The sequence below is a fragment of the Fibrobacter sp. UWB3 genome (assembly GCF_002210405.1).
Lineage (GTDB): Bacteria > Fibrobacterota > Fibrobacteria > Fibrobacterales > Fibrobacteraceae > Fibrobacter.
The window spans coordinates 1-56,988 of sequence record NZ_MWQJ01000005.1 but is presented as its reverse complement, the minus strand read 5'-3'; the positions used below and the strand labels follow the sequence as shown (position 1 = coordinate 56,988).

Annotated in this window: 53 protein-coding genes, 2 tRNA genes and 1 pseudogene (1 of these 56 only partly in view); 33 read left to right on the top strand and 23 right to left on the bottom strand. The window is 50.3% G+C overall.

The features are described from left to right. The 3 genes from B7991_RS07355 to B7991_RS07340 all read right to left on the bottom strand — a co-directional run. Positions 1-398 carry the start of a M23 family metallopeptidase gene (locus B7991_RS07355; RefSeq protein ID WP_088630243.1) on the bottom strand. Its footprint begins 1,615 nt before the window's first position, so only the first 398 of its 2,013 coding nucleotides appear in the window; its start codon is at positions 396-398; its stop codon lies off the left edge, out of view. A 176-nt stretch (positions 399-574) separates the two neighbouring features. Next, a tRNA-Ala gene (locus tag B7991_RS07350) sits at positions 575-647 on the bottom strand. A gap of 146 nt (positions 648-793) precedes the next feature. After that, a complete protein-coding gene (locus B7991_RS07340) occupies positions 794-1,342 on the bottom strand; it encodes a peptidylprolyl isomerase (RefSeq protein WP_088630241.1) in 549 nt (182 codons plus the stop codon). A gap of 164 nt (positions 1,343-1,506) precedes the next feature. Between B7991_RS07340 and pyrR the strand changes: the two genes are divergently transcribed. The 9 genes from pyrR to pilQ all read left to right on the top strand — a co-directional run bounded on the left by pyrR (position 1,507) and on the right by pilQ (position 10,962). Continuing rightward, positions 1,507-2,064, top strand: coding sequence for a bifunctional pyr operon transcriptional regulator/uracil phosphoribosyltransferase PyrR (gene pyrR, locus B7991_RS07335; protein WP_073424570.1), 558 nt, complete (start codon positions 1,507-1,509; stop codon positions 2,062-2,064). 1 nt (position 2,065) lies between these two features. Then, positions 2,066-3,007 (top strand): aspartate carbamoyltransferase catalytic subunit, encoded by a 942-nt coding sequence (locus B7991_RS07330; protein WP_085490074.1) that lies wholly within the window; start codon positions 2,066-2,068, stop codon positions 3,005-3,007. Then, the gene (locus B7991_RS07325; RefSeq protein ID WP_254917879.1) at positions 3,000-4,253 is read left to right on the top strand and encodes a dihydroorotase; all 1,254 of its coding nucleotides are present in this window, start codon (positions 3,000-3,002) and stop codon (positions 4,251-4,253) included. The genes B7991_RS07330 and B7991_RS07325 overlap by 8 nt, the downstream gene beginning before the upstream one ends. 9 nt (positions 4,254-4,262) lie before the next feature. Then, entirely contained in the window at positions 4,263-5,303 is a 1,041-nt protein-coding gene (locus tag B7991_RS07320) for a PilZ domain-containing protein (protein ID WP_088630239.1), read from the top strand. 90 nt (positions 5,304-5,393) lie between these two features. Further along, on the top strand, positions 5,394-6,542 hold the full coding sequence (gene pilM, locus B7991_RS07315) for a pilus assembly protein PilM (RefSeq protein ID WP_088630238.1): 1,149 nt from the start codon (positions 5,394-5,396) through the stop codon (positions 6,540-6,542). Then, on the top strand, positions 6,542-7,153 hold the full coding sequence (locus B7991_RS07310; RefSeq protein WP_088630237.1) for a PilN domain-containing protein: 612 nt from the start codon (positions 6,542-6,544) through the stop codon (positions 7,151-7,153). Before pilM ends, B7991_RS07310 begins: the two co-directional genes overlap by 1 nt. A 1-nt stretch (position 7,154) precedes the next feature. Further along, positions 7,155-7,760, top strand: coding sequence for a type 4a pilus biogenesis protein PilO (locus B7991_RS07305; protein ID WP_088630236.1), 606 nt, complete (start codon positions 7,155-7,157; stop codon positions 7,758-7,760). Continuing rightward, complete coding sequence (locus B7991_RS07300; RefSeq protein ID WP_088630235.1) at positions 7,760-9,499, top strand: hypothetical protein; 1,740 nt, start codon at positions 7,760-7,762, stop codon at positions 9,497-9,499. The genes B7991_RS07305 and B7991_RS07300 overlap by 1 nt, the downstream gene beginning before the upstream one ends. After that, positions 9,496-10,962: a type IV pilus secretin PilQ gene (gene pilQ, locus B7991_RS07295; RefSeq protein WP_088630234.1), complete on the top strand. Its 1,467-nt coding sequence runs from the start codon at positions 9,496-9,498 to the stop codon at positions 10,960-10,962. Before B7991_RS07300 ends, pilQ begins: the two co-directional genes overlap by 4 nt. 129 nt (positions 10,963-11,091) lie before the next feature. Here pilQ and holA read toward each other — a convergent pair whose 3' ends face one another. Beyond that, on the bottom strand, positions 11,092-12,060 hold the full coding sequence (holA, locus tag B7991_RS07290) for a DNA polymerase III subunit delta (RefSeq protein ID WP_088630233.1): 969 nt from the start codon (positions 12,058-12,060) through the stop codon (positions 11,092-11,094). 3 nt (positions 12,061-12,063) lie between these two features. Then, on the bottom strand, positions 12,064-12,531 hold the full coding sequence (greA, locus tag B7991_RS07285; protein ID WP_014545276.1) for a transcription elongation factor GreA: 468 nt from the start codon (positions 12,529-12,531) through the stop codon (positions 12,064-12,066). A gap of 74 nt (positions 12,532-12,605) precedes the next feature. On the opposite strand from greA, the gene argJ reads away from it, so the two are divergent. The 3 genes from argJ (at position 12,606) to B7991_RS07270 (ending at position 16,190) form a co-directional block, all read left to right on the top strand. Then, positions 12,606-13,823, top strand: a complete 1,218-nt coding sequence (gene argJ, locus B7991_RS07280; protein ID WP_012820087.1) for a bifunctional glutamate N-acetyltransferase/amino-acid acetyltransferase ArgJ — start codon at positions 12,606-12,608, stop codon at positions 13,821-13,823. A gap of 349 nt (positions 13,824-14,172) precedes the next feature. Next, the gene (locus tag B7991_RS07275; protein ID WP_088630232.1) at positions 14,173-14,922 is read left to right on the top strand and encodes a hypothetical protein; all 750 of its coding nucleotides are present in this window, start codon (positions 14,173-14,175) and stop codon (positions 14,920-14,922) included. A 92-nt stretch (positions 14,923-15,014) separates the two neighbouring features. Beyond that, complete coding sequence (locus B7991_RS07270; RefSeq protein WP_088630231.1) at positions 15,015-16,190, top strand: iron-containing alcohol dehydrogenase; 1,176 nt, start codon at positions 15,015-15,017, stop codon at positions 16,188-16,190. A gap of 427 nt (positions 16,191-16,617) precedes the next feature. Here the strand turns inward: B7991_RS07270 and B7991_RS07265 are convergent, their stop codons facing one another. Both B7991_RS07265 and B7991_RS07260 read right to left on the bottom strand, forming a co-directional pair. Continuing rightward, positions 16,618-17,532 carry an FISUMP domain-containing protein gene (locus B7991_RS07265; protein WP_088630230.1) on the bottom strand — a complete coding sequence of 305 codons (915 nt, stop codon included), beginning with the start codon at positions 17,530-17,532 and terminating at the stop codon, positions 16,618-16,620. A gap of 10 nt (positions 17,533-17,542) precedes the next feature. Further along, entirely contained in the window at positions 17,543-18,679 is a 1,137-nt protein-coding gene (locus B7991_RS07260; protein ID WP_233138377.1) for a glycosyl hydrolase family 8, read from the bottom strand. 54 nt (positions 18,680-18,733) lie between these two features. Between B7991_RS07260 and B7991_RS07255 the strand changes: the two genes are divergently transcribed. Together B7991_RS07255 and B7991_RS07250 are read left to right on the top strand one after the other, a co-directional pair. Next, the gene (locus B7991_RS07255) at positions 18,734-19,600 is read left to right on the top strand and encodes an NAD(P)/FAD-dependent oxidoreductase (RefSeq protein ID WP_088630229.1); all 867 of its coding nucleotides are present in this window, start codon (positions 18,734-18,736) and stop codon (positions 19,598-19,600) included. Positions 19,601-19,798: 198 nt separating this feature from the next. Then, positions 19,799-20,548 carry a hypothetical protein gene (locus B7991_RS07250; protein WP_088630228.1) on the top strand — a complete coding sequence of 250 codons (750 nt, stop codon included), beginning with the start codon at positions 19,799-19,801 and terminating at the stop codon, positions 20,546-20,548. Between the two features lie 224 nt (positions 20,549-20,772). On the opposite strand, the gene B7991_RS07245 is transcribed toward B7991_RS07250, so the two are convergent. The 5 genes from B7991_RS07245 to mraY all read right to left on the bottom strand — a co-directional run bounded on the left by B7991_RS07245 (position 20,773) and on the right by mraY (position 25,172). Beyond that, positions 20,773-20,846, bottom strand: a tRNA-Pro gene (locus B7991_RS07245). 101 nt (positions 20,847-20,947) lie between these two features. Continuing rightward, complete coding sequence (locus tag B7991_RS07240; protein ID WP_088630227.1) at positions 20,948-21,403, bottom strand: Smr/MutS family protein; 456 nt, start codon at positions 21,401-21,403, stop codon at positions 20,948-20,950. 115 nt (positions 21,404-21,518) lie between these two features. After that, entirely contained in the window at positions 21,519-22,484 is a 966-nt protein-coding gene (locus B7991_RS07235; RefSeq protein ID WP_254917878.1) for a lauroyl acyltransferase, read from the bottom strand. Between the two features lie 130 nt (positions 22,485-22,614). Beyond that, positions 22,615-23,952, bottom strand: a complete 1,338-nt coding sequence (locus tag B7991_RS07230) for a UTP--glucose-1-phosphate uridylyltransferase (RefSeq protein WP_088630225.1) — start codon at positions 23,950-23,952, stop codon at positions 22,615-22,617. A gap of 71 nt (positions 23,953-24,023) precedes the next feature. Then, on the bottom strand, positions 24,024-25,172 hold the full coding sequence (gene mraY / locus B7991_RS07225; protein ID WP_012820076.1) for a phospho-N-acetylmuramoyl-pentapeptide-transferase: 1,149 nt from the start codon (positions 25,170-25,172) through the stop codon (positions 24,024-24,026). 146 nt (positions 25,173-25,318) lie between these two features. Between mraY and B7991_RS07220 the strand changes: the two genes are divergently transcribed. Together B7991_RS07220 and B7991_RS07215 are read left to right on the top strand one after the other, a co-directional pair. Next, positions 25,319-25,699, top strand: coding sequence for a hypothetical protein (locus B7991_RS07220; RefSeq protein ID WP_088630224.1), 381 nt, complete (start codon positions 25,319-25,321; stop codon positions 25,697-25,699). After that, the gene (locus B7991_RS07215; protein ID WP_088630223.1) at positions 25,699-26,364 is read left to right on the top strand and encodes a LysE family translocator; all 666 of its coding nucleotides are present in this window, start codon (positions 25,699-25,701) and stop codon (positions 26,362-26,364) included. The genes B7991_RS07220 and B7991_RS07215 overlap by 1 nt, the downstream gene beginning before the upstream one ends. Here the strand turns inward: B7991_RS07215 and B7991_RS07210 are convergent. Further along, complete coding sequence (locus B7991_RS07210; RefSeq protein ID WP_088630222.1) at positions 26,361-27,311, bottom strand: bifunctional oligoribonuclease/PAP phosphatase NrnA; 951 nt, start codon at positions 27,309-27,311, stop codon at positions 26,361-26,363. The two genes, B7991_RS07215 and B7991_RS07210, sit on opposite strands and share 4 nt — an antisense overlap. A 71-nt stretch (positions 27,312-27,382) precedes the next feature. Here B7991_RS07210 and B7991_RS07205 point away from each other — a divergent pair, with 71 nt between their 5' ends. Further along, positions 27,383-28,240 carry a Cof-type HAD-IIB family hydrolase gene (locus B7991_RS07205; RefSeq protein ID WP_088630221.1) on the top strand — a complete coding sequence of 286 codons (858 nt, stop codon included), beginning with the start codon at positions 27,383-27,385 and terminating at the stop codon, positions 28,238-28,240. A 94-nt stretch (positions 28,241-28,334) separates the two neighbouring features. Here B7991_RS07205 and B7991_RS07200 read toward each other — a convergent pair whose 3' ends face one another. Next, positions 28,335-29,426, bottom strand: coding sequence for a DegT/DnrJ/EryC1/StrS aminotransferase family protein (locus B7991_RS07200; RefSeq protein WP_088630220.1), 1,092 nt, complete (start codon positions 29,424-29,426; stop codon positions 28,335-28,337). 99 nt (positions 29,427-29,525) lie between these two features. On the opposite strand from B7991_RS07200, the gene rpsT reads away from it, so the two are divergent. The 6 genes and pseudogenes from rpsT (at position 29,526) to B7991_RS07170 (ending at position 36,185) form a co-directional block, all read left to right on the top strand. Beyond that, positions 29,526-29,786, top strand: coding sequence for a 30S ribosomal protein S20 (rpsT, locus tag B7991_RS07195; RefSeq protein ID WP_012820070.1), 261 nt, complete (start codon positions 29,526-29,528; stop codon positions 29,784-29,786). A 230-nt stretch (positions 29,787-30,016) separates the two neighbouring features. Then, positions 30,017-30,589 (top strand): annotated as a pseudogene (locus tag B7991_RS15230) (ATP/GTP-binding protein); the annotation flags it as partial. Positions 30,590-30,973: 384 nt separating this feature from the next. Continuing rightward, the gene (locus B7991_RS07185) at positions 30,974-31,399 is read left to right on the top strand and encodes a roadblock/LC7 domain-containing protein (protein WP_088630218.1); all 426 of its coding nucleotides are present in this window, start codon (positions 30,974-30,976) and stop codon (positions 31,397-31,399) included. A 9-nt stretch (positions 31,400-31,408) separates the two neighbouring features. Further along, on the top strand, positions 31,409-31,876 hold the full coding sequence (locus tag B7991_RS07180) for a hypothetical protein (protein WP_088630217.1): 468 nt from the start codon (positions 31,409-31,411) through the stop codon (positions 31,874-31,876). 6 nt (positions 31,877-31,882) lie between these two features. Beyond that, complete coding sequence (locus B7991_RS07175; protein WP_088630216.1) at positions 31,883-34,801, top strand: hypothetical protein; 2,919 nt, start codon at positions 31,883-31,885, stop codon at positions 34,799-34,801. Between the two features lies 1 nt (position 34,802). Further along, complete coding sequence (locus B7991_RS07170) at positions 34,803-36,185, top strand: BamA/TamA family outer membrane protein (RefSeq protein WP_088630215.1); 1,383 nt, start codon at positions 34,803-34,805, stop codon at positions 36,183-36,185. A gap of 119 nt (positions 36,186-36,304) precedes the next feature. Here the strand turns inward: B7991_RS07170 and B7991_RS07165 are convergent, their stop codons facing one another. Further along, the gene (locus B7991_RS07165; protein ID WP_088630214.1) at positions 36,305-36,889 is read right to left on the bottom strand and encodes a hypothetical protein; all 585 of its coding nucleotides are present in this window, start codon (positions 36,887-36,889) and stop codon (positions 36,305-36,307) included. Between the two features lie 97 nt (positions 36,890-36,986). On the opposite strand from B7991_RS07165, the gene B7991_RS07160 reads away from it, so the two are divergent. The 3 genes from B7991_RS07160 (at position 36,987) to B7991_RS07150 (ending at position 39,415) form a co-directional block, all read left to right on the top strand. Further along, positions 36,987-37,295, top strand: a complete 309-nt coding sequence (locus tag B7991_RS07160; protein ID WP_012820063.1) for a type B 50S ribosomal protein L31 — start codon at positions 36,987-36,989, stop codon at positions 37,293-37,295. 67 nt (positions 37,296-37,362) lie between these two features. Next, positions 37,363-38,265, top strand: coding sequence for a hypothetical protein (locus tag B7991_RS07155; RefSeq protein WP_088630213.1), 903 nt, complete (start codon positions 37,363-37,365; stop codon positions 38,263-38,265). A 160-nt stretch (positions 38,266-38,425) separates the two neighbouring features. Then, positions 38,426-39,415, top strand: coding sequence for a PD-(D/E)XK nuclease family transposase (locus B7991_RS07150; protein ID WP_088630361.1), 990 nt, complete (start codon positions 38,426-38,428; stop codon positions 39,413-39,415). A 119-nt stretch (positions 39,416-39,534) separates the two neighbouring features. Here B7991_RS07150 and B7991_RS07145 read toward each other — a convergent pair whose 3' ends face one another. From B7991_RS07145 to B7991_RS07130, 4 genes are read right to left on the bottom strand one after another with little or no spacing between them, the layout of a single operon-like run. After that, positions 39,535-40,611: a TIGR04133 family radical SAM/SPASM protein gene (locus B7991_RS07145; protein ID WP_088630212.1), complete on the bottom strand. Its 1,077-nt coding sequence runs from the start codon at positions 40,609-40,611 to the stop codon at positions 39,535-39,537. 5 nt (positions 40,612-40,616) lie between these two features. Continuing rightward, on the bottom strand, positions 40,617-41,528 hold the full coding sequence (locus B7991_RS07140; RefSeq protein WP_088630211.1) for a hypothetical protein: 912 nt from the start codon (positions 41,526-41,528) through the stop codon (positions 40,617-40,619). Beyond that, positions 41,525-41,890: a hypothetical protein gene (locus tag B7991_RS07135; RefSeq protein ID WP_088630210.1), complete on the bottom strand. Its 366-nt coding sequence runs from the start codon at positions 41,888-41,890 to the stop codon at positions 41,525-41,527. Before B7991_RS07135 ends, B7991_RS07140 begins: the two co-directional genes overlap by 4 nt. Positions 41,891-41,892: 2 nt before the next feature. Beyond that, positions 41,893-42,393 (bottom strand): hypothetical protein, encoded by a 501-nt coding sequence (locus B7991_RS07130; protein WP_254917876.1) that lies wholly within the window; start codon positions 42,391-42,393, stop codon positions 41,893-41,895. A 207-nt stretch (positions 42,394-42,600) separates the two neighbouring features. Here B7991_RS07130 and B7991_RS07125 point away from each other — a divergent pair, with 207 nt between their 5' ends. From B7991_RS07125 to B7991_RS07110, 4 genes are read left to right on the top strand one after another with little or no spacing between them, the layout of a single operon-like run. Then, a complete protein-coding gene (locus B7991_RS07125; RefSeq protein ID WP_088630209.1) occupies positions 42,601-45,141 on the top strand; it encodes an NPCBM/NEW2 domain-containing protein in 2,541 nt (846 codons plus the stop codon). Further along, positions 45,138-46,415 carry a glycosyltransferase gene (locus B7991_RS07120; protein WP_088630208.1) on the top strand — a complete coding sequence of 426 codons (1,278 nt, stop codon included), beginning with the start codon at positions 45,138-45,140 and terminating at the stop codon, positions 46,413-46,415. Before B7991_RS07125 ends, B7991_RS07120 begins: the two co-directional genes overlap by 4 nt. Further along, positions 46,412-47,098: a hypothetical protein gene (locus B7991_RS07115; protein ID WP_088630207.1), complete on the top strand. Its 687-nt coding sequence runs from the start codon at positions 46,412-46,414 to the stop codon at positions 47,096-47,098. Before B7991_RS07120 ends, B7991_RS07115 begins: the two co-directional genes overlap by 4 nt. 38 nt (positions 47,099-47,136) lie before the next feature. Beyond that, positions 47,137-47,946: a tyrosine-protein phosphatase gene (locus B7991_RS07110; RefSeq protein WP_088630206.1), complete on the top strand. Its 810-nt coding sequence runs from the start codon at positions 47,137-47,139 to the stop codon at positions 47,944-47,946. A gap of 379 nt (positions 47,947-48,325) precedes the next feature. On the opposite strand, the gene B7991_RS07105 is transcribed toward B7991_RS07110, so the two are convergent. The 3 genes from B7991_RS07105 to B7991_RS07090 all read right to left on the bottom strand — a co-directional run bounded on the left by B7991_RS07105 (position 48,326) and on the right by B7991_RS07090 (position 54,509). Then, positions 48,326-49,210 (bottom strand): phosphoribosylaminoimidazolesuccinocarboxamide synthase, encoded by an 885-nt coding sequence (locus tag B7991_RS07105; protein ID WP_072828256.1) that lies wholly within the window; start codon positions 49,208-49,210, stop codon positions 48,326-48,328. 624 nt (positions 49,211-49,834) lie between these two features. Next, positions 49,835-51,226 carry a GGDEF domain-containing protein gene (locus B7991_RS07095; RefSeq protein ID WP_088630204.1) on the bottom strand — a complete coding sequence of 464 codons (1,392 nt, stop codon included), beginning with the start codon at positions 51,224-51,226 and terminating at the stop codon, positions 49,835-49,837. 139 nt (positions 51,227-51,365) lie between these two features. Beyond that, positions 51,366-54,509 carry a GH116 family glycosyl hydrolase gene (locus tag B7991_RS07090; protein ID WP_088630203.1) on the bottom strand — a complete coding sequence of 1,048 codons (3,144 nt, stop codon included), beginning with the start codon at positions 54,507-54,509 and terminating at the stop codon, positions 51,366-51,368. Between the two features lie 380 nt (positions 54,510-54,889). Here B7991_RS07090 and B7991_RS07085 point away from each other — a divergent pair, with 380 nt between their 5' ends. The 3 genes from B7991_RS07085 to B7991_RS07075 all read left to right on the top strand — a co-directional run bounded on the left by B7991_RS07085 (position 54,890) and on the right by B7991_RS07075 (position 56,717). Next, entirely contained in the window at positions 54,890-55,090 is a 201-nt protein-coding gene (locus B7991_RS07085) for a hypothetical protein (protein ID WP_014547299.1), read from the top strand. Positions 55,091-55,103: 13 nt separating this feature from the next. Beyond that, positions 55,104-55,697, top strand: a complete 594-nt coding sequence (gene purN / locus B7991_RS07080; RefSeq protein ID WP_088630202.1) for a phosphoribosylglycinamide formyltransferase — start codon at positions 55,104-55,106, stop codon at positions 55,695-55,697. A gap of 255 nt (positions 55,698-55,952) precedes the next feature. Further along, the gene (locus tag B7991_RS07075; RefSeq protein ID WP_088630360.1) at positions 55,953-56,717 is read left to right on the top strand and encodes a ribonuclease HII; all 765 of its coding nucleotides are present in this window, start codon (positions 55,953-55,955) and stop codon (positions 56,715-56,717) included. Between the two features lie 14 nt (positions 56,718-56,731). On the opposite strand, the gene B7991_RS14985 is transcribed toward B7991_RS07075, so the two are convergent. Beyond that, a partial coding sequence (locus tag B7991_RS14985; protein ID WP_217898048.1) for a hypothetical protein occupies positions 56,732-56,988 on the bottom strand: 257 nt, incomplete at its 5' end.

Genomic DNA, 56,988 nt, shown 5'->3' with positions numbered 1-56,988 from the left:
CCATAACCGAATGGCGAAGTCTTGATTTCTCTGACATAACCATTTTCTGGAGCGTAGATGGGCCAGCCTTCTTCCATTTGCGTGGAGTAGTCGATGCCGGCATGGTAACGCGTGCCGCGATTTTCACCAAACGAGGATGTCAAATAAGCATCGCGTTTGAAAGGATCATACGAAAAAGGTTCTACGTACGATTCGGAAATCAGTTCCGGTGGTGGGGCGGCTTTTTCTGAAAAATCCGTGTTGTCAAGCTTTGCTCCTCTTTGAACTGCAATGCAGTCCTCATAGGCGAATGCGTCCATCTTGGATGCGTCGCAGACGGTGTTTGAACCTGTGCCGGCAAAGCTAAAAGCACACCCGGCGGAGAGTAAGAGTGACGAAATTTTTGTAAGCCTGACCATAGTGTTGAATAAAATACAAAAATATTATTTTATAATAACGTATGCAGCGGGAAAAGAGGGGCCTTTTTCCCTATAATTATCGTGGGGGTTGTTTTTTCAATGTATTTAATTTGGCTATAACTGGAAAAAGATTTTGTACAAAAAGAAAAGACCCGCTTTCTAGCGAGTCTTTTTAGTGGAGCTAAGGAGAGTCGAACTCCTGACCTCCTGCATGCCATGCAGGCGCTCTACCAACTGAGCTATAACCCCGAGGACGCGCACAAATATAGAATGAGTTGTTGTGCGTGTCAAGGGTACATTTTGAAAAAACTGAATTTTTTTCAAAATTGTTTTAAAAAAAGAGATCCCCGCTCGGAGGCGGGGATGACATCGCGTAAAGACCGGCTTTTTGTCTATTAAGCCTTTTCGATCGTGACGGATTCGATGATTACGTCGTCGTACGGGCGGTCCATACGGTCGGTATTGACACCGGCGATCTTGTCGAGCACATCGAAGCCTTCGTAGAGCTGGCCGAATACGGAGTAACCGTCAGCCGGGCCCGGACCGCACTGTTCGTGGTCGAGGAAGTGGACGTTGTTGCCGTGAACGATGAAGAACTGGCTGCCGATAGAGTGCGGCATGGAAGTCTTTGCCCAGCTGAGAGCGCCGCGGACGTGGGTGAGACGGCTGTCGTACTTGTCGCCGATGGTAGAGCCCGGACCCTTGGCGGCGTGGCCACCGGTACCGTTTCTACGGGTGAAGTCGCCACCCTGGATCATGAAGTCCTTGATGATGCGGTGGAACGGAGCGCCGTCGTACTTGCCCTGTTTTGCAAGTTCAATGAAGTTTGTTGCACATTCGCCGACGATTTCTTCGAAAAGGCGGAGTTTCATGGTGCCATGGTTGGTTTTCATGATGGCGATGGTTTCGCCTGCCTGCGGTTTGTCTAACTGATTAAATGCCATTTGGGGCTCCTGTAACTAGTGTTTTTTTGCCTATATATATAAAATTAAGGGGGTGTTTTACAACTCGCAGAGGCAAATAGCCCCTAAAAAAACTACATTCACCTAAAAATATGGTCAGGAAATTAATAGACTGAAGACTAACGATTAATAACTAAGACTGTTTTATGAACGATAACTGCAAAAAAGTAAGCGAGCTTCTTACAGCGCAGACGATGGAATTTGCGCTAGACGAGATGGCGGCGAAGATTGCGAAGATGCATCCGTCCGCTGACAACATGATTGTGCTCGGCATGGCTAGCCGCGGTATTCCGCTGGCAAAAAAGCTCACCGAACGTCTTTCTCAGAAATTTGGCAAGCCCATCGAAATGGGTAGCCTCGATGCCACGTACTACCGTGACGACTTCCACTACCGCAAGAAGGTGGCGACAGAAATGCGCTTTACCGAAATGCCGGCCTCGGTAGAAGGCAAGACGGTCATCCTCGTGGATGACGTGCTTTACACGGGCCGTTCGGCTTTGGCTGCTATGCGTTCCATCTTGGACCTTGGCCGTCCTGCTGCAATCCGCCTTTGCGTGCTCGTGGACCGCGGACATCGTGAACTTCCGATTGCTCCGGATTGTGTGGGGCTTACGGTCGAAACCGCTAGGAATCAGGAAGTCCGCGTGGCGATTGAACCTATTGATAAAGAAAATTCCGTTTATCTTGTAGAAGTGGAGGCGTAAAGTGAGCGCTTTGGAAATTAAACACCTGTTTGGACTTCGTGGAGTGTCCAAGCATGATATCCGCTTGATTCTGGACCATGCAAAACAGTTCCGCGAAATTCTCGAACGCCCGGTCAAGAAGGTGCCGAGCCTCCGGGGCATGACGGTCGTGAACTTGTTCTTCGAGAACAGCACCCGTACGCGCACCAGCTTTGAACTTGCCGAAAAGCGCCTCTCCGCCGATACGGTGAACTTTGCAAGCTCGAATTCCAGCGTCAAGAAGGGTGAAACGCTCGTCGATACGCTTAGGAACATCGAAGCCATGAAGATTGATATCGTGGTCGTCCGTCACAAGGGGACGGGCGTGCCGAAGTTCCTTGCGGACAACAGCAAGGCCATCATCGTGAATGCTGGCGACGGTGCGCACGAACACCCGACGCAGGCTCTCCTCGACATGCTGACGATCGAAGAAAAGCTAGGAACGCTCGAAGGCAAGAACGTCACGATCATTGGCGATATCCGCCACAGCCGTGTCGCCCGCAGTAACCTCTGGGGCATGTCCACGATGGGCGCTCACGTGACGCTCTGCGGACCTTCGACGCTTGTACCGCGCAATACGGACCTCATGAACCACGTGACGTGGGAACCGGACGTGAAGAAGGCTGTTGCCAATGCCGACGCCATCATCGCTCTCCGCTTGCAGAAAGAACGCATGGATGACGCTCTCCTCCCGAGCATGCGTGAATACCGCAATACGTTCGGCATCACGGAAGAACTCCTCGAATGCGCTAAGGACAAGGTCATCATCATGCACCCGGGTCCAATCAACCGCGGCGTGGAACTCGATTCCGATATCGCCGATGGCGAACATTCTGTAATTCTTGATCAGGTGACCAACGGTGTCGCCGTCCGTATGGCCGTTCTCTTCCTTTTGGCTGGAGGTCGCAACAATGAAAATGCGTAAACCTTGTAAGGGTCGTCTTGTGAATGTCGTTCTGAAAAATGCAAAGTTCTGGAACGGCAAGTCTTTTGAACTTCAGAACGAAGTTCGCCTGAACGCTTGCGAAACGTCCGAAACGGTTGAATTTGACTGCAACGGTGCGCTTGTGATGCCGGCCCTCTTTGGCCTTGGCCTTGACTTTATGGAACCGCTCCGCGATGACGTCTATACGTTTGCCGATGGCTTTGATGCCATGCGCAAGGGCGGTTTTTACGGTGGCCTTTACGAAAGTGCCGCAAACCCGATTGACGATGCCGACAAGTTCACTGCAATGGTGAACCGCTTCAAGTCCGAAGAACGCGGCGAAGAAGCTTTCGATATCAAGTTCCTCGGTGCCTACAGCAAGGGCTTTGGCACGGATAGCTTGGCCGAAATGGTCGAACTTGCCGAAGCAGGTGTCGCTGGTTTTGGCGACGGTAATGGCGTAATCCCGCACTCCCGCTTCCTCCGCCTCGCTATGGAATACGGCAAGATGACGGGCAAGCGCTTCTTCTTCCAGCCGATGGACAAGACGCTCCGTCACAGCGGTTGCGTTCACGAAGGCGCCTACTCCGACATGCTCGGCATGAAGGGCATTCCGCGCATTGCCGAAACGATTGCTGCCTACACGGTTCTCGAAACGGCTCGATTCCTCCAGGTGCCGGTACACTTCAAGCAAGTCACCTGCGGTGAAACTCTTGAACTTGTCCGTAACGCTCGCAAGAACGGTATCGATGTCACTTGCGATGTGAACTTGTACCACTTGCTGCTCGACGATTCTTGCCTCGAAACGCTCGACTCCGCATACCACATTCTCCCGCCGATCCGCTCGGCTGCAGACCGCGAGGCCTTGTGGCAGGGAATTGTCGATGGAACGGTCAATGCCATCAGCGTGAACCACACGCCGGTGCTCCGTCAGGATACGGTCGTGAACTTCGAAGACTCCGTGCCGGGCGCACTTTCTCTGGAAGTGGCTCTCCCTGCCATTTGGAACAAGCTTGTTGCCAAGGTGGGCGAGGCTCGTGCCATCGAACTTTTGTCGACGGCTCCTGCTCGCTTGGCTGGTGCCGAATCTGCCGGCGAAAGCGTGGTGGTGTTTGCTCCGGAAAAGACGCACAAGGTTCTCGAAAGCGACTTTGCAGGCCACGTCTGCAATTCTCCGCTTACAGGTAAGGAACTCCCGTCGTCCATCCTCGCAAGCTATATCAACGGTGTATGGACTGAGCTGTAGTGAGGTCTGATGCCTAGCGAGCTTCAAGAAGTTTGGGATTTTTTCCAGAAATACATTCTTCCGGTTCTTCCGTTTGTAGCGCTTGTGCTGATTGAAATGCAGCTGATGTACTACCGTCGCGAAAATGAAGTGATGTTTGGTACAGATGCGTTCAACGAGAAGATCAAGGCGTTTGAGTTTACGCCCAAGGAAGTGCGTACTCTAGAAAAGCTGGTTCGTTCGTCCAAGTTCGAAAACAAGGACGCCGTGCTCAATTCTTCTGGACTCTTTGAAGCTGCCGTATCGGAATTTTATCGCATCCGTAATGTATTCTCTGTCCGCGATGAGACGCTTGAAGCGATTGCCGGCCTCCGGCGCAAGATGGACTTTACAGGTTCGAATCCCTTGTCCATGGTCTGCTCGACTAGGCAGTTCAATATTGGGGATAAGGTAGACTTGGAATTCGAGAATGGTCAGTCGTTTAAGCGTGCTTCGATATTCGAACGTACCGAAAAGGTTTGGAGCGTAAAGATTGACGGCTCTGTCGTTAATGCCAAGGCGCTGCAAGGCTCTCATGCGCTCATCCGCTGGACCCGTATGAATGACGCCGTATATTCAATACGGATGTCTGTTTTTGCTGCAACTCCAGACAAAGTTGTCTTTACCCACAGTGATAAACTCGATAAGGAACAGCTGCGTAAGTGGGTTCGTCAAGTTGTTGATTTCCCGGTGACGGCGACATTCCCGAACGGCGAGGTTCACTCGGGCATGCTTTATGACTTGTCTGCTGGTGGTATTCTGCTTGGCCTTACCGAAGACGTGAAACCGGACCAGCAGTTCTCCATTTCTTTTGAACTTCCGACGTTTGGCGTACAGAATGTGGATGTCAAGGTTTTGAACAATCTGGGGCACCGAAACCCCAATTTCCCCTTGTACAATTCCATCGCTGCCGTATTTACGGGCTCGTATGCCTGGACTCAGGAGCGTGTTCTTCAGTACATTTTTGAGGCAACCCGTAAGGCGAACCCGAAAAAAACGGAGTCAAATGGCGTAAATCGCGTAACAACTTAGATTTATGTGATTTAGAGTTGATTTTTCGCTTGACATTCGCTGTTTATGAAAGTAAAATTTACATAGTATTGTTTCCTATCGGAGTTTATTTTGGCTTTAGGATTGATTGCTAGAATTCGTGGAGAGCGCGAAACTGTTGGCATAGATGTTGGCCACTACAGCATCAAGTACGTTAAGGTCTATCATGATGCTAACGGTAAAAGAATTGTGCGCGAAGTGGATTTGGAACCCGTACCTGCGGGCTCCATCATCAATGGTCTTATCCAGAGACGTGATTCCGAAGATTTGACTGCAGAAAAAGGGGCGAAGAAAGAGAAGGATGGCTTCGACAAGTTGGGCGAGGCATTCTCCAAGTTGCTGCTCCGCCACCCGATTGATGAGAATGTGGACGTGGTTGCCTCGGTGAACTGCGGTGCCGGTGAAGGTGGTGTGCTCGTGGACCGCCTCACGATCAAGGTCCCGAAAAACGGAAATGAAGCCGCCATTATTGTTCAGACTGCTCAGTCCCGTCCGCCGTTCGATGATCAGGACAACGTTCTGGACTACGAGGTTGTGTCTCGCGAAGGCGATGAGGTCAAGGTCAACGTGGTCGCTGCCAAGAGCTCGATGCTTGATTCCTGGGCTCAGTTCTTTACGCGCAAGGGCATTAGACTGTCGGCGCTGGATGTCGATATTTTTGGTCTGTTGAATTCCTTTGTGATGACTGCATCCGAAGAGGAACGCAAGAAGACGACCGCCATCTTTAATATCGGTGATAACAAGATGAGCGTCGGTTTTATCCAGGATGGCGCCTTCCACTCTGTGCGATCCATGAATGGCGGTTCGCTAAACGTTATTATCAACAAGCTTTCTTCTAGCCTTGATATTTCTGCCGAAAAATGTCATGAAATGTTCGAAAAGAACGACCTGAAGGTTGTTGAAGGCGTTGCTATTTCTGTTCTCGAAGACGCCATGAAGGTCGCTTTCGAAGAACTCATGTCCCAGATAACCTTTGGTATCCGCTATCATTCTTCTGCGGAAGATTCCCGTCCGCTCGAAAGAATCCTGATCGGTGGCGGTGGAGCTTCTGTTCCGGGGCTTTTGGAATATATTGCCGAAAAGACCGGAATAGAAACGGCTACCGTGAACCCCTTCCGCTCTGTGGAATGCGATTCCAGCGTGGTTGACAAGGAGGGCATGTCTGTTGCCCTGTCTAACATTTACGCCCCGGCTTTGGGACTTGCAATGAGGAAGTTCTAATGGCTACGAAGAAGAATAAAGGCGCCAACAAGGCGCTTGCAATTACGATCAACCTTTTGCCTGGCGAACATCGCAAGCAGCAAAAGGACTTGACTTGGCTTACGGACCGCCGTGTGGTGTGGCCTACAGTCTTTTTCATTCTTGCAATTTTTGTGGCTTTGTTCACTTATGCATACACGCTGCAGGAGCTTTCTAGCAAGGAAGCCGAACTTCAGTCTGTGCGTGCCGCTGTGGAACGTGAACGTCCGTTGCTCAAGAAAATTAGCGAACTTGAAAAGAACCAGTCCATTATCAATACCAAGATCAATGCGCTCAAGTCTATCCAAATCAGCAAAAAGCGCTGGGTGGTGTTGTTCGAAAACATTTCCTCGGTCTTGCCTCCGAATATGTGGCTCCTGAGCGTTTCGCAGGTGAGCGAATTCAACCTCGAAATGAAGGGGACGACGTTTGACTTCTCCGAAGTGGCTGAGTACATGGTGAAGCTCGAAAAGCAGGTCAGCGTACAGAAAGTTTCGCTCGTCTCTATCTCCACGACAAAGGTTGATGGCGATGAAGCCTATAGCTTTACACTCAAGGTCGAACTCAAGAAAGACCTTGGAGAGGAGGGGTGATATGGGCAACCTTAATATTGACTTTAAAGACAAGAAGAACATATACTGCATAGTAACGATTGTTATTATCTGTTTGGCCTTGTATTCTGTTTACACGTATGTGTGGGATCCATTCCAGGTTGAATACGAAAGTTTGGAAAGCCAGAGAATCTCTGCACAGAAGGAATTGGACAAGATTAATTCCAAGAAGCATCGCGTGGCAGAACTTGAAATGCAGCTGGTGCAGGCCGAAAAGGATTTCCAGAAGCTGAAGGAAATGTTCCCGGAAGAAGAAAAGGTGCCGCTGCGCTTGCAGGACCTCTATTCTGTGCTCCGCAGTTCCGGCGTGCAAATCCAGAAGTTCAATCCGGAAGGCCGTTCTGAAAGGGAACACTACATTGAAAACCGTTATTCCATTGCTGTCAATTCCGGTTATCACATGCTCGGTTACCTGTTTGCTGAAATTGCAAACTTCAATTACCCGACGGCTATTACGAACTTGAAACTTTCCCGCTATTCCGGCATCGCTGCCGAAGTGCAGAAAGCTGAAACTCACGGTTGGACTCCGATTACCATGTCGGTGAATTTCAACTTGACCACTTATACATCCAAGAAGGTTGGCAAATAATGAAATGCAAGTTCCTTCTTATGCTGTTGTCTAGTGCCGTTGCTTTGCAGGCGGCGCTGATTAAGGATGTCCGTTTTAATTGCGCAAAGAATTGCCAGATGGAATTCCAGTTTGCTTCTGACAAGAATTTGCCGACATTCTTCCAAAAATACGATAATGCCTCCAAGACGTTGCTCGTCGGTTTTTCGGAATCCGACTTTGCTCTTGGTCTTGGCAATTATGACATCGATGGCGCTTCTCCGTACGTACGCTCCATGAGCGTTACCAAGGAGCTGTATCGCGGCATGAATTTCTTGATGATCCGCATGCCGGTGGGTGCATCGATCAATTCGGATAAAAATGCGATTGCCCTCGACAAGTCTCGCTTCCTTTTGAAGTTTGCTGGCAAGAAGGGCAATTCCTGGACTCTCTCTAAGCTTTTTGCTGCTAATAAGAAGGCTGCAGAAAAGGCGGCCCGCGAAGAGGAAAAGCGCCTTGCCGCAGAACGCAAGGCTGCCGAAAAGCAAGCTTTGTTGGACCGCAAGGCAGCTCAGGAAGAAGAAAAGCGCCTCGCTGCAGAACGCAAAGCCGCCGAAAAGAAGGCTATGCAGGAGAGAAAGGCTGCTGAAAAGGCTGCCGCCCAGATGGCGTCGGTTGTCGCACCAGAAGCAAATGCTTCTGCATTGCTTCCTGGCTTGAAGGAAATGACCGTGCTTATCGGTTCTGGCATGGAGCAGTTCCGACTGGTTGCAAATACGCGCTTGAGCATTAGCGATGTCTCGAACCCGAACCCCTCCCTTTTGATTACGGTTGCGATGAAGGGCCCTGAAAAGTCCCCGGTATTCAAGGTGAGTGCTGGTTCCCTTGTGAAGTCTGTGTTCTGGGATGCTCATGGTCTCAACATCCAGCTTTCTCCGGGAGCTCGCCCAGTTATCTTGGTGCAGGAAGGCGCCTTGATTTTGCAGACGGCTGAAAACGCAATCCGTCGCGATGGCTTTATTTTCTGGAGTGCTCGTCCGAATGGTATTTATGTGCGAGACTGGATGAAGTCTCCGGATGCCGCTCCCGAGTTCTCGGACTTCGTGAAAACCTACGAAAAGGAAAGCAAGAAGGTTGTGGCTAGTTCGCAGACATTCCACTTACGTCCTGTTGTGCGTGAATTGATTGTCGTTGCCGATGAAACTGAACTGTACGCTTCTCCCAGTGAAAAGGCTCAGGTCTTGCAGCGTGTAGTCTTTGGTGACCGCGTAGTGAACATGGACTTGAATGGCCTTTATCGCAAGGTGCAGGTGGGCAACAAGATTGGTTATGTGAATCGCCGTGCGGTAAGCTTTACCGATGAACTTTCTGCTGTGCAGATGGAACGCCTCAAGAAGGTGGACCAGGAACGCGGTGAAATGCTCACGCAGGGGATGAAGCCTGGTGGAAGCGCCCTTGATGAACTTTATGAAGACCGCGTGACTTACAGTTCGTTTGGTCGTCGTGACCCGTTTGTTGAAATCAAGGGCTTGGTCGAAGAAGGTATCAATATCGACCAGGTTGAATTGGTGGGTATTATTTGGGAAGCCGAAGAGCCGGTGGCTATCCTCGTCGAATCCAAGAATCCGAGCGTGTCTTATACGATTAAAGAAGGCGATAAGATCATGAACGGAAAAGTTCTTAAAATTACACAAACTGATGTGCTCTTCTTGATTCAGGAATTCGGGGTGAGCCGTCGCTACTCTATGGGTCTTCCCGATAAATTTGGGGGTCAAAAGTGAAAAAGCTGACTAAAATTCTGACGATTCTTATCATGGTGGCAAGCTTTGCGACCGCGTGGGCTGCTCCTGCCGAAGGCTCTGTAGCCCCGAATAAGAAACTATATGACTTTAACTTCGTCAATATGGACTACGAAGCCATTTTCCGCTCTGTGTCGGTGATTGCTGGCGTGGACATCTTGATTGCCCCGGATGTCAAGGGCAAAATAAGCTTGCGCGTGACCAAGAAGACCTGGCAGGAAACCTTGGACATTATTTGTAACATGAATGACCTCACGTGGGTGATTCAGGACAAGTACATTTCCATCCAGCGCTTGAGCACTTATCAGGCCAAGCAGAAGAAGCTTGCCGACGAAGAAAATCAGGCCGAACAGAATGCGCCTCTTGTCCGTAAGAACTTCCAGGTGCACCACGCCAAGGCTGATGAACTTGTCAAGGTGCTTGAAAGCATGAAGTCGAACCGCGGCAAGATTTCTGTTGTGGAACGTACGAACTCCATCATTGTTTACGATACCGAAAGCAAGATCGAACAGATGGGCAATGCTCTTGTCGAACTTGACGTCGAAACGCTCCAGATCATGATTACGGCTAAGCTTGTTGTCGTGAACAGTGAACTTGCCCGTGAACTTGGTGTGGACTGGACTGCAGCTGTGGGAACCACTACGCTTACTCCTGGTACAGCCGCTCTTGGAACTGCCGGTGCTGCCAACTCCAGCCGAATCAGTGGTGCTATCAAGTCCTTCCCGAACGGAACTTCTCCGGCTGTGGGTAAGGCAAATACTGCCATTACGGCAAGCCTCCTCGACAACAATCTCCAGATCGCCATTTCGAACTTGATGGGTGATGCTTCTACGGAAGTGCTCGCCAGCCCGCAGGTTTCTACGCTCGACAACACCGAAGCTCAGGTGTTCATGGGTGACAAGGTTTCCATCCGCGTGATTGACGATAGCGGTGAATCTTCGACCAAGATGGTGGAAACGGGTATCAAGCTCACGGTGACGCCGCATGTTTCTGGCGACAACCGCATCTTGCTCGACCTCCATCCGGAAAACAACTCCTATGGCTATGACGAAAAGGGCGAAGTCGTGATTTCGACCCAGGAAGCAAAGACCAAGGTGGTTGTGGCTGACGGTGAAACGGTTGTGATCGGTGGCCTTACCCGTAACGAAAACACCGAAAGCGAAAGCGGTATCCCGTTCCTCAAGGATATTCCGCTCTTGGGCAACCTTTTCAAGTATAGCCGCAAGTCTATCACGAAGAAGGACCTCGTGATCTTTGTGACGCCGCGCATTATCCGCAACTACATCGGCAATGTCGATATCTCTGAAAAGTCCGAAGAAACTTCCAGTGTTGCCGCTCCGGAACTAAAGCCGGTCGATGACAAGATTATGACATCTCCGGTAGTGACGGGTGAAACTCCGGATGCTCCTGTTCCGGAAAACTCTCACGACGACTGGAATCAGTAATTAACATTTGCCGGACTGTTGTCCGGCCTTTGTTTTATAAACGCGAATTTTTATAAAAGCAAAACCCTGGCTTGGCCAGGGCTTTTTAGTCTTTTTTCTGTAGTCGCATAGCGACGTTCTGTATTCTAATTATCGCACGACGAGTGCGGCGAGGGCGAGTTCCTGGCTCATGCGGGTCGGACACTTGCCACTCTTGATTTCGTAATTGAGGTCGGCGAGGCGGCGCAATACGCGCACGAGGAGTGGCTTACGCCAACGGCGGCAGCATTCGGCGGCTTGGCCTTTTTTCACGAACATGTAGTAGTTCTTGCCGATCTTTTTAGCGGCTTCTTCGGGCGAGACGCCTTTTGCAGTAAGCGAGCCGTAGTTCAAAAGCGAGAGTGCGTAGTTGTACAGCGTGTTCGAAATGCGGATGGCGTCGACGCCGCTGTTCAAGAGCTCGTTTAACTTTTGGACGTAAGCCTTGGCATTCTGCATGCCGAAGAATCCTTCAATCTCATAGGTCGGGATATCGCGCTGGGAGACGACCATCGTTTTCACGAGGTCGAGCGTAATCTTTTTGCAGTCCGGAGCGTAGAGGATAATTTTCTCGACTTCTTCGCTCACGAGCTTGGTATCGTTGCCGAGCGCTTCGGCGAGGTACTGCGATGCTGCAGGCTCAATCGCCTTGTTAAAGTGCGTCGGGACAACGGCTGAAATCCAGTCGGCCATTTCGTATTGCTTCGGAACGTCGAACTTTTCGACCTTGCCTACCTTTGCGAGAGCCTTGTAGAGCTCGCTGGAGGCGAGAAGTGTTTCAAAATCGAAGAGCAACTTGCCGCTTGCTGCGTGGGGGAGCCACTTGGCAAGAGCCTTCATGTCGTCGGTCTTGAGGGCTTCGGCCTTGCGTACGACGATGACCTGTTCAGGCGAGAACATCGACACGGAATCGCACGCTTCGATGATGACATCGGAGATGGAGGCGATGTTTGTATCGGTGGCGTACAGCACCTGCTTGGCCATCGGATCTGAAATCCGGTCGCCAAGAGTCTCGGACAGGAATTTTTCAATCCGCTTGTCCTTGCTGAACTGGTCTTTGCCGATGAGCGTTACGAACATGGATTACTTGAAATCGATGATTTCGAACTGGTTCTTGCCCTTGGGCGTTACGACTTCGACCGTATCGCCACGCTTCTTGCCCATGAGGGCAGCCCCGATCGGGCTCTTGAAGCTGATCTTGCCGTTGAGGGCGTCGGCTTCTTCGGGGGAAACGAGCTGGTACACGATTTCGCGCTTGGTCTTCAGGTTCTTGGCCGTGATGGTGGCGCCGAACTTGATGGTATCGGAGTTCGCATCAAATGCAATCACCTGGGCGCGGGCGAGCTGGTCCTGGAGCTTCGGCATTTCGATGTTGTCAATAGAGGCAAGGCGCTCCTTGGCGGCATGGTATTCTGCGTTTTCGCTCAAATCGCCTTGTGCACGGGCATCAACTAATTCTTGAAGTACGCGGGGACGTTCAACATTTTTTAAATTTTCAAGGTCCTTAACGAGCTTGTCGTAAGCCTCTTGTGTAAACATGATCTTTTCCATGCTCCATAAGGTAAAAATTTTAACGGGCCTTGCGAGCCCAGAATCGCAAAGAAAGCTTCTTTTTAGGAGATACTATGTACACTGTGTTGGAAAAAGGCGGCGTTTGCTCCCCCAAGGGCTTTACCGCATCTGGAATTTGCGCCGGAATCAAGGCCAGCGGCAATGCCGATATGGCTCTTCTCAAGAGCGAAAAGGCTGCCCGCTGCTTCGCCGTTTTTACCACCAATAAGGTGAAGGCCGCTCCGGTCCTTTATGACAAGGCCGCTTTGGAACATGCCCACTTTGCATCTGCTGTAATCGTGAACAGCGGTAACGCTAACGCTTGCACGGGCGAAAAGGGTTATGCCGATGCTGAACGCATGGCTGTGCTTACCGAAGAAGCTCTCAAGCTTACGCCGAAGAGCGTGCTTGTTTGCAGCACGGGCGTGATTGGCCACTTGATGCCGATGGACAAGATTGAAGCCGGTATCCCGAAGCTCGTGGAAAAGCTCCATGAAGATGCTTCCGAAGAATTTGGCCGCGCTATCCTCACCACGGACCTTGCTCTCAAGAGCCACGCTGTGGAAATCAAGACCGAAAAGGGGGTGGTGACTATCGGTGGCGCCTGCAAGGGTTCTGGCATGATCCACCCGAACATGGCAACGATGCTTGCGTTCATCACGACTGACCTTGCTTTGCCGATTGACTTCTTTGCTGAATTCCGCGCTAACATCGCAGACTCCTTCAACGCTATTACGGTTGATGGTGACACCAGCACGAACGACACTTGCATCATGCTCGCTAACGGCATGAGCGGCATCAAGTACGAAGACCTCTCCCTCAGCGAACAGGGCGAATTCCGCGCAGCTTTGACGCTCGTGATGCAGAGCCTCGCCAAGGACATTGTCCGCGACGGTGAAGGTGCAACGAAGCTCATCGAACTCCGCATTGAAAAGGCTGAAAGCCACGAAGAAGCACTTCGCATGGCTCGATTCATCGGAACCTCGAACCTCGCCAAGTGCGCTATGTTCGGTGAAGACCCGAACTGGGGACGTATCCTCAGCAGCGCTGGTTCTAGCGGCTGCAACATGGTTGCCGAACACACGGACCTCTACTTTGGTGAAGTCAAGGTTCTTGAAGGTGGCCGTCCGGTACAGCTGGATGAAAAGCAGACGGCTGCACTGCATGCCGTGGTTCGTCAGCGTGAATACAAAGTAACGCTCGTGTTGAACATTGGTCAGGCTTCTGCAAGCGCATTCACTTGCGACTTGAGCTATGGCTACGTGAAAATCAACGCAGAGTATACAACGTAGTATAGTAGGCAGTAGGAAGTAGACAGAAATGCTTTCGGTAACGTACCGGGGTTGATTCAAGTTTCTTCCTGAAGCCGATTATTTTGCACACACGCCTCGTTAATACGAGGCGTTTTGTGCTCACGGTACGACCCTCCTTTTCCCAATGCTAAAATGCAGAATGGAATTATAGAGTTGTCATCCTGAGCCCCAAAGGGGGGAAGGATCCAGTGATTGTTTAAAACTTCTCGGGTATGCTCCGGGAAGTTTTTTTTCGTCATTCAAAGAATTTTTTGATTTTGAAGAATCCAAAGATTTTTTTGATTAAAATATATTTATCTTTTCGTATAAATTTTTGATGGAGAATGGAATGTCCAATTTGATGAAAAATGTGCTTGTTGCCGTGATGTTCTTGGCATTAATGTCTTTTGCACAAAGTGATGAAAAACAGAAGGAGCGTATTGTTTTCCATACATTTAGTATTGCGCTTCCGATGGATTGGGGTGGAACGTGGACCCAGTATAGCAATTTAGAATACGATGATGGCAGCTTTTCTCGTGATCGTGATTTAAAAATGGATATGACCATGGGACTTCAATTGAAGTGGACGCGTGATCTGGTTTATCAAAGTGGTTTGTCTTTTGAGGTCGGCGCGGGAATTGGTTTTATTAATTTCCCTGTGAATGAATCCAAAAAATATTCTTATTTTGATCCGTATGACCATATGAATCAGATTGATTCTCGTTTTGATTTGAATGCAAAAGTTGGATTGGGCTATGCTCCGTTTGTAAATGATTTCATATTAGCGGTACATGCTATTTTGGGTGGTGACATGAAATACTTGGGGAAAACTTATCAGATGGAGGATATCACCGACGAATATTCAACGCTGCTGTTTAATTTTGTTGGTGGTGCCGATATTGTTTTGGGGTATCGAATTACGGAACGGTTTGGAATTAATGCGGGTGTAGATGTGACTGTGAATTTGTTCGGTTTTGGAAATAGAACGAAAGAATTTAATTATCGCAACGATAATTTTGAAACAATTGATTATAAACTCAATCATGTCTTTTCTGGGTTTCAGATTGTTCCGCACGTAGGCGTTTCGCTTAAATTTTAGTAGATGTTTCCTCTAGAGAACAGAAAATTTGGTAAAATCCTGCCGCTGGGTGGGATTTTCTTGTATTTTTAATTGAAACACAAGGATGGAATATGGATAACTTTAATTTCTACAGCCCCACGGAATTTGTATTTGGTAAGGACCGCGAAAACGAATGCGGTGAACTCGTCAAAAAGTATGGCGGCACGAAGGTGCTGATTCATTACGGTGGGGGCTCTGCGGTGCGTTCCGGTTTGATTGACCGCGTTAAGGCGTCGCTCAATGCTGCGGGCGTTTCATTTGTGGAGCTCGGTGGCGTGAAGCCGAACCCGCGCGATACCTTGATTTACAAGGGCATCGAAATGGTGCGTGCAAACGATGTTGATTTCATCCTTGCTGTGGGCGGAGGCTCCGTCATTGATAGTTCTAAGGGAATTGCTGTAGGTGCTCTTTACGATGGCGATTTTTGGGATTTCTATGCGAAAAAGTTGCCGGTCACGAAGGCGCTCCCGATTGGCGTAGTGCAGACGATTGCTGCCGCTGGTTCCGAAGGCAGTGGCGATTCCGTCGTGACAAAGGAAGAGGGAATGCTCAAGCGCGATATTGGTGCTGATGTGATTCGTCCGAGGTTTGCGGTGCAGAATCCGGCTTTGCTTTGCACGTTGCCTCCTTATCAGACGGCTTGCGGCATTACCGACATCATGGCTCATGTGTTTGAACGCTACTTCACGAATACTTTGGAAGTCGAAACGACCGACCGCCTTTGCGAAGCATTGCTCATCACGATGCTCAAGGAGGGCCCGCGCGCCATGGCCGAACCCGCCAATTACGAGGCTCGTGCGAACATCATGTGGGCGGGTACGGTAGCCCACAATGGTCTTGTGGGCTGCGGGCGCAGTCAGGACTGGAATAGCCATGCAATTGAACATGAACTCTCGGGACTCTATGACTGCGCCCATGGCGCGGGGCTAGCAGTTATTATGCCGGCGTGGATGGAATACGTGGTTGATCATAACGTGATGCGTTTTGCACAGATGGCAACACGCGTTTTTGGTTGTCAAATGAATTTTGAAAATCCGAAAGCGACTGCGCTCGAAGGCATTAAGGCATTCCGTCGATTCTTGCATTCCATCGGCATGCCGATTAACTTTGCCGAACTTGGCGCGAAAGAAGAAGATATTCCGACGCTTGTGGAAAAGCTGAATCCGGGTGACGGCTGGGGATTCGTGCCGCTCAAGGCAAAGGACGTGACTGCGATTTACAAGATCGCAGCACATGCGATGCTTTAGTTTTTTTCAAATTGATAAACCCCAAAAATCAAAAATATGCTACTAAATGTTGAAAAATCTCAATTTAGTAGCATGATTTTTGGATAAATTAGACAAAAATGGCTTAAAATATGAGTTTGTCTGTTCTTTTCGTGCTACTAAAACCGTTAAAATGCTAATTTTGTAGCACAAAAAAGAGACTCTTGCACGAAATGACTGTGGATAAAGTAAAAAATATGCTACAAAAAAGCCTAAAATTTGATTTTAGTAGCATAAAATCGGGAAAATCACTCTTTGAATAGCCAGTTCCCTCCGTTTTTCGCCATTTTTGCGGATTTTTTGAAAAAAATTCCCGATTCCAGTGCTGGAACCGGGTTTTTACTTATAATCTTCGGTCTCGGGCCATTGACTAATGACTACAGCCTATTGACCATAGGCTCATAACCAATTAGTCTTTCAAGCAGCGGAGGCTTGCGCCGAATTCGGGATTGAACTTTTCAAACTTGGCGATATCCTTATCGTGGAAGAACACGAGAACGTCACCTTCGCTTGTCCAGAAGTAAGCCTTTTTGCCGGCTTCGTCAAATTTGCGGTCCTTTATAGCGACATCGCTCTTGGCGAAGTGTGCGCCGCCAGCCTTTGCGCCGAATCCGAGTTCGTCCTTGCCGTTTCCAAAAATCGGAGATTCCGGCTTGATCGGATCCCAGCCGTATCCAGCCTTGAGTGCGACCCCCGGCTTTTTGCCGGCCACTTTCAAGAGCTTTTGCCATTCGGCCTTGCTCGGCATATGGAATCCTTCGAGGCAAGCCTTTTGTGCGTTTTGGAAGTCGTAGAGGCGCCCCCAATGGTTGCATTGTGAACAAATTGCACCGGAAGCGGTAGCGAAGTTCATGTTTTCTGCAGTCCAGAGCTGGTCGCCAATGACAATCCATTCATAGGAGATGCCGTCACGCGGATCCTTGTAGCTTCCGCTTGTAGCAGGGCTTCCGTCTTCGTTGTATGTTTCGCCGAAGGCGATTTGCTTGTTTTGTTTGTATTCGGCCTTTGTGGCGACTTTGCCGTTCTTGTGGTAACGGATAACTGTTCCTTCGATGTAGCCGTTCACGTACGGGAGTTCTGATTGGAGTGTGCCGTCTTTGTAGTATTCCTTGGTCACACCTTCTCGGCGGTCATTCACGTAATTGGATTCTCGCTTGAGCGTACCGTCATCGTAGTATTCCTTTTCGATGCCTTCCTTCTTGTCGTTGACGTAGGTGGCTTCGAAGCGGACGTTCCCGTTCGGGTATTTTTCAACACGAACATCGTCGCAGGCGGTAAAAGCGATAGAGCTAGCCGCAATGAATAAGATGGCAGGTAGTTTCATACGATCCTCCTTAGAGTGTGATTTTTCCCGCGGTGGCGAGTAATCCGATTAAGTACAACATCCCGTCATAGTAACGCCAAAAACGATAGGGCACGGAGAGCGCTGCAAGGCGCCTGACAAACGGCGTAATGCGCGGGTCATCGAACGGGAGCACTTGCGTGGCGGCTGCGTTCATGGCGATAAGCCCTGGCGTTGCGTTTCGGCCTTGGTGCGGGTACGGGCCTCCGTCGACGGAGTAGTCGGAGAGGTACGGCGTGCAGTTCTGGAAGAAGTGCAAGATGCGTTCGCAGATTTCTTTTTCGCTTTCGTGTCCGTGGAAGATGGCATAGTCGAGGCTCAAGTTGAGCGCAACGCGCCATGCGTCTCCGCTAAAGTTGTTGCTTTCGGGGAACCAGGGCATGGCCTTTGGTGTGCCATCGTATTCGGCATAGTCAGCGCAAAGACCGGTGACCGGGTGGGCCGCCTTCTGCAAAAATTCAATGCTTGCCTGTGCGACTTCAAGCCAGGATTCATCGCCTGTTGCTTCGGCGAACATGCGGTAGAATGCCATTGTGTGGTAGCTTGGGTCGGTAAAGTCGTTGCCGAGAACGGGGGAGAACTTGATGAGTTTGCGTTCCGGATCGATAATCGGGCCTACAAGCTCGTTCTGCGGTTTGTACTTGATATCATGGATGAGCTCTTTGGCATCGTTGAGGAGGTCTTCGCGGTTGAATCTCTTTGCGGCGATAAGGAGGGCTGCTGCAAAGTATTCTTCGCTGTCAGGAGCTGCGCCTGGGTCCATCATGGAAAAGTCGGTCGTGTTGACTTGCCATGAAAAATATCCTTTGTGCGGACCATCGTTGTTGCGGACAAAACGCTTGGAAAAGTTCCAGAGCTTGTCGAACGTGACTTCGTGGTCGGTTAGCGCGGCAATGAACATGCCATAGCTCATGCCTTCAGAACGGATGTCGTCGTGCCCAATGTCGATGATGTATGCCATGTCGTCGGACGCTTCAAAGTAGATGCGCTCGTCGATCGGATCGCCCTCAAAAAGTTTGCTATAGGCATTCTGAATAAGCTGGTCCGCAAAATTGGGACCATATCCAGCTTCAACAAATAAATCTCGCGTCGGGTAGCGTTGCAACATCGTCCTGGTATCCAAAATCATTAATTATTACGTGTTTTAAAATAAATAAAATCGTATATTAGTGTTGAGGTTATTATGGCTGATATATTGATTTTGGGGCATGGACCGGCCGGTGTCTCGGCTGCCCTTTATGGTCTTCGTGCTGGACTTGAGGTTCAGCTTGTGGGTAAGGATGTGGGTGCGCTTGCAAAGGCCCACAAAATTGAAAATTATTTTGGTCTTGAAAAACCGCTCACGGGGGCTGAACTTGCCGAAGTCGGTAAGAAACAGGCAATTGCTCTTGGTGCGCAAATAGTGGACGATGAGGTAACGGACCTCATGTTTGACGGTTTTGGGTTTGTCGCGACGGGCTTGAATGGTACGTATCGCGGCAAGGTTTGCGTGATGGCAACAGGCTCTGCCCGCAAGAAGACCCCGCTCCCAGGAATGGCGGAGATGGAAGGCCACGGCGTGAGCTATTGCGCTGTTTGCGATGCATTCTTTTATCGTAAAAAGGATGTGGCTGTGCTTGGTTCGGGCGAGTATGCGTTGCATGAAGCGACTGAACTTTTGTCTGTAGTCAACAGCGTAACGCTATTGACGAACGGTGCTGAACTCACGGCGAAATTCCCTGAAAGCGTGAAGATTGAAACCCGCAAGATTACGGGGCTCAAGGGCGCAGGGCAATTTGAAGGCGTGAAGTTTGACGATGGCCTTGAAGCCAATTTTGACGGCATGTTTGTGGCTATGGGTAGTGCGAATGCAACGGATTTGGCTTTGAAAGCTGGCGCTGCGTTCGATGCTGGAAAGCTCGTGCTTGATAAGGATTTCCAAACTACGGTTCCGGGGCTCTTTGCTGCTGGCGACTGCACGGGTGGCACGCTCCAGGTGGCTGTAGCCGTTGGCGAAGGCGCTATTGCGGGTCTCGCTGCAATTAAGTATCTGAGAGAACATAGAGAGTAAGGCGCGCTGAAAATGCGTCGCGTTACTTTACTTACAAATCCCGACGTTTGCAACTTGCATTGTCCGCTGTGTTTTTTGAACCAGCGGGCTTTGCGTAATTGTAATGCGCGGAGTGCTGAGAATGGTAACGGGGATTGCCCGCCGGATAATGGTAGGGAACGTTTTTTTTATTGTAATAAGGAGCGCCGCGCGTTTGGCATGGGCGAAATGTCTTTCGAAGTTGCACGGACGGCGATTGAAAAGTACGCTGCGGATCGAGATGCTTCGGGAAAGCGCTTGTTGCGAGAAGTGATTCCTTCGACGATGGGAGAACCTCTACTTTATTCGCATTTTGACGAACTGCTGGAGTTGTGCAGGGCGCTTGGAATTCCGTTGAACCTCACGACGAATGGAACGTTCCCAGGAAAGTGGGGGAGCGAAGACGCGATGGGCGTGCTATTGCGTTCGTGCCGCGATATCAAAGTAAGCTATTTGGCTTCGGAACAGTTTGACGGTTGGAAAGCGAACGTCGAAAAGTTAGTTCGGGTGCGCGACAAGTTGCGCGAGAATGCGAGATGCGCGACGGTCTCGCTGCAAGTGACGCTGCATAAAAAGAATTTGCAGGAAGTGCCGGAGATTGTGTCATGGGCTTCTGCGAATGGGATTGATAGGATTAAGTGGAATAAAGTGGTGCTGTTGAGCGTCGCTTCGCAAGAGCTCCGTGAAATGTATGCGCTAGATGATGCGCTGCTAGAATCTTTGCGTGATGAGTTTCGGTCGGGAGAGTTTTCTGCTTCGAATGTGAAGCATGAAGGAAGTCTGTTTTTTAAGAATAGTGCTGATCTGTGCGCTGTTGGCGGTAAGTGCGAATCATGTCCTTTTGCAGATGAAGTTTGGGTTTGGCCCGACGGTCATGAGGACCATTGCCCGAATCCGGAAAGACGGTGGGTAGGCGAGAGGTTGGAATAGCGAGATGTTGAAACAGTCTTGCTATAATCAGTTGGTGCGAGATTAGACAAAAGTTTCACTTCGTTTCAACTTTTGCCCTTCGGGTTTTGGCTTGCGCCAAAATCTCAAATTTGTTCATTGTTCACTTCGTTCACGGAACAAATTTGTCGAACTCACTTCGTGAGTTCTCATTTGCGTATTTAGATATAAAAAGAAAACCACCCTTGTGGGTGGTTCTCTTTTTATCGGAATAGCGAGATTCGAACTCACGACCTCTTGCTCCCGAAGCAAGCGCTCTACCAGGCTGAGCTATATTCCGTTTTTGTTTTGTCTTGACGGTTCGTCGTTGACGCGCACAATTATAGTTAATTTCGATTGACTTTTAAAGGGGTAAGGGCAAAAAAAGTGAAAATTTTTTCATTATTTTTTCTTTTTTGCGATTTGCGGGTGCGGCTTGCCGATTTTCATGATGCTGGAACCGGCGTTGTCGGGTTCAACCTTGTAGAAAACGACTCGATTTTTCCATTCGGAGCGCACTTTACGGTCGATGATGCGCTTGACGTTGCCGTATTCCGGGTTGCCGCCACCGTGAATCACGCGCAAAACGCTGAGACCTGCGATGAGAAGGTCGTCAATGCGACGCTCAACGGCTTCGGCTGCTTCTTCGGAGGTGAGGCCGTGAAGGTCGATTTCATCTTCGGGGTTCGGCATTTCCCAGGCGGCGGGATTGCGGCGCATTTTCTTGCCGCGTGTGGCGCGTTGCGGTCTTGCTTCGGCTTCAGCCTCGGCCTGGATTTCGGCAAGTTCGTCCTTGTCTTCCATTTGGTGGTTCTTGATCCACTCTAACTGAAATTCTTCTTCGGCATTTAAAGGCATTGTAAATCTCTTTTTGAAGCTAAATATAAAAAAAGCTTCATGCAAACTGTGTAAGGCGATCCCGGAACGGAGTCCGGGATGACAGATCGGGGTGACATTGCGTTTGGCATTGTTTTTAGAGTGTTGCAATAAAATTCCCGTGGTAATTCCAGCTCCACTGTTCGGGGTGCTCGGCAATCCACATTTCGACTTCGCGTGCGATTCCCGTGACGAGCGGGCTGTTGTCGATTGTTGCGTTTGCGCGTTCGTCGCTTGAGCCTGCGTGCGTTCCGCATATTGGGGCGCTTATGGTGTTCTGGTTGATGTGCGGTGGCTTGTGTGTTACGTCGTACTTTGGCGGGTAATATTTTTCGAAGCGGATGACGATGCGCTTCTTTTCGCTCCACGTACGGAATGTGACGATGCCTGCACCCATGTCGTTTATTTTTTGCGGGAGGCGCAGATAGAGCGTACTTGGACGACCGAATAGCGAGACTGTGTTCCCTTTGGTATGCTTGCCTTGGTCGATGACCATTGCGAGAATGCCTTTTGTGCGGAAAAGTTCACGGATCAGGCGTCCTGTTTCATCGGGATGATATTCGGTCAGGTGCGGATCACTGCGGAGGTCTTTGAGGACTTCGCGAAATGCTATGTCGCCGACGGAATCTGTAATGAGGTGTACGTGTTCGCTGTAGCGGCAAAGAGCGCGGTGCAAAAGTTCGAATGCCCCTTGGTGGATGCTGATGCCTGCGATGGGGGCGTTTTGTTTAGCACATTCAGCGATGGCGCCCTGGATGATGTGCTCGTTTTCGTACACGATTCGCTTTTCAACGCTTTTGAAACGGGCGAGTCCGCGGTAGGATTCTAGCGCATTCCAGAAAATGCCTTTGAATGTGTCGCGCGCATTTATTGTCGCAAGCGCATCTAGGTTTGGGCTTTTCACATCGTGCGGCATTTTGTTAGTATCGTTGCTTTTCCGTATAACGTATTCCTTTGCGGCTGCCAAGTGCTTTTCAACGCGCCCGTAGGCGCGCTTCTTGTGCAAAGCCTTGTAAATCGGGAAAACGACTGCAAAAAATGCCGAATAGAATATGTTCGGCAACCATAATAAGGTGTGTAGAAAAATTTTATATAAAGTTTTTCTCACTAATGTCATGCCCGATTTAGTCGGGCATCTCCTTTTGCTGAAATGGAGATTCCCGCTTTCGCGGGAATGACAGGCTGACGCCTGGTTAATCCTCTTCAAATTCCAGGATGTTTCTTCCGAGTTCGCGGTCAAAGATGCTCTGCTTGAGACCTTCGCCAGCGTAGCTGATCGTCGGCGAGATTTCGTACAACTTCTTCTCGTCAATCTTGACGTGCGCCTTGCGGAGCCATTCGCGGTGGAGCTTGCCAATCATGATGCGAGCCGTCTTCGGAGAATCGTTGCCTTCGGCATTCTTGACCGGGCTGAATTCTTCTTCGCGCACGACGCCGAACGGGAGCATGGAACCGAGCTGCGGGAAGGCGTCAAAGAGGAACTGTTCGAACTTGAAGCACTTTTCGATGCCGCAAACGGTTTTGCGTGCGGTGTGCCACGGGAGCTTGCTTGTCTGCAACTTGCGAAGTCCGCTGATTTTAAACAAGTGAATCGCGATGTTGCCACCGTCGAACGTGAGACTGCCATCGGCATTCGTCATGTCGCGGAAGTTTTCCGGAAGGTCGCTGTATTCGACAACGCCTGGCTTCTTGTTCTGGAAGGCGAAAATGCCGACTTTTTCGTTCGGGCCGGCCTTGTGGACGACCTTCGATGCGCTGAGAATTGTGCCTTTTTCGGCGAGAGCTCCAATGAATGCCGGGTCGCAAATGCGGCAGAGGGCGTTATCGACGCTGTAGAGGAATACGTATTGCACGCCGCGTTCCACAAGCCAAGCGAGTGTTCCGCTCTGGGCGAGAGCGCGGAAACAACCGCCATTTCCATCGGGTACAAGCGCTAAATGGTCTTCGCCGTCGCGAACAGCCTTGCCGTCTGCGGTGAGGGCGCAAATCGTTCCCTGCTGGAAGAATCGGATATCTTCGCGGTTTAAACCAAAGAAGTTGTTTTCGCTGAAAAAGTTGACCGTCGCTTCGTGGTTCAATGGACTCGTCATGATGCACCACGGGATGGCGTGACCCACGCGGGCGCCCAAATTGCGCAAACGTTCGGCCTGCAATTGGAACAAACTCTTGTGGCTCGGAAGGCCAATGTCATACATGCCCTTCGGACCGTCGAAACCGAGGCGAGAACCTTGACCGCCTGCTACGAGGAATGCGGCAACTTTGCCCTGACCGAGGAGAATTTCACCCGTTTCTTTCCAGAAGTCGTAACGAAGATCATCGGTTGCAAGTTTCCACGGCATCGGAGTGAGGTCGGCAGAAACGTTGTCGCTCAGGCTGGCTGCGGACTTTTCTGCGTGGAGTGCCTTGAGTTCTTGCCAGTCCTGGCTCAAAATATCGCGTTCCAAATTTGCGCGGGCATCACCCGTCAAGGATTCCAAATGTTGGGCCAGTTCTTGCTGACCTGCGGCGTTCAAAGTTTCGATAATATTCATGCGATGTAATATAATAAAAAGAAAAATGCCCGCTCAATGGCGGGCACGATAAGTCTTGTTGTTATGGTAAACTATCTAATACCGAAGAACACAACCATGCTAAAGATGAGGGCGAAGATGCTCACGAGGTGCATGCGCCACACAATCTTGGAGTTCATGAGCGGCTTGCTTGGGAAGCGACCGTCCCACTTCTTTTGGTAGTGGTGGTGGAGCGGGGCGCAAAGGAAAATGCGCTTGCCGGTGCCGGTCGTTCTCTTGGTAATCTTGAACCATGTAATTTGCATGAGCACGGAGCAAGCTTCGGCGATGATGATAATGCAAACGATGGGGAGGAAGAGTCCGGCCTGTACCAAGATAAACATGATACCGATGGCTGCGCCGAAGCCGACAGAGCCTGCGTCACCCATGTAGATTTCTGCCGGAGGGCTGTTGAACCACAGATAAGCGAGCAATGCGCCTGCGATGGCGGTGGCGAGCGGGAAGAGTTCGTCGCAGCCGGGGAGGTACGGCACGCTCAAGTACTGGCTAAAGATGAAGTTGCCACTCACGTAAGCGACGAGTCCAACGAACACCATGCTGGTGAGGATTGGTACAGAAACGAGGCTGTCGAGACCGTCCGTGAAGTTCGTTCCGTTAGCAGATGCGGCGATGACAAATGTCATGAAGGCAACGAAAATCCAGTTGGGAAGATGGATTTGGAAAACGTCAATCGGGCAGAACGGAATGGTCAAATCGCCCTTGAGTTCGGGGATGAACTTGTAGCAGAAAACGGCAACGACAAAGCTAAACAAGAAGTAGAGGAAAAGTCTAAGTGAACTGGAAATGCCGTCCGCCTTGTCCATGTATTCGGCGGCTTTGAGCTTGCCTTGGTTCACGAGGCGCTTTGCACGGACCTTGGCCATATCGTCGGTGGCGCCCACGGCGCTGAACAGTGCCAAAATCACGAGAGTCGAGATGGTGTAGCCGTTCATCTGGCAAACGAGCAGTGAAACAATTTCAACGACAATCACGAGGAGAAGGCCGCCCATAATCGGAGGCGATTTTGTCTTGCCATCCTTGTCGAAATCGCTCGTGGCGTCCAACCTCTGCAAGAAGCGAATGTACTTCGGCATGAAGAAGAGCACCAAAATAATGGAGAGCATGGCGGCAACACCCGCACGGAACAGACGACCGTCAAAAAGGTCAATGTTTGTTGTTTGATATAGCCAGTGGCAAAGCATGTTTGACTAGTGATTAGTGGTTAGTAAACAGTGGTTAGGAAATATGAGATAAAAATAACGGGTTCACGAAGCGAGATGGACTGCGTAAAGATAAAATATTGTAGTTATGTTGGCTAGGAATTGTAAAAAGTTCTAGATTTTAGAATATGAGTGAAATGGATATCGAATGCCCGCATTGCGGAACAAAATTTAAGGTCCAGATAGACGGAGACTTCTCGAATATGATGGTGTTTCCGTGTGCTAGATGCCAGACCCCCTTGATGTGCTATCATGGGGAAATATCTGAGCTAGACCGCGAAGAGTTCTCGAAATTGCGTGAAAAACTTTCGAAGGTCTTGAACGTCGTGATGCGCCAGGATGGCACGGTGGGCGAGGTGGCCAATGCGCTCAAAAAGCTTGTCGATGTCTCGAATGCACGTGCCGACGAACGTGAGCAAAATCACACTGCAATTACGGATGATGAACTTGACGCGTTGCAAAAAGACCTTGCGGACCTCGACGTGGACGCTTTCTTGAGTAAACTGTAATGCTTGAATTTTTCATTGCCGCGCTTGTCATTGGGATTGCTCCTGGACCAGATAACCTTTTTGTGCTTGCCCAGAGCGCTACCTACGGGGCGCGTCTCGGTTTTTGCATTATCCTTGGACTTTGCACAGGAATTGCTATTCATACCTGTCTGCTTGTGGCGGGCGTTTCGGCGTTGATTGCGGCTAGCCCGACGGCGTTTTTTGTCATCCAGTGCCTTGGTGCGGCATATCTGCTTTATCTCGCGTACAAGAGTTTCGGGGTGAAAGCCGGCGTTGTGCATGTTGACTCTTGTCATCCTGAGCGGAACGCAGTGGAGTCGAAGGATCCAGTAAAGTCTAGTGATGCAATCAGCGGTGTTCCTTCTGCGCGTAGCCTTTACATGCGTGGCATTATCATGAATCTCACGAACCCGAAGGTGATTCTTTTTGTGCTTTCGCTGATTCCGCCGGCCGTGCGCTTGGAGCGTCCAATCCACCCGAGTTTGCAGATGGCTATTTTCGGCGGTGAATTTATCTTGGCGACGATGATTGTTTTTGGGAGCATTGCGCTTTTGGCAGGGACTGTGAAGAAGTTCCTTTTGACATCGCCGAAGGCGAATCGCAATCTGAATTGGTTCAGCGGTGCGGTGTTCGTCTTCTTGGCTGTCGCGCTATTTTTTGTCTAAAGCTGTTCCTGAATAACCTTCAATAGCTTTGTAATTGTCTCTTCGGGAGTGTCCTTGGAGCTTGCGCCTGCGGCACGGACGTGGCCGCCTCCGCCAAATACTCCTGCAACTTTGTTGACGTCGACAACGTAATTGCTGCGCAGGCTAATCTTGTAATCGCCGTTGACTGGATAGAGGAATATGGCGACTTCAGTGCCGGTGACTTCGCGCAAGGTGTCGATGACACTGCTGAGTTCAACCGGAGTCACGGAATAGCGGTCCATGTCTTCGGGCGTGAGGTAGCTGTAGACGACTTTTCCGTCGAGGGCGAGTTTGCTGCTCATCATCACATAGCCTGTTACGAGCGTCTGGGTATACGTTCTCGTGTAGTACGTCTCGTTGATGATGCGCGTGAAGTCGATGCCTTTTTCAAGCAAGTCGCCAATGACCGTCATCGTCTTGTGGCCGGTGCTGCTGAACTTGAAGGCTCCTGTGTCATGCACGATGCCGAGGTACAAACATTCTGCGGTTGCCTTGCTGACTTTGCTCGGGTCCAATAAAAAGTAGAGGACTTCACATGCGGAACTTGCCTTTGCGTCCACGTAATTGACGTCGCAGAGGTTCAGCGGATTGCTGACGTGGTGGTCGATGTTGCAAGTCTTTTTAGCTGCTTTGAGGCAACTTTCGCCGTTTGCACCGACACGGTCGAATGTGGATGAATCCAAAAGGAACGCTAAATCGAACGAGCCAAACTCATCGCTGTAAAATTCGTTAATTTCGTTGGAGTTGGTGAGAATCTTGTAGTTCTCGGGGAAACGTTCCAAGAAAATGCGGACTTTTGTGGTCGGGTAGTTGTCGCAGATGTAGTTGTAAAGACCAAGTGTAGAGCCCACGCAGTCTCCGTCAGGGCGTACGTGCCCAAAAATGGCAACGCTTTTAGCTTCTTGCAGTAAATCATCAATTTGCATAAGACTTCCTTTTTTGAAAAATGTAAATAAATATTTTGGATTGACTAGACGGACTTTCTATATTTGCCACGATGAAACTTTTATTTACTGATTTAGACGGTACGCTCCTCGACGACGAAAAGAATATTAGCCAGGTGGACATGACTTCAATCCAGGCGATGATTGGGGCTGGACACAAGTTCGTGATGACGACAGGGCGCCCGCTCACAAGCGTAAAGCACATTGCTGAAAAGTACGGCTTCTTGAAGCCGGGATATTTTCTGGTGAGTTTTAATGGTGGGCTCATCTACGACTGCGGAACGGAACAGCCGATTTTGACACGCCGCATCGCTGTGGATCAGGTGAAGTTCATCATGGACGAAGCCCACAAACGCGGAATGCACGCACACACTTATGCGGGCGATTTGGTGGTCTCGGAATACGAGACGGAACAGCTCAAAACGTATTGTCGCTTGATGAAAATGGATTATGTTGTTGTAGATGATATCCGCAATTATTATGGTGGGGTTAATGGCAATGACGGTCCGATCAATGTCGTGGTTAAGCCGCCGATTAAGGTGAACGTGATTACGCCGTTTGAACATTCGAGTCTCGTGGATTTCCGCGCCGAGATGCGGACGGTTACGGCGGGCAAGCTGTTCGACGTGTTTAGCAAGCCCGAAATGCTTGAGTTCTCGCACATGCTTTCGAACAAAGGCGCTGCTGTGCGCTACATGGCGGACTTCTATCACGAGCCGATTGAAAATACGATTGCCGTGGGCGATGAAGAAAACGATTGCCCGATGATCGAAGCGGCTGGTGTCGGGGTGGCTATGGCGAATGCGTCACCGGCGGCAAAGGCTGTCGCCAATTACGTGACCGAGCACGACAACAACCATTCCGGAATCACCGAAGTTATTGAAAAATTTGTGTTGAACGCGTCATGCTGAGCTGGATTTGATGTTGTCATGCCGAGTGCTCTTTCCCCGTCATGCTGAGCCGGAACGGCGAAGCGTCCAGTAAAGTCTTGAACCGCGACTGACGTTAGATTGTCGTTTTGCGGAGTCTCGCAATAATTTCTTCTACGTCCGTGAAGGCGCACATGGGGAGGCTGACGACTTTTTGGCAGGCCTCAATGGCGTTGCTGGCGCCATCTCGTGATGCACTGAGGCCCTTGAAGCATGGCTGCGTGTGCAGCGGCTGTGGGTAGTGGATGCAGTACGGAATTTCCGCGGCGTCTAGTTTTTCGATAAAGGATTTGCGGTTTTCCGCTAATACAGTGTATTGTGCATACGTGCTCGTGTTGCCGTTTGCGATTTCTTGCGGCGCGATTCCCGGAACAGCATTGAAAAACTCATTGTACTTGCGGGCGTTCTCGCTGCGTTTCTTGAGCTCGTCCTTGAAATGGCGAAGCTTCACACGAAGGACTGCTGCCTGGAGGGCATCTAGTCTGCTGTTCATGCCGCAAATCTCGTGAATGTATCGCGTCTGGCTGCCGTGGTTTGCGATGAGGCGGATTTTTTGCGCAAGTTCATCGTTTGCGGTGAAGAGCGCTCCGCCGTCGCCGTAGCAGCCGAGTGGTTTTGCGGGGTAAAAGCTTGTGATGGCAATATCCCCGAACGTGCAGGCGGGGACTCCGTTTTGCATGGCCCCGAACGCCTGAGCCGAGTCTTCGATCAGCCACAGGCCGTTTGTCTGTGCGCATTCTCGGATTTTCTCATACGGGGCGCACTGCCCAAAGAGGTTTACCGCAATAATGCCTTTTGTCTTTGGCGTGATGAGATTTGCAATGCTTTCTACGCTGACTTGGAGCGTTTCCGAGTCAATGTCGGCAAATTTTGGGATGCCTCCGAGGCGCATCACGCATTCGGCGGGGGCGATAAAGGTAAAGTCTGGAACGATGACTTCGTCACCCGGTTTGAGCCCGAGAGCAAGGAGTGCAATCGTCAATGCGTCCGTTCCGCTACCGCAGGTAATGGCGTGCTTTGCTCTCGTGAATTCCGCAAGTTCTGATTCCAGCGCCTGGACGACCGGCCCTCCGATAAAACAGCCGCTGTCGAGGACATCCTGTTCGGCTTGCTTAAATTCGGATAAATAGGCTTCGCGCTGTGCACGTATATTGATAAACGGAATCATGGTGTGCAATTTAGCATTTTCCCGCCCCTTGACAACTTTTAAACTTTTACTATCTTTGTGCTAACATTTTTAAGTAGGTTTTCACCCGGAGATTTTAAGGTGCCTCAACACAAGTCTTGCAAAAAGCGTTTGCTCCAGGCCGAAAAGGCCAACGCAATGAACCGTTCCACCCGTAGCGCTATCCGTGCTAGCCTCAAGGTTATCCGCACTGCTGCTACGAAAGCCGCTGCCCTCGAAGAAATGCCGAAGCTCTTCAGCATGCTCGACAAGGCTGCCGTTTCTCACCGCGCTGGTTTCTGCGCCAACCGTGCTGCCAACTACAAGGCCAAGGTTGCTAAGGTCATCAACGGCCTCGCTTAATTAAAGTCTTTTACAAGGTTTTAAGCAAAATGAACCGATATGCCAATGGTGTATCGGGTTGTTTTGTCATATACAGCTTTTTTAGATTGAATTGCAAAAAAAAGTGATATAGAATACTCTCGATTAGACGAAAAATTGTGATTTTGGTTAAAAAAAGCCAAAAAAAGAAAATATTTTTTTTGTTACGATTCTTTTTTACTAGATTAAGTATTGGGTTTCAAGGAATTATAATGTCGTCTATTAATTTTGCTACAAGAGAAATTAGTTGTAAGGTCGTTTACTATGGTCCTGGTTTAAGTGGTAAAACCACGAATTTGCAGGTTATCCATCAGAAAATGCCTCAAGACAAGCGCACGGACATGGTTTCGCTCGCAACAGAAGGTGATCGAACCTTGTTCTTTGACTTTTTGCCTTTGAATTTGGGTGACATTAAGGGTTTTAAGACCCGTTTCCAGCTTTATACTGTTCCTGGTCAGGTTTATTACAACAGCACCCGTAAGCTTGTTCTTCGTGGTGTCGATGGGATTGTCTTTGTAGCAGACTCCCAGCGTTCCCGTCAGGCTGAAAACTTGGAAAGTCTCCAGAACCTGCGTCAGAACTTGCAGGATTACGGCATGAACTTGGACGACATTCCGTTCGTGTTGCAGTACAACAAGCGCGATATGGAGAACGTCTTTACACTGGATGAAATGAACGAAATGCTCAATCCAGAAAAGAAGCTCCCGTTCTTCCCGGCGACTGCCCATAATGGCAAGGGTGTCGTGACGACGCTCAAGACGATTGCCATGTTAGTCATCGAAAAGTTTAATGTGAAGCAGGGATTCTTGCGCAAAGCCGCCGTGAATGCCGGTGCCGCAGCCCCTGCAAGTGATGCTCCGGCCGAGAATGCGGATGCTAAACCGCAGGCCGCATCTGCTGCTCCGCAGCAGCCGACGTCCCCGTTCCGTATGCCGTCGTTTGCCGCCAAGCCGCAGGCAAACATGGCGAACTCCGGCGGTGCCGGTTCTGGCTTGTTCCAGAAGGGGGCCATGTCTTCGCCGTTCGCACGTCCGCGCGTGTCGACTGCCGTACCTAGAATGCCCACGTTTGGCAGGTCGGTCGATAAACCTGCACAGACGGATGATGATGAAATTGTTTTACGTCCGTACAAACCGAAAGACAAGTAAATCTAAAATCTGTGGTGTAATATGAGCGATTATACAATTTATTCTGATGATGCTAACAAAGTGCGTCGCTTGATGATGGCCTACCAGGCCAGTGTCAAGTGCGAATATGTTGTTCTTTGCCATCGTGATGGAAACATCATTGCCGAAGTCGGTTCCCTTGGATCTGACCTTGATGCAACGCCCCTTGCGGTTTTGAGTATCGCCGCGTTTGACTCTTCCCGTCAGATTGGGGTGATGCTTGGCGGCGAAAAGTTCCAGTCCGTATCGTTTACGGGCGAGAACCGTTCCGTTTATATTTCTCCAGTGGACCAGTCGCTTTTGCTTGTGCAGGTCTTTAACGGAGGAAGACTCCCGAACCGTATTGAAGACTTTAACCGCTTGCTGGTCGAAAAGCTGGAGGACGCCGTTCCTGCGTTTACGCAGAATACGAGCAGTCTTGTTCGTTAGGAGGTGCTTGTGGCAGGTCGGTTTCCGCCACTGCGAAACTTGCGTAAGACGACTGTCTTGGCGATAGTCGTTTTTCTTGGTTTCTTTGTCCACCGCTTTGTCATGTTCTTTATCGATGACGAAGTTAGTTTTACCGACAATTCCGATATTGAGCTTTCGCCTGCGAATAGTGTCGTTTGCCGCCATATTGTGAATGGGGAGCCGTTTGGCGCCGATAGCGTGTTCGAAGAGAATACGAGACTTTACGTTTTTTCGTCTATTACAAATTCTGCACGTTATCAGGAAGATACCCTGTTCCACATCTGGTTCTTGGGTATTGATACAATCTTTGTAGAATCCTGCAACCTTACGGGTGACGTTTGCAGCTCGATGCTTGCTTCGGACTTGGTCGAACTTGGCGAATGGAGTGTCGATTTGGTGGCTGGCCGTAAGTTGCTTGCGAGCAGGCAGTTCCGCGTGGTGACCCCTTCCCGGTAATTTTGTATGCGGTCTATTCCTTGTCTGGGCCTGCTGTTTGCCAGCTTAGCCTTTGCGTTGGATGTGGATTCGCTCCCGGTCTGGGATCCTTCAATTCTTGAAAGAAATGCTTTAGAAAATGCGCCGGATGCGACGAGTCCTGTTGCGACTATGAATGCGCCGGAGGCCGAAGATTCATCGCGTGCAGAAATCGAGACGCACGGTTACAAGACGATGCTGGTGACTGTGGGCGATGGTGGAACGCAGGTCGATCAGGAACTGCGGCTCTCGATTCAGGGGCACCTTGCCGATAGCGTTTATATTGATGCTCTTTTGTCGGATGTGGACCGCAAGGCTGGGGACCAGACGACGGCAACGCTCCAGGAAGTGGACCAGATTTATTTTCGGGTGGAATCTCCGTATGCGATGTTGCATTTGGGCGATTTGACGTGGACGGACAATTCGATGGGACTTACGTCGTTTAGCCGTTCGACGCTTGGTGCAATGGCGACGCTTCGCTATCATGGCTCCGAGGTGAGTGGCGCGTGGGGCACGGACGAGGTGACGCGTTATTCGCGCTCGTTCAGCGGTGTGCAGGGGCAGCGCGAAGGTTATCATCTCGATGAATCGGGCGGTTTCATTTCGGTAGTGCCGAATTCCGAAAGAGTCTGGTTGAATGGTGTAGAGCTTGTGCGAAACCGCGATTACGAAGTGAATTATGCGGGTGGCCTTTTAGACTTTAAGAACGGGATTATTCCGGGCTCGGATGATGATGTCCGTGTGGAATACGATGCGTACTTGGATAACGATATTTATACGATGTATGCGGCCCGAGGTAGTTTGCGGTTTGAAAATGTGTTCTTTGATGTGTCGGGATTCCATTTGGAAAATGATGTGGACCGCATGCGAAAAAGCACGCTCGATAGCGCCGATTACGAACGCTTGAAAAACGACCGGGGCGGAGAATTGAAAGATTCTTTGGACCAGGATTTGCACCGCCCGAAAATGTCGGAACGCTTGGGAGCACGCCTCCGCCTACAGGCGGAACATCGGTTTTACGCCGATGTCGAACTCGGGCTCAATCGCATGGATTCGAATACAGTTTCAAAACACGTCGGTGGCCCGAGTGGGCGTGCGTTCAGATGGCTTGTGACTACAGACTCGACGCAGAACATGAATGCGTTCCCGGTAGCGCTCTCGGTCCATGGAAATTACGTTCAAGAGGGGTTTGCCATATCTGAATTTGGCGGTACTGAACGGGATTGGGATGCGTATGCACTCCGCAATGAATGGGACTTGGACAGTGCGCTTTTGAAGGGCGACTTGCGCTATGACGAACTTGCGCTCAGGATACGCTTGGGCAAGGATTGGTTTGGAACGGCCAAGTGGGGATACCGCCGTGGCGATGATGAACGCTGGAATTCTTCGCGTTCGGAGTTTATGCTTGTGCATCGCGGTTTGGACGCAACAAGTGAATTTACGGCAGCCTATGTTTCAAGTACACAGGAAGTGGACCAGAAACGTTATCAGGGCACATTCTCTTCGGAATTTTTGCGCGGATTCTTTAGGCCGTTTGGCAGTGGCGATGTGCGCTATTCTGTGCGCGATTCGCTTGGCTATAAGACGGAACGCGGTTATGCAAAGACTGCTGTTGGTGCTACATTGAATGATGACTTGTGGAATGTGAAGGAGGCTGTTGGAACGCTCACCGTGCGCAAACACGATATCTCGGGTCGTGCGGACGGGCGTGCGGAATATTCCCGCGATGAGGACTGGCGCGATTCCGTGAATCTCGTGACATGGACGCAGTCGGCTGAGGCGAACTTCCGGAAGTTTAACCTTTCGCACTTGTTGCAGTATTCGCATGCTGTGACGGATTCTCTGGGCGCCTCGGATTCTTGGGTGGGCGACTTGACGACGAACTTTGGTGGTGACGATATGGGCGTGCAAGGCTCTGTCGCGTACCGTTTCGGTATGACTTCGGAGCAGACTTACACGGCCATTTACAAGGCTGTCGCAAAGGGCACGGGCGATGTGCGTTACGATAGCCTTACGGGCTCTTTTATCGAAGGCGTCGATAACGGTGACTTTGTCTATGAAGGCATGGGCCGTAACGATTCCGTGGGTGCAGTACTTTCGTCAAATGCGACGTTTGAAGCCTCTTTGGAATGGAACCCGGGAGTTTCGCTTGGAATTTCGCAAGGGCTGTTGCGCGATATCACTTTGAGTGCATCGTATCACTCCGAAGCCGAAGATACAACAGGCAAGAAGATTTATTTCCCTCCGGCTTATCCGGCGGCCTTGCGTCGCGTGACGGCGGGAACCGTTTCGTGGGAAGCGAGCCTTGCCTGGGAGCATCCGTCAGGAATTTCTGCATCGTATAACCCGAGTGCAAGTTACGAAAAGAAAATGTCTTCTATCGGGTATTTTCAGGATATGTTCGATCATAAGCTGTCTGCCGGATTTAATATAAACGATAATCACTATGTTGGAGTTGATAATACTTTTGAAAAAGTTCACTTGGGCGCATTGCAAAAACTGGACTGGAACATTTGGGAAATCACGGGCCGCTACACTTGGAAGTTTCCGGCGGGCTTTAGCTTGATGCCTCGTGTGCGCTACAGGGAAGGTTCTGGCGAAGATGATATGGAAGAACGTTTCGGGGCGCATCTTTGGGAAGAGGAACTGCGTGTGGGTTTTGAAAAAGAGGGCGTTGTCGATGCTCATGTGTCGTTTGCGTCAATTCAGATGGACACGCATGATGGTGTGATTCCGTATCAGATGATGTCTGGTTTTGGTGATGGCATTACGTACCGACTTGAGGCGATGGCTTCGGTCGAGGTGAATAACTTCTTGTCGCTTTCGCTCCGCTATGTCTTGCGCTTTGGCGATGCAGAAGAAAATGTGTTCCAAAAACTGGCTACCGAGGCGAAGGCGTATTTCTAGTATGAAGTTGTGGTGGCGAAATATTTTGTGCGTTGTGGCGGTGCTCTTGTTGGGCGCGGTTTGGGGCTATGCGTCCGAGTGCCGTATTGAACGTGTGGAATGGGTGGGGGAGCATAGCGAGTTTGAAGAGCTTTCGATGAATGATGTTGTCGGGGCACCTTGTGGTTCTTGGCGTGCGGCAAAGCAGAAACTGTTGCGCTATTATGAGGACCGTGGGTTTGTTGGTGCTAAATTGGATGTCGCAGTGGATAGTGCTGGCGTCATGCGTTGCGAGTTTGTACGTGGCAGCGCGTGGGTGTGGGCTAGTCCGGAAAATCTTGATTCGGGAGCGACTGATGCTGACGTCTTTGCGCAATTGACGGGGCTTGAAATTGGCGAAAAAGTTTCGCTTTCGGATTTGGAGCGCTCGGAGCGCAGGCTCTCGCGATTGGGCTATTACGAAAAGACTGCCGATGTGCGCTTGTTCCGCGATCCTGTGCGCAACCGCATTATCCCGGCATATTCCATGCGGGCGGCTCCGATTTCTGCAGCCGAAGGATTCCTCACGTATTCGAGCGATGAGAATGTCTGGGAAGGTAAGATCAATCTCGAATTGTTCAACATCTTGGGGACGGGGCGCGATTTGCAGATGGAGGGCTATTCGCAGAGCGATTCTAGACGGCTAGAAGGCTCGTATCGCGAACGCTTTATCTTTGGGACGGCCTGGGATGTGCTTGTGCGCGGGTTCTTTGAAGACGATTCGCTGTCACGCGATTCGCATTTGGAACTTGGCGTGTCGCGAAATGTGGGCTTTAACTTTGATGTGGCGGTATTCGTGGGCATTGGCAATGACGAGAAAAGTTCGACGTTTGAACTTTCGTACGTGTCGTTTGACCGGAGCGTTTTGCCTCGGAGCGGAACGTCATTTGATTTGTCTCTGGCGTGGATGATGGACCGCCCGGATTCGCTTGATAGCTATTTGCGTTTGCAATCATCGCTTGTGTATTACTTGCCTTTGTGGAAGAACTTTATTGTGCGTTACTCGGCAGCGGCTGGCGCGTTGCTCCCGTCGGGGGGCTCGTTTGCGCGCGAGGACTTGTTTAGCCTGGGCGGCATCAATTCGTTCAAGGGGATGATGTATGGCTTTATGCGGACGCGGGCGTACGGTTTTTCGCAGGCCGCGTTCTTATGGCAGGATGGCTACGATTTGTCGATTGAGCTTTTCTACCAGCCGGGGATTTATAGGCGGATGAAGCCGTTCCACGGGTGGGCGCGCGAGCACGATTATGGCATCGGGTTTACGCAGTACCGCAAGGCCTGGAGCTTTAGCATTTACTATGCGCTCCGCAATGGGTGCGATTACCTAGACGGTGTGCTAGGTTTTGGCGTGAAAACGCTGTTTTAACGGTCTTGTGTGACTGGATAACGTCATGCTGAGCGAAGCGAAGCATCCAGTGACATCTAGGGTGTTGAAAACGAGACTGGATTCTTCACCCTATCGGGTTCAGAATGACGACTTACTGCTTAGAGTCGCGGAACGCGGACTTTGTCGCCGGCGTTGAGGTGCTCGAGCATGACGCCCGGGTTCACGGACTGGAGGGCCGAGAGCACGTAGAAGCGGGGGAGGTTTTGTGTGCCTGCGCCATACGTTCTGCGGAGGAGCTTGAACAGGTCTTCGCCATCGTTAGCGGTGACGACTTTGTAAAGCCCCTTGTTCGACGGGTCGGACTGCAAGGCGGAGAGCGCGTTCGAGAACTTGGCGACGAAATTTTCGGCGTTGTTGCTCGGCTTCGTGGCTTCAGCGGCTTGCTTCACCTGTTTAGGCGGTTTGCTGAGCCCGGATTTGCGGCTCGTGCTCTTTCCGGTGACGGACGGCGGGAGCTTGAATGTCGGCGCCTTGAATGCGTTCATCTTGAGGCTCACGTCGGCGGTATCTTTGCCTTTTTTGACCGGTTCGAGCTTCAAAATGGAGTCCAGCGAGGCGATGTAGTTGCTGTCGGGCCATTCTTCGAGCACCATGCGCTTGTTCACCTCGACAATTTTGGCAGTCGGGTGGTCGTTTCCGCAGGCAATCAAAAGCAAAGAACTGAGCAACAATAAAGATTTCATGCTATAAAAAATACTAAAAATGAGGTTGCAACTTGCCAAAATCCTAAAAAACAACTAAATTTTGGCTCTCAACAATTACTTCACAGGAAGTTTTATAATGAAAGAAGGTATCCACCCTAATTATCAACCGGTCGTGTTCGTCGATGCGAATACGGGTAAAGAATACATCACCCGCTCCACGAAGTCTTCCGCCGAAAAGAAGACTATCGATGGTGTTGAATATAACGTGATTTCCTTGGAAATCACTGCTGATACCCATCCGTTCTGGACGGGCAAGCAGCATCGCGTGGATACGGCTGGCCGTATCGACAGCTTCAACAAGCGCTATGGCGGCGGTGCTAACATCACCTCTGCAAAGCGTAAGACTCGCAAGGCTGCTCCGGTCAAGGCTGAAGAAGAAGCTTAATCTTCTTAAATTTTGGGGCCTCCCTAACTAGGGAGGCTTTTCTCTTATTTAACCCTGAGGACGCAAAATGAAAAAACTTAGCATTTGTGCCGCTGCCATCATCGCTCTTGCTATGACGGCTTGCGATAACGGTAAGACTGGTACCATCGAAGGTGAAGTCCGTGATGCTTTCACCAACAAGCCGTTGGAAATGCCGACTGTCGGTATGGACTCCACGATTTACACCACTCTTTCCAAGAAGTACGAATTCAACCAGGAACTCCGCAAGGGCAAGTTCAAGTTCGTCAAGGTTCCGGTTGGCGCTTACAGAGTTTATGCTGGTCGTTCCAAGTATGTGAAGACCCGTATGAAGATTGAAACGACGGAACAGAATCCGAACGCTTCTCTCATTCTTTACATTTACAGCGCCCAGGTTGATCCGGGTCTGTACCAGGGTACTCCGGAAGGCCCGCTCAAGATTGATAACAAGTGGGTTGTCTACTCTACGAACTGCGATGAATCTATCGCTGGTTACCGCTTGACTATGCCGCAGCAGCAGGCTGGTGATGCAAAGGCAAGCCTTGCTGAAAAGATTGGTGTCAAGAAGAAAGGCAAGAAGGGCAAGAAGGCTAAGAAGGCCGCTCCGGTCGCTCAGGTCGCAGCTGCTGTGACGAACCTCCCGGATCCGCGTGTTGTCGATGGCAAGCTCGAAGTGTTCTACCACAACTCTTCTTCTGTGTCTACCGCAATTACGGCTAAGACCTATCCGGCTGTCGTCGCTCCGATCGCTTCTCACAAGGACTGCAAGGGCTTTGGCGCAGGCGAAACGAAGGGCGTGTTCCCGGTCAAGGATAAGGCAACCGATCTCAAGGTCGAATACGTTGCTGAAAACCTCTTCAAGATCTCTGGCAACCTCCCGAAGGGCAAGCAGATTATTCAGCTTTCCCAGGACGGAAAGACTCTCCAGACCTACTATTTCGAAGCTAAGTAATTCGGAATACGTTTGAAATTGAAAGACGCTCGGTTCTTTGGACCGGGCGTTTTTTTGCAAATCATAAAAATTTTACAATAAAAATGTGGGCCGAAATCGCGAAAAATGCGTGTTAATATAATGGGTAGGGGATGTTCCTTACCATTATAAGGACATGCAAATGGCTAATGAAACTATCAAAAATGAAACATTTTTAGGGGATACTCGCGAGTTTTGCGAACGGCAAAAACTTGAGGAAATTAAGAAACAAAAATACCTTGACCCGCTTTACGATGCCGCTTTCAAGGCGTTCTTGAGCGACGAACAGGCTCTCGTCAGCTTTTTGAACGGGGTATTCCACTTGGGGGGCGATAACAAAATCAAGTCTGTCACGGTCAAAAATACTGAAATCAACATTATCTTTCCGCAGGTCAAAACGTTCAGACTGGATATTCGTGCGAAAACCGCGAACGGGTTTTGCATCAATGTGGAGATGCAAAAGGCTAAGCCTCTTCATTTTGTAGAGCGGGTATTGCTTCAACATAGTGCGTTTTTGCTCCAAAGCAAGTACGAATTGGACCAAGAAACTTTTGCGGGACAGTCTACTAATCTCTCCGATGCGGAACGTGCAGAGCGTGAATCTCGTCGCTATGAAATCCCACCGACTTTTGCCATCTGGATTTGCGATTTTGCCATCCAACAGCAGGATGACTATCGCGGCACTTGGGCCATTCGCAACGATAAGGGCTTGACGATTTCCGATAAGGTTAAGTATATTATATATGACTTGACTAGGTTTGACAGGTCTGAGGAGCAAGTTGAGACCGATGAGGATCGCTGGCTATTTTTGCTGAAACACGCAGGTAGCGCCCTATCACTCCCGGATTTTGGCGATGAGACTATTGCGAAGGCAATTCATCGAATCTTGGTTGACAATGCTTCGGAAACGCTTTTAAGAGAACAGGTAAAGAGTATGGTTTTGACGGAAGAAGAACAGGATTATCTCGCCTGGATTAAGATGAAAGGAGTTAATTTGGGTGCCGATAAAAAGGCGCGCGAGATGGCAACGAAAATGCTGTTGAAAAACGAACCTATTGGTAAAATTATTGAATATACAGAACTTTCTGAAGCTGACATTGGGGCGATTAAATCGGAAATCGATCAAAAGTAATTAACGAAAAGCCGGCGAAGCCGGCTTTTCGTTTTATCAAAACTTAACTGGATGGGGGTTGGATGCAAGATTTCACTGGATCCTTCACGGCTTACGCCGTTCAGGATGACGAAAAGTGGTTACGCGCCGGCAGCCTCTAGTCTCGCTACATGGCAATAAGCCAACTCTTTAGTTTTCTCGTCACGTAAATGTAGGCTGGAGCCTTCGCAGTAGCGCCAGTATTTGCAGGTCTTGCAGTCGCCGATTTTAGCCCAGCTGCGGTCGCGCATCACCTGGTAGCGGTTCTGCCACACGTCCCAGAGGTCGTCCTTGTAGATGTTGCCTTGGATGTAGTCGCCGCGCAAGCTCGGGCAAGCCGAGATGCTTCCGTCGCAAAGCACGGAAGAGACGTTTACGCCGGCGCGGCAGAAGAACGGGTAATTGCGCGCGTCTTTCTCGTAGCTGCCGAGGAATCCTTCGCAGCCATAATTCACGTTGATGACGTTCATCGATTTTACTTCGCGGATGAAGTCGAACACTTGGCGGAATTCCTGGTTCGTGAGCTGGAACAGCGGATTGTCCTTGGCGCGACCCTTCGGGAATACGGTCGCAACGCGCCAACGCTTCACGCCGATTTTCAAAAGCAAGTCGAGAATCTTCGGGAGTTCCTTGAGGTTCTCGCGGTTCACGCAGGTCATCACGTCGAAGGTAATTCCTTGCGTATGGGCGGCCATGTCGATGGCGCGCAGCGCGCGTTCAAAGCTATGCGGGTCGCCGCGGAAATGGTTGTGGTTTGCTTCGAGACCGTCAAGGCTGATCGTGAGCGAACGCAGCCCGGCGTTCAAAAGGCGCGAGTAGCGTTCGGGAGTCATCGCAAGTCCGTTTGTGACCATGCCCCAGGGGTAGCCGCGCTTCTTGATTTCTTGGCCGCATTCTTCGAGGTCCGGGCGCATGAGAGGTTCGCCGCCGGTAATCACCACGATAAAGTGCTTCGGGTCGATGTGCGGGGCGAGCTTGTCGAGTACGCCCATGAAATCTTCGCGGGGCATGTCGGGGATGGCGTCCTTGACGCAGTCGCTACCGCAGTGCAAACAGTGCAAGTTGCAGCGGAGTGTGCATTCCCAAAAAAAGTACGTGAGCGGGTGCGCCTTGATTTCGTTGTGGCGGTAAAGACGATAAGCTTCAAGAGCGAGTTTCTTTTTAAGCGAAAGTTGCATAAATCCTAATAATTTTCTTTGGTGTAATATTTCTTGTCGAAATCTTTTTTGGTGTAGGTTGTTTTTTCGCCTTGCTTGTTGGTGCAATCCATATTGGTGTCGCCTTCGGTTCTGCGGCAAGTAACTCCGTCATTGCAGGTGTATTTTAAAGTGCATTTTGAATCTACACCGTATTCGGGGCACATGGCGTCAAAATCGCAAACCGTCAGATCCGTGTTTGGGTTTGATGTTGCAAGGCATTCTTTGACGGTCTGCTCGATTTTCTTCAACTTGTCTTCGTAAATCTTTTGGCATTCCTCGTCTAGCGCGGGCTTGTTCTTTTCCCATTCCTCTTTCATTTTCAGGTAATCGAGGTATTCCTGAGTGGGGCGGGTCGTGCCGTCGCTGCAAACTTCGTCTGTGTGGAGCCTGACCGGAGCGCCGTATAGAGCAACAAACCTGTCGAGTTCCTGGCGCAATTTGGCAAGGCACTGCGGGACTGTTTGCAATGTATTTTGGATGCTGTCGATTATGCTGACGCCTGCACGTTTTGCCTTTTCTTCTGCATTCATCTTGGCGATGTCGGCGGAAAAGGAGGGCTGGTAATACGTTATGAGCGAATCGCCGAGTGTGCAAGTTACTTCGCCTGCGCTGGAGCTTGACGAAACGCTTTCGCTTGAACTAGACGATTCTGAACTTGAAGATGCGACTGTTTCGCTGGAACTGGATTCGCCGAGGCTAGAACTAGATTCGACGGCGCTGCTGGAGCTTGGCGCGTTAGAACTAGAGCCCTCGTCGTTGCTGCTGGAGCTGGATTCGATGCCCGAATCGTTGTCGCATGGGCAACCTGATTCCGTGACGCTGTCGCCGTTACACCCCGCCCAAAAGAAGGCGGTAGTCGTGAGTAAAAGATTTTTCCAATGCTTGCGAATGTTCATTCTGGTTCCTTTACATCGTATTTTTCTTTAAATTCATCTTCGGTGTATGTCGTTTCGTGCTCTTGTTTGTCATAGCAAGTCACGTCGGTTTGGCCTTCGTCCTTGTAGCAAGATACGCCATCATCGCAATTGTAATAATAGGTACACGGGTCGCGCTTGTAAAAGGTACACTTGGTCGAGTCATGAGATTGGTAATCTTCTGGGTTCTCGCAAACGTAAAAATCAATTCCATATTCTGGACAGGCTCCACCTGAAAAGGTGCAGGTTGCTTTTACTTCGCTTGAAGCAGCGTTGTCACTGCAGCCATTCCAGAAAAATGCTGCGATGGCGAGAAAAATTTTTTTCCAGTGCTTGTAGAACATTTTTAGTTTCCTTGCGATTCCGAATCTAGGCCGTCTTTGTTTTTCTTGTAGATTTTTCTGAAGCTGCTATCGTCGTAGACGATTCCGTCGTTGCATTCGTAAAATTTTGCGGGGTAATACGGAATGCCGTAATCGAGACAAACCTGTGTAAGTTCGCCGTGTATAGTGTCGGTAACGCAACCGCCATCGTAATAGGGATCTTTGACGATGATTTGTTTTTCAGTGCAGGTGTATCCGTTTTCGCAAGTGACCGTAGAATCGTTTTCAGAGGTGACTTCGCAATCCATTTGCGGCACGCCGTAGGCGGGCATAGGCAATGGTTCGGAACTGCTTGATATTTTATCTTCGCTGCTGGAGCTTGAGTTTTGTATTTCTGAACTGCTGGAATATTGTGGAGGGGCGCCGTAAAGGGGCGGTTCCACCGTGGTGGAACTGGTGTCGCAACTGGCCCAGAAAAATCCGGTGATTGCAAGTGAAATCTTTTTCCAGTGTTTGTAAAACATTTTTAACTCCTCATGCCCTCCAGGGGCTCACACTCCTATAAATATATACAAAATAAGTCTCAAAATGCTCCAAAACGGCGATAAAACTCGTGTGCCGAATACTTTTTGTTGCATCTGTTGCATATAGGCTTGCTATAAGGTGTTTCGAGTCGAAAATTCGCCCTGCCGCGTTCGTATTTTGCGTATAAAAGTTATATTTAGGGCACTATGAAAAAAGAAACGTTAGGAAGGGACGGTGTAAAGCCTAAGTCTTTGCGTCAGTCCTTTATGGAATGGAAGAATTCCCTTCATTGGGATAAACCTCAGAATATCATGTTGGTGGTTACGGCAACCGTGCTCGTATCTGCTTTCCTCGTCTTTAACAACTTATCCGTGGCCTATGCACGCCGTTGGGATATCGAGTGGGGTTATTACTCGATTCTTGTAACGTTCCTGCTACTTGTGGCGGGTATTGTTGTCAATGCTCCGTTTGTTGCAAAAAATATTCGCGGCTACTTGCCGAGCGGCAAGAGCTTTTGCGGGCTTGCGCTTTTGCTCATCGTGTTCTCGGTATTCATTTTCGGGAACATCGGCAATTCGCACCGTGTTTTGAGTGACGAGACGAGCTGGGAATCGATGGGCCTCCAGATGTATTTCCAGCATACAGGCGGTGTCTGTAACGAAGGCGTCTGGACGGATGGCGTTCTCGATTGCAAGACCGAAGTGAACAACTTCAAGGGCAAGGCTCTTGGATTTGTCTATTCGCTTGTATTTAACTTCATGGAACCGAATCGCGATTCGGCGCTGATGGTGAACTATCCGTTCTACATCTTGAGCTTGATTGCGTTCTTCCTTGCGCTTAGCAAGTGGTTCAAGAGCGATAAGCTTGCGCTTGCGGCGACGGCGTTCTTGGGTGGTATGCCGATTTACCTGTTGCAGTCGCGCTCGGCATCGACCGAAGTCCTCTACATCCTTTTGCTTGCGGTACTCATGGCATGGTATGCGTTTGTGCCGACGAACAAGGTCACGTGGAAGCATTTCCTTTTGACGGTTCCGTTGCTTGGATTCTTTGCACAGACTCGTCAGGAAACCGTTTTTGCGTTTATCCCGTTTGCACTTTACTATTACCGCTATTTCCTTGAAAAGTCCTATCGCTTGCCGGCGTTTGTTGCGGCTGTCATTGCGGTGAGCTGGCCTTCGATTAACACGATGGCTGCGTATCGCGGTTACGATTTTCAGGGCGGTACGCATGCGGCGCACTCGTTTGAAAACTTGTGGTTTAATCTCAAGACGAATATCGAAGTGATGATGAACCTCAAGCCGGATGCTGCGTTTGGCGGTATCATGGAAAATCCGTTCTACACGACATTTACCGTGATTTTGCTTTTGGCGACGGCTTGGCTTTTGTTCCGAATGATTTATTCTCGCCGTTACGTGCGCGGGTTCATTCTGGGCATCACGTTCTGCATGCAGATTTTCGTGATTCTTTTGAACGTGTCCGGTACGTTTACGATTGACATCAACCAGCGTTATGTGCTTGTGGCGCTCCCGCTATTTGCGCTTTTGATGGCGCTTGGCCTTTATGATGCGCTCGTGTTTACGACGAAGATGAAACGTGATGCGGCTGCAAAAATTGTGGCCGGTGTGGCTTGCCTCTTGTCTGTCGGGTTGATGGTTTACCATGCCCCGAGCTACAAGGCGAACATGCTTTATTACAAGAACAAGCTCCTCATCGAAGAAGATTTCTTGAATACGGAGCTTGCAAAGTATCCGAAAAATTCTGTGTTCATTTACGCAAGACCTTGGCAGATGCTTGCTTCGGGACATACCTCGTTTAGCGAAAACACTTTCAAGAACTGGAGTACCGAAACATTTGCTGAATGGTTGCAGAAGTCTGGCGGCAATATTTATCTCGTGCGTGGTCAGGATGGCTATGGCTCGGTGAACCGCAATAGCCGCGTGGTCGGGTTCAAGACGACGGATCAGATTGACGATATTCTCAGCAATTACAAAAATGAACGTGTGCTGATGGAAGCTCGCTTGTTCGGCTATGGTCTTGCTATTTACAAGATTATTTCGAAGAAGGGCGTGTCGCATTACGCACAGAACTTCATGGTGACCGAAGAATCGAACGGCATGATTGTGGCGAACAAGCTGTTCCCGGAATCGATTGCTTGCGACTACAAGTTGAACGACAAGGATCAGGGCGAAATGCTCGTGTCGAACAAAGCGGATACGCTGGTCTTGGATTCTTCGAAGATTCGCGCCGGCATGAACCGCGTTGTGCTGAGCTGCTCGATGCCGGACGGAGATACGCTTGTGACGTATCGCGACTTCTTTGTCGATGGCGAGAATGTGGCGCTTTTGTCCAAAATGAAGATGGGCAAGTTCTTCCAGGAATGGGGCGAACCGCAGATGAACACGACTGTTGAACATCATAAGCTCACGATCGATGGTGAACCGTTCCGCTACGGTATTGGTAGCCACGCCAATTCGGCTATTGAATTCCCGCTTTCTCGTAATTACGACTGGCTGAATGTGGTTATCGGCCTTGACGATGAAAGTGCTTGCGGTGATGGTGCCTTCTTTGTGGTTGAAGCGGATGGACGTGAAATTTACCATTCCAAGAAGCTTTATACGACCGATAAGGAACGCTTGAAACTCGACGTCAAGGGCGCAAAGTCGATTAATTTGCGTGTACTGATGGGTAAGGATAAGGACTGCGACCACGGCGACTGGGCTCATGCCTGGCTTGAGGCTGAAAAGTGAAAGTCCTTGTAGCTCCGCTGGATTGGGGACTTGGGCATGCGACTCGTTGCGTGCCTGTTGTCCGCGAATTCTTGCGGGCGGGGGCCGAGGTGGAACTTGCTGTAGTCAAGGCGAACGCAAACTTTTTCCGTGAGGTATTCCCGGATTTGCGACAGCGCTTGGCTCCGAGCTACAACATTGTCTACCCGAAGCACGGCTACAATATGGCGCTTTGGCTGCTCAAGAATAGCATGCATCTGAATTCTGTCATGCGTTACGAGCATCATTTTGCCGAAGAGATGGTCGACCGTCATGGCTATGATGTGTTGTTCTCGGACAATCGTTTTGCGTTCTATTCCAAGAGGGCTTATAGTATTTACATGACGCACCAGCGCAGGATTGCGTTCCCGCGGGCGTTTGCGGCGTTTGAACGTATTGGTGTGATGTGGCATGCGAACATCATGCGCAAGTTCGATGAAGTCTGGGTGCCGGACTTGGAAATTTATCCGGGCTATGCGGGGTCTCTTTCGCATTCGGGTGCGACGCCGGGCGATAAGCCGATGCGTTACGTTGGGACGCTTTCGAGATTCTCGGACTGGGATGCAGGCGAGAATGCTAGGAATGCGCTTGGGAGTGCGCTTGGAAATGTGCCGGCGCCGGTCGATCTGGAGCGTGATGTGGACTTGATGAGTGTGTCGGAATTTATGGCGCACTCGGCGAACGTGGAATGGAACGCAGCTTCAGAAGAGCGTGCTTCTGGAAAGCAAACTTTTGGAATGCGAGCTCTTGGATTGCGCGCGGCCTACAAGGTTGTGGCGGTTGTGTCGGGTGTGGAGCCTGCACGTACGCAGTTCGAACAGCAGCTGCGTGATGCATTGGCGCAGATTCCTGGTCAGCACATGATGATTCTCGGGAAGCCTTCGGCGGAGCAAAAAACGTGGACCGAAGGGAATATCGAGTTCCACACGCACTTGGCAACGAACGATTTCACCGAAGCCGTGAAACGTGCCGATTTTGTGGTGAGCCGAGGCGGTTACAGCACTGTGATGGACATGGCGGAACTTGGTGCAAAATGTATCTTTGTACCGACGCCAGGTCAGTTTGAACAGATTGTCCTCGCTCACGATTTGTCGAAGGCGGGTTATGCCGTTGAAATTCCGGCAGATGAACTTTCTGCTGAAACGCTCACAAGCGCTTTCGAAAAGTCCGTGAAAATGCCGAAAGTCGAAAAGCAAAATTTGCTTCACGATGCGGTTGAAGATGTTGTTCGAAAATTTAAAGAGAGGTCGATATGAACCAGTTCGTTTTAGCTTTCCCGATTCCCGTTGCTGTTGATGAACCGTTTGCCATTACCGAAACGGTTCAGGTGAATGCGGATACCAAGACGTTGATGATTCCTGGTTGCAGTGTTCAATTTGACGTTGTACGCCAGCCGGCTTCTCCAGACGTTCTGGAAATTTTCAAGGAACGCAATGATTTGACGGAAGACGAAGAGAAGGCTATTGTTGCACACAAGTCGCTTTTGTTCTTGCTCGGGAACGTAAAGACGATGGACGATGTTGAAATGGTAAATTCCGCCATTTTGAAGGTTCTCAACGCGAAGGCTGCGGGCGTTTATATGCAACAGTCTGGCACGGCCTGGACCGCGAAGGCTTTTGAAGAACAGTTCGGCGATTGCGATTATGCGATGGACCCGTGGATTAACATTCTTGATTCGGGTGATTCGCTTTATACGCTTGGCCTGGCTGTGTTTACGTTGCCGGACTTGTGCATCTCGAATACGATTGAAGACCCGGAAGAGGCTCTCTTGATGGCTGCAGATAGCTTGTTTGGCGATGGCATCCCGGCAAAGTCTGGAAGCGTCATTGACTGGGGCGAGGGCGAAAAATACGTGCTCCGTCAAGAAACGAAGACGCTCTTCTCCAAAGATGCCCCTGAGTACAACAAGCAGGGTGTTCTGAGAATCGTGAAGAAATAACGCGCTCGCGGGCGACGAAGTCAATAGAAGGGGAGCTTATGGCTAATGTTTTAAAGTTTGAATCGATTGATAACGCGCGACAGCTCGGCGGGATTCCGGCGGGCGGTTCCCATGTCAAGCACAATTTGCTTTTTCGCAGTAGCAATTTGTCCAAAGCGACGGAACATGATTTGCACCGCTTGCGCGATGATTTTGGCGTTCATCTGGTAATTGATTTACGTTCTGACTTTGAATACATGCAAAAGCCGGACAAGCTCCTCGATGGGATGGATTCCGCTTTGATTCCTGTTTTGGACGATTCCATGCATGGTGATGCGTTTAACAAGGATCAAGTGGTGCCTGCGACGGGCGTGGACTTTATGGAATTCCTTTTTGGCATTGCCCGCCATCCGATTGCAAGTACGTTAAAAGACAAACTCTATAATTATTTTGTCGATAGCGATTATGCGAGCAAGCAGTATGCAAAGGTCTTTGAGACTATTCTTGCGCAAAAAGGCGCTCCAGTGCTGTGGCACTGTACTTCGGGCAAGGATCGTTGCGGCTTTTGCTCGGCGTTGATGCTTGCCGCTCTCGGTGCTGATGATAACGCTATTTTAGATGATTACGCGGAATCCGAAAACTCGTACCGCAAGCCGCTAGAGGCTATGACTGCTAAAGGTCGTGAATCGGGAATGACGGAAGAGCAACTCGACATTCTGCATTTCTTGGTGAGTGTCAAGCGCGAGTATCTTGAAATTCCGCTCAATCGCATTAATGCGGAATGTGGTTCGCTATTGAATTTTATCACGCAGCGGATGCACGTACCCACCGCGACAATTGACGCACTCCGGGAATATTATTTGGAATAATTGTTGCATCTTCGTCATTCCGAACATTCCGCACTCTCGTCACCCTGAGCAATCTACTCGCTTCGTCATTCCGAACGAAGTGAGGAATCCAGTCATTTCTCGTTTCGCAATACAAGACTTTACTGGATTCTTCACGGCTTCGCCGTTCAGAATGACGTTATACAAGACTTTACTGGATGTTTCGCGACTTTGTCGCTCAACATGACGCAAAAAGAAAAACGCAGGCCCGAAGGTCTGCGCGTTTTTATTATCACATTCTTGTTTATGCGATAGAGTCGAGCGGTCTCCGTGAGCAACAAACTCCTCGTATTAACGAGGAGTGGTTGCGAGAGCGAGGCGAAATCACATTCTTGCTTATGCGATAGAGCCGAGCGGTCTCTTACAGTTCCGGCTGCTTGCCGGTGAGGCGCACGAAGATTTCTTCGTACTTGGCGAGCGTGTTCTTCACGACGTCTGCCGGAATTTCCGGACCCGGGTAGGTCTTGCCCCAGTCGAGTGTTTCGAGCCAGTCGCGAACGTACTGCTTGTCGAAACTTTCCTGGTTCTTGCCTACCTGGTACTTGTCTGCGGGCCAGTAGCGGCTGGAGTCCGGAGTGAGAACTTCGTCGATGAGGATGGTTTCTCCGTCGATTTCACCGAATTCGAACTTGGTGTCGGCAAGGATGATGCCCTTGCTTGCGGCGTAGTCGCGGGCCTTCGTGTAGATGTCGAGGGACATGTCACGGAGAGTCGTTGCAACCTTTTCGCCTACGATATCGAAAGTCTGTTCGAAGCTGATGTTTTCGTCGTGGCCTACGTCCGGCTTGGTGCTCGGCGTGTAGAGCGGTTTTTCCAGCTTCTGGCAGAGCTGCAGGCCTTCCGGGAGAACATGGCCGCAGATCTTACCGGTCTTCTGGTAGTCCTTCCAGCCAGAACCGACGATGTAACCGCGCACGATGCATTCGACGGAGTGGCGGTGAGCCTTCTTCACGATCATGGAACGGCCGCGGAGGTAGTCGGCGTGCTTCTTCAAGACTGCCGGGTATTCGTTCACGTCGGCGGTGATGAGGTGGTTCTTCATGCCGAGGTGCTGGAACCAGAACAGCGAAAGCTGGTTGAGGATTTTGCCCTTACCAGGAATCGGGGTGGGGAGCACCACGTCAAAAGCGGAAAGACGGTCGCTAGCGACCATCAGGAAGCTGTCGCCGAGGTCGTACATGTCACGTACTTTACCCTGGTGGAACAGCGGAACTTCGGTAATGGGAGTATCAAATTTTAAGCTCATAGTGCAAGCAAATGTAGAAAAAGTAGCTGTTTGTAGCTAGTTCCGAGAGGCTAGAAATAAGAAAAAAAGTGATATTAGGACTGATTCTTTTTTATATTGAATCCAAAAGAGGTGAAAATGGATTTCTTGCGGATTTTGATTTTGTATGCGTATACGCTTTTTGTGTCCTTTCTCTTGATTGTCCTGATTGGATTGCTTTATAAAACAAAGACGAAAAAGGCTATTGTTCGTGTGACGTCTAGGGTGCTCGTGTATTTGTATAGCATATTTTCTTTGAGCACTGTCGCGGCTTCGGATCGTTTTATGGGGTTGAATGGTGATGAGGTCGTCCATAGTATCATTTGCATGATTATCTATATGGCAGCGTTGTTGTACGCGGTTGCCAAGAACGACCCGAATGCACATAAAAAGGTTGAATTGCATCTCAAAAAAGCAAAATAATTTTTGGGGGATTTTTTCACGAGCTGGTTTAGACCAGCTTGTTTTTTATGCAACGGTTTGATGTAGGTGTATTTCTGGCGCAGTCCTTTTAGATGTTATCCGCGTTGACGATATTCCTAACGGTGATTTTTTAACAAAGATAGCAGTGCTAAAAAGCCTCCCTTCGGGGAGGCTTTCATGCTTTTATGCTTTGGGTGAATTCTTGATTTCCATTTTCTTGTGGTACATGCTTTCGTCGGCGCGCTTGAATACATTGTCGACGGTATCGCCGGGCTTGTATTCTGACATGCCGTAAGCGACGGAGTAGCGTTCCCAAGGCTTGCGTGACTTGTTGTTTCGAGTCTTTTTAAATTCCGATTCGATAACCTTAATTAACTTGTCCTTGTTCTTGTAGTCGCTGTTTTGCAACAAGACGACAAATTCGTCGCCACCGACTCTGTAAATGGGGGATTGCTTATAAATGTTGCAGAATATATGGCAACAGCCTAAAATATATTTGTCTCCGCAGTCGTGTCCATAGTGGTCATTGACGTCCTTGAGGTCGTTGAGGTCAATCATGACAAAGCCAAATGTTGTGCTGCCCTTTTCGATTTGTTCTTGCAAAGTATCCTTCATCTTGTCGTAGGCGACTTTGCTGTTGACGTGGGTTAACGAGTCCTTGAAGGCAAGCTGCGTCATGTCTTCGGCTTGTTCCTGGGCGGAACGCGCCTGTTCTTCGGCTTCTAAAAGACCTTGTACGTAAGTGCGCATGTCTTGGGACATCTGCGAAATAGCGTTCGAAAGCGATTCGACTTCGTTGTCGGTGTGGATGTCCGGTGCATCGAAGATAAGCTCGTCGGGTGACTTTTTGCCGCGACTCTTCTCGGCAAAATGACGGGCGCTCTTTTCGAGTTCAAGAATTGGCCCGGTCACGTTGCGACGCAACCAGATAATCAAAATCAGCGCAAATAGCAAGCCTAAACCGAGTGAGAGTACAACGTTATAGACAACGTAGCTGTTGACTGTCTTGTGGAGTTCGGCGATGGAAACGTCTGCACAGATGACGCCGAAATGCACACCTAACGAATTGACGTATGGTTTACAGGCGGTGTAGGCGGGGCCCCATTCGGAATCTTCTTCGAAGTATGAGATTTCATCCTTCGTCATGGCCTTGGCGAATTTTCGAATTTCAGAAAGTTCATACGCGTCAGTTGGTTCCAGTAACTTCATGTCTTCTTCGCCACGTTCACGTTCTGCTTTGCTTGTGGCCGAGCAGATATTGTACATGGAATCGTTACGCACGAAAAGGGAGTAGAGGTAGAACAGTTCGAAGTCGTCGACCATGCCGTTGAGCAACTGTTGCACATCGTTGTATTTTTCGGTCTTTTGGCCGGTGATGGTGTTTTGGTAAAGGTCGTCGAGGTCTATGCGGTTGGTGGCGTAGTTCAGGATGTTGCTGAGCTTGTCATCGTAACGTTTGTAAAGCGACTGAGAGTAGGTGAGGTAGGCCTGGATCGAAAGCAAAAAGCACATGAATGCAATAAAGACGGCGCTACCAAGAATAAGACTTCTATGAATCGTTTTCTTATGAGTCATTTCGTTCTCCTTCGAGGTAAAAAATAAATCTTTAGGAGCAAAATGGATATCTAAATGCGAAAAAAGCGTTCCAATCCGGAACGCTTTTCTCGATTGTTAAGGGTGATTCCCGCTCGGTGGCGGGAATGACAACTTGAGTTTACTTGTACAAGAGAGCGAAAATCATGCCCGGACGGAAGTACTTACCAGCGGTGTACTTGAGTGCCGTGCTGTGGAGGAGCGTGAAGAGCTCGTTCACATCGACCTTATTGCTCTTGGCAATGGCGCCGAATGATTTCGTGAAGGCGGCGAGATTGCGCGGAAGCTTCGGGCTGATGCGGGAGTCGGCGAGGAGTGCGCCCTTCTTCAGGAGCTCCTTGTGCATCTTGTCGGCGGCAGTTGTGCTGAGGCCGAACTTTGCAACGAGTGCTTCCGGGTGGAGGCGGCAAGAACCGTTGAATCCTTCCGGTGCAGCAAACGGAACGCGTGCTTCGTCATAGAGGTTTCCGATCATGGAATCGGCGAGCACGGAGGCTTCCTTTTCCAAACCGTGGAACATCATGGCGGTCATGATGCTGTACTGAATGCCAATCCAAACGTCGTGAGCCTGGAAGTTGAATTCGTCGAGCGGAGAACCGTCCTTATGAACAAGGTTTGCAGCACCGATGAGCGGGCTGTTGGCCTTATAGTTCGTATTGAAAATTCTGAGCAAGTTAGACTTTGCCTTTGCGCTGTCCGTAATCGGTTCGAGGTCCAGCAAGCGGAGGTAAGTGTCTGCAAGCATCGTATCGGCGAACACATCGTCGCAGTCGTTAGCAATCTTTGCTTCCCAGCTCTTGGTGAAGGCTTCCTTGCACTGAGCCGTAATCCAAGCCTTCTTGAGGCCACGGAGTTCGTTCTTGGAAAGGTCTTCGCCGTCCGGGATTTCGCCTGCGCAGAGCCATTCGTTGATGGCCTTCACGCCTGCGTTCGGATCTTCCGGGAGTTCCAAAGAAACCTTCACGGCTTCGCGGAGTTCGGCGTACTTTTCGACGTTCAAGTCCTTCATTTCCATCGGAGTGATGAAGAAGCGGAAGTAGCCTTCGTTTTCATCCCAGAGGGATTCGGTGAATTCCTTGTTGGCTTCTTCGGACTTGGCGTTCCACTTGGCTGCCTGATCGTTATCGCCGAGGAGCTCAGCAATCTTTGCGGCAGCGCGGAGGCCTGCAATCCAGAGGGAGCCGCAGTAAACGGAAATGCCGTAGCTGCAGAGGTTGTCGAACGTGTCGTCAGTACCGTGCGTGAGCGGGAAGTTTTCGCCCGGGTTCACCATCTTTTCGAGGTATTCCATGGCGGCGTAAACGGCTTCCTTACAATCGGCGAGGCACTGCATGTCCTTCGTCTTGTGGTAGTGACGGTAGACCATGAGCACGTATTTCGGAGCGAGGTCCTTCCATTCCTTAACATTGTGCCAGTCGTAGGCATCCGGTTCGGCGTCGAAGGGGCTACCGAGGTCGTGAATCACGGCGCCACGCACAGCGCGCGGGCCTTCAAGCTTCGGGTCCGGGAGGTCGGCGTAGGGGAGGTTCACAAATTCGTGGTGGCGGCGACGGTTGTCGTTCACGGCGAGGATAGCATCGCCAAAGCGCTTCATCACAACGCCATCGAGGCGTGGCATGAGGGCGAGCAAGCTAAAGCTGCCGTAGAAGTAAACGTCGAGAGAGTTGAAGAACGGATAGTCGGCGCATTCGCGAACGAGGAAGCGGTCTTCCTTGTCCCACACGGTGGCTTCGGCGAGGAAGCTGAGCGTGTTGATGGCGAGGCTCTTGAATTCAGCCTGCTTGGCGGCAGTCTTGTAGAGCTTGGCAACCGGCTTCTTCGGAACGAGGTTTTCAAATGCCTTGAGGCGATCATCGAAAGTCTTGTCGGCAGCGAGAGCTTCCGTAAGGAGGGCGACCACGCGGCCATATGCTTCCGGGTAGAATGCGGTGTACTTCTTGGCGGAAGTGAGCTTGTTCAGCTTGATTTCCGGGAAGTCGAGCACCATGTTGAACTGGAAGGAGACCTTCTGCTTCGGCTTGAGGACTGCGGTAACGGCGATGGCGCCGGCAATCGTTTCACGGCCGCTGTAAACATTCTTGACCCAGGAATTGGCAACGCGACCGCTCTGGAGTGCAGCCTTCAAGACGGACTTGGCGTCATCCTGATAGAACATCGGCTTCACGGAAACATTGAGGTTGTCCTTCTTGTTCCAAGCCACGCTCACGCCCATGCAACCGTTGAAGTCGCTTTCGGCGAGAGCCTTTTCGTTATAAAATTCGATACCGCGAACAGAGCGGCCATCTTCGAGTTCCTTGTCGAACTGCACACCCTTCGGGAAACGTGCGGCCGGAACGAGAACAAAGCTAGAGTCCTGAACGCCCTGGCGGTCCTTCTTGGCCATGTAGCCCGTGATGCTGTCCTGAATCTGGACAATCGTCACTTCGCGGGTTTCCTTAGTGTTGTTTTCGAGCGTGAAGACGGTGGCGTTCACCGGGAGGCTGGAGAGGCGTTCGTCGCCCGGAGTCACATAGCTGGACTGCGTCTTGGTGATGGCGACACCCTTGCCTTCGTAAACGGTTTCGCTGACCGGATAGAGGGCTGTGTACTTCATCTTGGCGGCGTCATAACCCGGCTGGCCGAGGAATTCGCTGTCGTTTGCCCAAGCGGCGGTGAGGGCGCCTTCGCGGGCTGCCTTTTCGCCAACCATGCCGTCGAAGAAGTCGATGAGCACGGCGCGGTTGATGGCGGCAGAGTCCTTGCCTGCGGCGATCAAAGCTTGGGTGCGGTCGCTGAACTGGATGTGCCAGCGTTCAAAAGCGGCCTTGTTCGTTTCGAAGAAAGTCTTGTCGGCGAGAACCTTGTTGAGCTTGGCTTCGGCTTTCTTCTGGTCCTTCATGTCGGCGTCGCCGAAAACGCGTGCGCCATTGGCGTCGAGGAGCGGGAAGTTGTTGTTGTAAATGCCGAATGCGGCGAAGTTGCCGATCACGAGAGCGGCCTTTGCGCTGAGCACAGCTTCCTTGAAGAAGAAGTTGTTGAAGCGGAGGTCAGACGGCTTTTCGGTGCGAACCTGAACACCCGGCATCACGTTCATCACGGGAGTCGTGCCCGCAGGCGTTGCGGTAAACGTAGAACCAATACCACCCACTGCAATACCCGTCGTCGAAGGCGTGGTAGAAAGCGGAGTGTACCAGGGCTGGATAAATTCCACTGCGAGGCCCGGGGTCATCAATTTTTGAACGGTTCCGGCTTGTTTTGCACCGGCGAGATAATCTTTAATGCTCATAATGAGGTCCGATATTTAAAGGTTTATACAGGTGGAAAGATAGTAAATGAGTAGACGGTAGGAAGTAGGCAGTAGGCAGTAGACGGTGGGCTGAATTGTCATCCTGAGCGAAGGGCGTAGCCCGAAGTCGAAGGATCTAGTAAAGTCTTGTATTGCGAAACGAGAATTGACTGGATTGGGCTATGCCCCAACTCTTTGGCTCGGTTATATCCATGCAAGCATGGCTACAACACTCGCCTTCTGAGTTGTCCTCACTTCGTTCGGAATGACGAGTGTAAAACAAGAAATAACTGGGTCCTTCGTCACGTTGTTCCTCAGGACGACGTAGAATTTTCACTCTTTTTACATGAAACGTTTTTGATTTGAATTATTTTTAGGGTATGACTAAGTTGATTGCTCATATGCTTCCCGGCGTTTTCCTCATCGTCGTGTTTTCCCTGTTGAAAGCTTACGTTATCCCAGCTCACGTGACTTTTGAGTCGTGGTTTGTCTACGTCAATTTTTTAGTCTGGGTCGTCTGCATAACGGTCCCGTGCGTCATCTATTATCTCCGCACCCCACCCGGAATCGACCACAAATAGTTATATTTGGCCCATGTTTAAAATTGGCGTCATGGCTTCCGGCGGTGGAAGCAACTTCAAAGCGATTATTGATCACATTGGCGAGGGTGACCTCGAAGCCCAGTGCAAGTTTTTGATTACGAACAACGCGGGTTGTGGTGCTGTGCATCATGCCGAAGAATTCGGAATCCCGGTGCATCACATTTCGGGTAAGACTCATCCGGATCAGGCGGCGTTCGAAGCGGCTATGCTTGAAGTTCTCGACAAGTACAATGTAGACCTTTTGATTTTGGCGGGCTACATGAAGGCGCTCCCGCTTTGCATGCTCAAGCGTATGACGGACCGCATTTTGAACATTCACCCGTCGCTGTTGCCGAAGTTTGGCGGTAAGGGTTTCTTTGGGCATCACGTTCATGAGGCTGTGCTTGCCGCGCACGAAACGGAATCGGGCCCGACGGTGCATCTCGTGAGTGAAGAAATTGACCGCGGTCGCATCTTGGCGCAGACCAAGGTTCCTGTGATGCCGGACGATACGGCCGATACTCTTGCCGCCCGTGTCCTCGTGCAAGAACACGCTTTGTACTGGAAGACTATTCGCGACTACGCCAAGTCGCTGGGTTTGCGTTAATGTCATCCTGAGAGCTTCTTGAACCGCGTCATGTTGAGAGGCTAAGCCTCGAAACATCCAGTGAAGTCTTGTATTGCGAAACGAGAAATGACTGGATTTCTCACTTCGTTCGAAATGACGGAGAAGCGGAATGTAACTGGACCCTTCGCTATGCTCAGGGTGACGAGTGCGAGATGTTCAGAATGACGAATGCTAATCGCAGAAAATGACGATGAAGCGTTTTGTGTTGCTCCTACATTATCTAATTTTTGGCTTATGAAATTCAAACTGCCCGCATTTTTGGAAAACATTGAATCCCCGGTAGAAGGGGAGGTGGCGCTGCGCAAATTTGCTGCGGAGAATTCCGCGATTGTCGTGGGCATTGACGAAGTTGGGCGTGGACCGCTCGCGGGTCCTGTTGTGGCTTGTGCTGCGGTGCTCAAGTCGCCCGATGCACTCTTGACGCTGAACGATTCCAAAAAGCTTTCTCGCCCAAAGCGCGAAGCGATGTTTGATGCGGTTAAGGACGCCTGTGCATGCTATGCGATTGCAAGTGCTAGCGTCGAAGAAATTGACGAAATCAACATTCTCGAAGCGGACTTCTTGGCGATGCGCCGTGCCTTGCAAGCGCTTGGATTCCCGGGCCTCAATGAAACCGCCCCCGAAATTCCCATCGAAGTCAAAGGCTCTTTGAAAGATGCCGCAAATGTCATCCTGAATGAATCGCAGCGAAATGAAGGATCCAGTAACGGTTTCCCTAACATCCTCATTGCTGTCGATGGCAATCTCAAAATCGATAAGATGCCGCAAGACATCCAGATGCCCATCGTTAAAGGCGATGGGCGCATCGCAAGCATCTCGGCCGCTTCGATTCTCGCGAAAGTATTCCGTGACCGCTATATGGATAAATTAGAAGAATTTTATCCGGGTTACGGCTTCGACAAACACGCCGGTTACGGCACCAAGGCTCATCTCGACGCCATCCGCCGCCAAGGCTTCACACCAGCCCACCGCAAAAGCTTCCACCCCAAAAGCTTGTAACGTTTTCTATTGCGTCATCCTGAGGGCTGAAAGCCCGAAGGATCCAGTAAAGTCTTGTGCTGCGTCATTCTGACGCCGAAGCGTTTAGCGTCATGTTGAGAGGCGTAGCCTCGAAACATCCAGTAAAGTCTTGTATTGCGAAACGAGAAATAACTGGATTTCTCACTTCGTTCGAAATGACGGAGAAGCGGTAATAGAATGACGAGAGCGCTGAACGTTTTGGCTGTCATTCTGACGCCGAAGCGTTTAGCGTCATGTTGAGAGGCGTAGC

Coding starts and splice junctions, on each gene's coding strand:
- B7991_RS07230 (WP_088630225.1), bottom strand. CDS start 23,952: ATGAATATTATCGAAACTTTGAACGCCGCAGGTCAGCAAGAACTGGCC.
- B7991_RS07265 (WP_088630230.1), bottom strand. CDS start 17,532: ATGAAACTACCTGCCATCTTATTCATTGCGGCTAGCTCTATCGCTTTT.
- argJ (WP_012820087.1), top strand. CDS start 12,606: ATGTACACTGTGTTGGAAAAAGGCGGCGTTTGCTCCCCCAAGGGCTTT.
- pyrR (WP_073424570.1), top strand. CDS start 1,507: ATGAACGATAACTGCAAAAAAGTAAGCGAGCTTCTTACAGCGCAGACG.
- B7991_RS07090 (WP_088630203.1), bottom strand. CDS start 54,509: ATGAGCATTAAAGATTATCTCGCCGGTGCAAAACAAGCCGGAACCGTT.
- B7991_RS07155 (WP_088630213.1), top strand. CDS start 37,363: ATGAAAAAACTTAGCATTTGTGCCGCTGCCATCATCGCTCTTGCTATG.
- B7991_RS07165 (WP_088630214.1), bottom strand. CDS start 36,889: ATGAAATCTTTATTGTTGCTCAGTTCTTTGCTTTTGATTGCCTGCGGA.
- B7991_RS07215 (WP_088630223.1), top strand. CDS start 25,699: ATGCTTGAATTTTTCATTGCCGCGCTTGTCATTGGGATTGCTCCTGGA.
- B7991_RS07125 (WP_088630209.1), top strand. CDS start 42,601: ATGAAAAAAGAAACGTTAGGAAGGGACGGTGTAAAGCCTAAGTCTTTG.
- B7991_RS07160 (WP_012820063.1), top strand. CDS start 36,987: ATGAAAGAAGGTATCCACCCTAATTATCAACCGGTCGTGTTCGTCGAT.
- B7991_RS07115 (WP_088630207.1), top strand. CDS start 46,412: ATGAACCAGTTCGTTTTAGCTTTCCCGATTCCCGTTGCTGTTGATGAA.
- B7991_RS07130 (WP_254917876.1), bottom strand. CDS start 42,393: ATGTTTTACAAACACTGGAAAAAGATTTCACTTGCAATCACCGGATTT.
- B7991_RS07260 (WP_233138377.1), bottom strand. CDS start 18,679: ATGATTTTGGATACCAGGACGATGTTGCAACGCTACCCGACGCGAGAT.
- B7991_RS07075 (WP_088630360.1), top strand. CDS start 55,953: ATGAAATTCAAACTGCCCGCATTTTTGGAAAACATTGAATCCCCGGTA.
- purN (WP_088630202.1), top strand. CDS start 55,104: ATGTTTAAAATTGGCGTCATGGCTTCCGGCGGTGGAAGCAACTTCAAA.
- greA (WP_014545276.1), bottom strand. CDS start 12,531: ATGGAAAAGATCATGTTTACACAAGAGGCTTACGACAAGCTCGTTAAG.
- B7991_RS07185 (WP_088630218.1), top strand. CDS start 30,974: ATGAGCGATTATACAATTTATTCTGATGATGCTAACAAAGTGCGTCGC.
- B7991_RS07275 (WP_088630232.1), top strand. CDS start 14,173: ATGTCCAATTTGATGAAAAATGTGCTTGTTGCCGTGATGTTCTTGGCA.
- B7991_RS07325 (WP_254917879.1), top strand. CDS start 3,000: ATGCGTAAACCTTGTAAGGGTCGTCTTGTGAATGTCGTTCTGAAAAAT.
- B7991_RS07200 (WP_088630220.1), bottom strand. CDS start 29,426: ATGATTCCGTTTATCAATATACGTGCACAGCGCGAAGCCTATTTATCC.
- B7991_RS07150 (WP_088630361.1), top strand. CDS start 38,426: ATGGCTAATGAAACTATCAAAAATGAAACATTTTTAGGGGATACTCGC.
- B7991_RS07205 (WP_088630221.1), top strand. CDS start 27,383: ATGAAACTTTTATTTACTGATTTAGACGGTACGCTCCTCGACGACGAA.
- B7991_RS07210 (WP_088630222.1), bottom strand. CDS start 27,311: ATGCAAATTGATGATTTACTGCAAGAAGCTAAAAGCGTTGCCATTTTT.
- B7991_RS07110 (WP_088630206.1), top strand. CDS start 47,137: ATGGCTAATGTTTTAAAGTTTGAATCGATTGATAACGCGCGACAGCTC.
- B7991_RS07095 (WP_088630204.1), bottom strand. CDS start 51,226: ATGACTCATAAGAAAACGATTCATAGAAGTCTTATTCTTGGTAGCGCC.
- B7991_RS07310 (WP_088630237.1), top strand. CDS start 6,542: ATGGCTACGAAGAAGAATAAAGGCGCCAACAAGGCGCTTGCAATTACG.
- B7991_RS07240 (WP_088630227.1), bottom strand. CDS start 21,403: ATGCCTTTAAATGCCGAAGAAGAATTTCAGTTAGAGTGGATCAAGAAC.
- B7991_RS07250 (WP_088630228.1), top strand. CDS start 19,799: ATGGGCGAAATGTCTTTCGAAGTTGCACGGACGGCGATTGAAAAGTAC.
- mraY (WP_012820076.1), bottom strand. CDS start 25,172: ATGCTTTGCCACTGGCTATATCAAACAACAAACATTGACCTTTTTGAC.
- B7991_RS07220 (WP_088630224.1), top strand. CDS start 25,319: ATGAGTGAAATGGATATCGAATGCCCGCATTGCGGAACAAAATTTAAG.
- holA (WP_088630233.1), bottom strand. CDS start 12,060: ATGTTCGTAACGCTCATCGGCAAAGACCAGTTCAGCAAGGACAAGCGG.
- B7991_RS07145 (WP_088630212.1), bottom strand. CDS start 40,611: ATGCAACTTTCGCTTAAAAAGAAACTCGCTCTTGAAGCTTATCGTCTT.
- B7991_RS07255 (WP_088630229.1), top strand. CDS start 18,734: ATGGCTGATATATTGATTTTGGGGCATGGACCGGCCGGTGTCTCGGCT.
- B7991_RS07170 (WP_088630215.1), top strand. CDS start 34,803: ATGAAGTTGTGGTGGCGAAATATTTTGTGCGTTGTGGCGGTGCTCTTG.
- B7991_RS07105 (WP_072828256.1), bottom strand. CDS start 49,210: ATGAGCTTAAAATTTGATACTCCCATTACCGAAGTTCCGCTGTTCCAC.
- B7991_RS07340 (WP_088630241.1), bottom strand. CDS start 1,342: ATGGCATTTAATCAGTTAGACAAACCGCAGGCAGGCGAAACCATCGCC.
- B7991_RS07135 (WP_088630210.1), bottom strand. CDS start 41,890: ATGTTCTACAAGCACTGGAAAAAAATTTTTCTCGCCATCGCAGCATTT.
- B7991_RS07320 (WP_088630239.1), top strand. CDS start 4,263: ATGCCTAGCGAGCTTCAAGAAGTTTGGGATTTTTTCCAGAAATACATT.
- B7991_RS07305 (WP_088630236.1), top strand. CDS start 7,155: ATGGGCAACCTTAATATTGACTTTAAAGACAAGAAGAACATATACTGC.
- B7991_RS07085 (WP_014547299.1), top strand. CDS start 54,890: ATGACTAAGTTGATTGCTCATATGCTTCCCGGCGTTTTCCTCATCGTC.
- B7991_RS07175 (WP_088630216.1), top strand. CDS start 31,883: ATGCGGTCTATTCCTTGTCTGGGCCTGCTGTTTGCCAGCTTAGCCTTT.
- B7991_RS07270 (WP_088630231.1), top strand. CDS start 15,015: ATGGATAACTTTAATTTCTACAGCCCCACGGAATTTGTATTTGGTAAG.
- B7991_RS07140 (WP_088630211.1), bottom strand. CDS start 41,528: ATGAACATTCGCAAGCATTGGAAAAATCTTTTACTCACGACTACCGCC.
- B7991_RS07300 (WP_088630235.1), top strand. CDS start 7,760: ATGAAATGCAAGTTCCTTCTTATGCTGTTGTCTAGTGCCGTTGCTTTG.